Origin of the sequence: Streptomyces sp. NPDC029044, from assembly GCF_040637495.1 — a bacterium.
Taxonomy (GTDB): domain Bacteria; phylum Actinomycetota; class Actinomycetes; order Streptomycetales; family Streptomycetaceae; genus Streptomyces.
Genome location: NZ_JBEZWN010000020.1, coordinates 57,672 through 113,039, shown reverse-complemented (window position 1 = coordinate 113,039; position 55,368 = coordinate 57,672). Strand labels below are relative to the sequence as shown.

The 55,368-nt window shown below is 71.8% G+C and carries 52 protein-coding genes and 5 pseudogenes (2 of these 57 running past the window's edge); 30 read left to right on the top strand and 27 right to left on the bottom strand.

Annotated elements, in window-relative coordinates:
* The 5 genes from AB0E85_RS18805 to AB0E85_RS18785 form a co-directional block, all read left to right on the top strand.
* On the top strand, positions 1–68 hold the final stretch of the coding sequence (locus AB0E85_RS18805) for a cupin (RefSeq protein WP_361928180.1). The gene continues 697 nt to the left of window position 1, outside the view; the window shows 68 of its 765 coding nt (coding positions 698–765); its start codon lies off the left edge, out of view; its stop codon occupies positions 66–68.
* Between the two features lie 91 nt (positions 69–159).
* Positions 160–1,443, top strand: a complete 1,284-nt coding sequence (locus AB0E85_RS18800; protein ID WP_361928178.1) for an ABC transporter substrate-binding protein — start codon at positions 160–162, stop codon at positions 1,441–1,443.
* Complete coding sequence (locus AB0E85_RS18795; RefSeq protein WP_361928175.1) at positions 1,440–2,378, top strand: sugar ABC transporter permease; 939 nt, start codon at positions 1,440–1,442, stop codon at positions 2,376–2,378. The genes AB0E85_RS18800 and AB0E85_RS18795 overlap by 4 nt, the downstream gene beginning before the upstream one ends.
* Complete coding sequence (locus AB0E85_RS18790) at positions 2,375–3,235, top strand: carbohydrate ABC transporter permease (RefSeq protein ID WP_361928173.1); 861 nt, start codon at positions 2,375–2,377, stop codon at positions 3,233–3,235. The genes AB0E85_RS18795 and AB0E85_RS18790 overlap by 4 nt, the downstream gene beginning before the upstream one ends.
* Entirely contained in the window at positions 3,232–3,873 is a 642-nt protein-coding gene (locus AB0E85_RS18785; RefSeq protein WP_361928171.1) for a hypothetical protein, read from the top strand. Before AB0E85_RS18790 ends, AB0E85_RS18785 begins: the two co-directional genes overlap by 4 nt.
* Here the strand turns inward: AB0E85_RS18785 and AB0E85_RS18780 are convergent.
* Positions 3,845–4,546, bottom strand: coding sequence for a phosphatase PAP2 family protein (locus AB0E85_RS18780; protein WP_361928169.1), 702 nt, complete (start codon positions 4,544–4,546; stop codon positions 3,845–3,847). The two genes, AB0E85_RS18785 and AB0E85_RS18780, sit on opposite strands and share 29 nt — an antisense overlap.
* A 136-nt stretch (positions 4,547–4,682) precedes the next feature.
* Between AB0E85_RS18780 and AB0E85_RS18775 the strand changes: the two genes are divergently transcribed.
* Positions 4,683–5,339, top strand: a complete 657-nt coding sequence (locus AB0E85_RS18775) for a class I SAM-dependent methyltransferase (protein WP_361928166.1) — start codon at positions 4,683–4,685, stop codon at positions 5,337–5,339.
* 12 nt (positions 5,340–5,351) lie between these two features.
* Here AB0E85_RS18775 and AB0E85_RS18770 read toward each other — a convergent pair whose 3' ends face one another.
* Positions 5,352–7,601, bottom strand: a complete 2,250-nt coding sequence (locus AB0E85_RS18770) for a heavy metal translocating P-type ATPase (RefSeq protein WP_361928163.1) — start codon at positions 7,599–7,601, stop codon at positions 5,352–5,354.
* Positions 7,602–7,604: 3 nt separating this feature from the next.
* A complete protein-coding gene (locus AB0E85_RS18765) occupies positions 7,605–7,823 on the bottom strand; it encodes a cation transporter (RefSeq protein WP_361928160.1) in 219 nt (72 codons plus the stop codon).
* 200 nt (positions 7,824–8,023) lie between these two features.
* Here AB0E85_RS18765 and AB0E85_RS18760 point away from each other — a divergent pair, with 200 nt between their 5' ends.
* The gene (locus tag AB0E85_RS18760; protein ID WP_361928158.1) at positions 8,024–8,983 is read left to right on the top strand and encodes a hypothetical protein; all 960 of its coding nucleotides are present in this window, start codon (positions 8,024–8,026) and stop codon (positions 8,981–8,983) included.
* 3 nt (positions 8,984–8,986) lie between these two features.
* On the opposite strand, the gene AB0E85_RS18755 is transcribed toward AB0E85_RS18760, so the two are convergent.
* Complete coding sequence (locus tag AB0E85_RS18755) at positions 8,987–10,822, bottom strand: glycoside hydrolase family 15 protein (RefSeq protein ID WP_361928155.1); 1,836 nt, start codon at positions 10,820–10,822, stop codon at positions 8,987–8,989.
* Positions 10,823–10,898: 76 nt separating this feature from the next.
* The gene (locus AB0E85_RS18750; protein WP_361928153.1) at positions 10,899–11,678 is read right to left on the bottom strand and encodes a DeoR/GlpR family DNA-binding transcription regulator; all 780 of its coding nucleotides are present in this window, start codon (positions 11,676–11,678) and stop codon (positions 10,899–10,901) included.
* 118 nt (positions 11,679–11,796) lie between these two features.
* On the opposite strand from AB0E85_RS18750, the gene AB0E85_RS18745 reads away from it, so the two are divergent.
* Together AB0E85_RS18745 and AB0E85_RS18740 are read left to right on the top strand one after the other, a co-directional pair.
* On the top strand, positions 11,797–12,678 hold the full coding sequence (locus AB0E85_RS18745) for a sugar isomerase (protein WP_361928150.1): 882 nt from the start codon (positions 11,797–11,799) through the stop codon (positions 12,676–12,678).
* A gap of 208 nt (positions 12,679–12,886) precedes the next feature.
* Positions 12,887–13,747, top strand: coding sequence for a class II fructose-bisphosphate aldolase (locus AB0E85_RS18740; protein ID WP_361928148.1), 861 nt, complete (start codon positions 12,887–12,889; stop codon positions 13,745–13,747).
* On the opposite strand, the gene AB0E85_RS18735 is transcribed toward AB0E85_RS18740, so the two are convergent.
* Complete coding sequence (locus AB0E85_RS18735; RefSeq protein WP_361928145.1) at positions 13,737–14,867, bottom strand: methyltransferase; 1,131 nt, start codon at positions 14,865–14,867, stop codon at positions 13,737–13,739. The genes AB0E85_RS18740 and AB0E85_RS18735 overlap by 11 nt on opposite strands.
* 68 nt (positions 14,868–14,935) lie before the next feature.
* Here AB0E85_RS18735 and AB0E85_RS18730 point away from each other — a divergent pair, with 68 nt between their 5' ends.
* From AB0E85_RS18730 to AB0E85_RS18715, 4 genes are all read left to right on the top strand, one after another.
* Entirely contained in the window at positions 14,936–15,610 is a 675-nt protein-coding gene (locus tag AB0E85_RS18730; RefSeq protein ID WP_361928142.1) for an alpha-ketoglutarate-dependent dioxygenase AlkB, read from the top strand.
* 56 nt (positions 15,611–15,666) lie between these two features.
* The gene (locus AB0E85_RS18725) at positions 15,667–16,914 is read left to right on the top strand and encodes an ROK family protein (RefSeq protein WP_361928139.1); all 1,248 of its coding nucleotides are present in this window, start codon (positions 15,667–15,669) and stop codon (positions 16,912–16,914) included.
* Positions 16,915–17,047: 133 nt separating this feature from the next.
* On the top strand, positions 17,048–17,938 hold the full coding sequence (locus AB0E85_RS18720) for an NAD(P)-dependent oxidoreductase (protein WP_361928136.1): 891 nt from the start codon (positions 17,048–17,050) through the stop codon (positions 17,936–17,938).
* Between the two features lie 11 nt (positions 17,939–17,949).
* Positions 17,950–18,372 (top strand): PPOX class F420-dependent oxidoreductase, encoded by a 423-nt coding sequence (locus AB0E85_RS18715; protein ID WP_361928133.1) that lies wholly within the window; start codon positions 17,950–17,952, stop codon positions 18,370–18,372.
* A gap of 18 nt (positions 18,373–18,390) precedes the next feature.
* Here AB0E85_RS18715 and AB0E85_RS18710 read toward each other — a convergent pair whose 3' ends face one another.
* Genes AB0E85_RS18710 through AB0E85_RS18700 form a run of 3 tightly spaced genes read right to left on the bottom strand, consistent with a single transcriptional unit; the run spans position 18,391 to position 20,472 of the window.
* Entirely contained in the window at positions 18,391–19,299 is a 909-nt protein-coding gene (locus tag AB0E85_RS18710) for a phosphotriesterase (protein WP_361928130.1), read from the bottom strand.
* Complete coding sequence (locus AB0E85_RS18705; RefSeq protein ID WP_361928127.1) at positions 19,296–19,883, bottom strand: DUF4865 family protein; 588 nt, start codon at positions 19,881–19,883, stop codon at positions 19,296–19,298. Before AB0E85_RS18705 ends, AB0E85_RS18710 begins: the two co-directional genes overlap by 4 nt.
* Positions 19,884–19,893: 10 nt before the next feature.
* Positions 19,894–20,472, bottom strand: a complete 579-nt coding sequence (locus tag AB0E85_RS18700) for a TetR/AcrR family transcriptional regulator (protein ID WP_361928124.1) — start codon at positions 20,470–20,472, stop codon at positions 19,894–19,896.
* 162 nt (positions 20,473–20,634) lie between these two features.
* On the opposite strand from AB0E85_RS18700, the gene AB0E85_RS18695 reads away from it, so the two are divergent.
* Positions 20,635–20,925: an SHOCT domain-containing protein gene (locus tag AB0E85_RS18695; protein WP_361928121.1), complete on the top strand. Its 291-nt coding sequence runs from the start codon at positions 20,635–20,637 to the stop codon at positions 20,923–20,925.
* 194 nt (positions 20,926–21,119) lie between these two features.
* Here AB0E85_RS18695 and AB0E85_RS18690 read toward each other — a convergent pair whose 3' ends face one another.
* Together AB0E85_RS18690 and AB0E85_RS18685 are read right to left on the bottom strand one after the other, a co-directional pair.
* Positions 21,120–21,653, bottom strand: coding sequence for an ATP-binding protein (locus tag AB0E85_RS18690; protein ID WP_361928118.1), 534 nt, complete (start codon positions 21,651–21,653; stop codon positions 21,120–21,122).
* 183 nt (positions 21,654–21,836) lie between these two features.
* Positions 21,837–22,160, bottom strand: a complete 324-nt coding sequence (locus tag AB0E85_RS18685; protein ID WP_184842270.1) for a hypothetical protein — start codon at positions 22,158–22,160, stop codon at positions 21,837–21,839.
* A gap of 502 nt (positions 22,161–22,662) precedes the next feature.
* Between AB0E85_RS18685 and AB0E85_RS18680 the strand changes: the two genes are divergently transcribed.
* On the top strand, positions 22,663–23,787 hold the full coding sequence (locus tag AB0E85_RS18680) for a PLP-dependent cysteine synthase family protein (RefSeq protein ID WP_361928114.1): 1,125 nt from the start codon (positions 22,663–22,665) through the stop codon (positions 23,785–23,787).
* Positions 23,788–23,797: 10 nt separating this feature from the next.
* Here the strand turns inward: AB0E85_RS18680 and AB0E85_RS18675 are convergent, their stop codons facing one another.
* A complete protein-coding gene (locus AB0E85_RS18675; RefSeq protein ID WP_361928112.1) occupies positions 23,798–24,265 on the bottom strand; it encodes an SRPBCC family protein in 468 nt (155 codons plus the stop codon).
* A 63-nt stretch (positions 24,266–24,328) separates the two neighbouring features.
* The gene (locus AB0E85_RS18670; RefSeq protein ID WP_033307013.1) at positions 24,329–25,159 is read right to left on the bottom strand and encodes a DeoR/GlpR family DNA-binding transcription regulator; all 831 of its coding nucleotides are present in this window, start codon (positions 25,157–25,159) and stop codon (positions 24,329–24,331) included.
* A 290-nt stretch (positions 25,160–25,449) separates the two neighbouring features.
* On the opposite strand from AB0E85_RS18670, the gene AB0E85_RS18665 reads away from it, so the two are divergent.
* Positions 25,450–27,852, top strand: coding sequence for a hypothetical protein (locus AB0E85_RS18665; RefSeq protein ID WP_361928109.1), 2,403 nt, complete (start codon positions 25,450–25,452; stop codon positions 27,850–27,852).
* Here the strand turns inward: AB0E85_RS18665 and AB0E85_RS18660 are convergent.
* From AB0E85_RS18660 to AB0E85_RS18645, 4 genes are all read right to left on the bottom strand, one after another.
* A complete protein-coding gene (locus tag AB0E85_RS18660; RefSeq protein WP_361928106.1) occupies positions 27,822–30,257 on the bottom strand; it encodes a right-handed parallel beta-helix repeat-containing protein in 2,436 nt (811 codons plus the stop codon). The genes AB0E85_RS18665 and AB0E85_RS18660 overlap by 31 nt on opposite strands.
* Before the next feature lie 154 nt (positions 30,258–30,411).
* A complete protein-coding gene (locus AB0E85_RS18655) occupies positions 30,412–31,017 on the bottom strand; it encodes a hypothetical protein (protein ID WP_361928103.1) in 606 nt (201 codons plus the stop codon).
* 163 nt (positions 31,018–31,180) lie between these two features.
* Positions 31,181–32,008, bottom strand: a complete 828-nt coding sequence (locus AB0E85_RS18650) for an MOSC N-terminal beta barrel domain-containing protein (RefSeq protein WP_361928101.1) — start codon at positions 32,006–32,008, stop codon at positions 31,181–31,183.
* 44 nt (positions 32,009–32,052) lie between these two features.
* Positions 32,053–32,481 (bottom strand): DUF6643 family protein, encoded by a 429-nt coding sequence (locus AB0E85_RS18645; RefSeq protein ID WP_361928098.1) that lies wholly within the window; start codon positions 32,479–32,481, stop codon positions 32,053–32,055.
* Between the two features lie 298 nt (positions 32,482–32,779).
* Between AB0E85_RS18645 and AB0E85_RS18640 the strand changes: the two genes are divergently transcribed.
* Complete coding sequence (locus AB0E85_RS18640; protein WP_361928095.1) at positions 32,780–34,063, top strand: TerD family protein; 1,284 nt, start codon at positions 32,780–32,782, stop codon at positions 34,061–34,063.
* 16 nt (positions 34,064–34,079) lie between these two features.
* On the opposite strand, the gene AB0E85_RS18635 is transcribed toward AB0E85_RS18640, so the two are convergent.
* A complete protein-coding gene (locus tag AB0E85_RS18635) occupies positions 34,080–35,270 on the bottom strand; it encodes a glycosyltransferase (protein ID WP_361928092.1) in 1,191 nt (396 codons plus the stop codon).
* A 39-nt stretch (positions 35,271–35,309) separates the two neighbouring features.
* Here AB0E85_RS18635 and AB0E85_RS18630 point away from each other — a divergent pair, with 39 nt between their 5' ends.
* Both AB0E85_RS18630 and AB0E85_RS18625 read left to right on the top strand, forming a co-directional pair.
* Positions 35,310–36,095 (top strand): aspartate/glutamate racemase family protein, encoded by a 786-nt coding sequence (locus AB0E85_RS18630; RefSeq protein WP_361928089.1) that lies wholly within the window; start codon positions 35,310–35,312, stop codon positions 36,093–36,095.
* 110 nt (positions 36,096–36,205) lie between these two features.
* A complete protein-coding gene (locus tag AB0E85_RS18625; RefSeq protein WP_184567392.1) occupies positions 36,206–36,760 on the top strand; it encodes a hypothetical protein in 555 nt (184 codons plus the stop codon).
* 40 nt (positions 36,761–36,800) lie between these two features.
* Here the strand turns inward: AB0E85_RS18625 and AB0E85_RS18620 are convergent, their stop codons facing one another.
* On the bottom strand, positions 36,801–37,859 hold the full coding sequence (locus AB0E85_RS18620) for an O-antigen ligase family protein (RefSeq protein ID WP_361928086.1): 1,059 nt from the start codon (positions 37,857–37,859) through the stop codon (positions 36,801–36,803).
* A 224-nt stretch (positions 37,860–38,083) separates the two neighbouring features.
* Between AB0E85_RS18620 and lnt the strand changes: the two genes are divergently transcribed.
* The 4 genes from lnt (at position 38,084) to AB0E85_RS18600 (ending at position 43,084) form a co-directional block, all read left to right on the top strand.
* Positions 38,084–39,700 (top strand): apolipoprotein N-acyltransferase, encoded by a 1,617-nt coding sequence (gene lnt / locus AB0E85_RS18615; RefSeq protein WP_361928083.1) that lies wholly within the window; start codon positions 38,084–38,086, stop codon positions 39,698–39,700.
* A 68-nt stretch (positions 39,701–39,768) separates the two neighbouring features.
* Positions 39,769–40,248 (top strand): NUDIX domain-containing protein, encoded by a 480-nt coding sequence (locus tag AB0E85_RS18610; RefSeq protein WP_361928080.1) that lies wholly within the window; start codon positions 39,769–39,771, stop codon positions 40,246–40,248.
* 54 nt (positions 40,249–40,302) lie between these two features.
* Positions 40,303–41,103, top strand: a complete 801-nt coding sequence (locus tag AB0E85_RS18605; protein ID WP_361928078.1) for a 3-hydroxybutyrate dehydrogenase — start codon at positions 40,303–40,305, stop codon at positions 41,101–41,103.
* 76 nt (positions 41,104–41,179) lie between these two features.
* On the top strand, positions 41,180–43,084 hold the full coding sequence (locus AB0E85_RS18600) for a GAF domain-containing protein (RefSeq protein WP_361928076.1): 1,905 nt from the start codon (positions 41,180–41,182) through the stop codon (positions 43,082–43,084).
* Between the two features lie 59 nt (positions 43,085–43,143).
* Here the strand turns inward: AB0E85_RS18600 and AB0E85_RS18595 are convergent, their stop codons facing one another.
* The gene (locus AB0E85_RS18595) at positions 43,144–44,532 is read right to left on the bottom strand and encodes an MFS transporter (protein WP_361928073.1); all 1,389 of its coding nucleotides are present in this window, start codon (positions 44,530–44,532) and stop codon (positions 43,144–43,146) included.
* Positions 44,533–45,212: 680 nt separating this feature from the next.
* Here AB0E85_RS18595 and AB0E85_RS18590 point away from each other — a divergent pair.
* A pseudogene (locus AB0E85_RS18590) lies at positions 45,213–45,442 on the top strand (pirin family protein); the annotation flags it as partial.
* 695 nt (positions 45,443–46,137) lie between these two features.
* Here the strand turns inward: AB0E85_RS18590 and AB0E85_RS18585 are convergent.
* Positions 46,138–46,284, bottom strand: a pseudogene (locus tag AB0E85_RS18585) (ATP-binding protein); the annotation flags it as partial.
* Here AB0E85_RS18585 and AB0E85_RS18580 point away from each other — a divergent pair.
* Entirely contained in the window at positions 46,222–46,458 is a 237-nt protein-coding gene (locus AB0E85_RS18580; RefSeq protein ID WP_361928193.1) for a hypothetical protein, read from the top strand. The pseudogene AB0E85_RS18585 and the gene AB0E85_RS18580 overlap by 63 nt on opposite strands.
* A 23-nt stretch (positions 46,459–46,481) precedes the next feature.
* On the opposite strand, the gene AB0E85_RS18575 is transcribed toward AB0E85_RS18580, so the two are convergent.
* Positions 46,482–46,772: a hypothetical protein gene (locus AB0E85_RS18575; RefSeq protein ID WP_361928070.1), complete on the bottom strand. Its 291-nt coding sequence runs from the start codon at positions 46,770–46,772 to the stop codon at positions 46,482–46,484.
* Between the two features lie 296 nt (positions 46,773–47,068).
* Between AB0E85_RS18575 and AB0E85_RS18570 the strand changes: the two genes are divergently transcribed.
* The 3 genes and pseudogenes from AB0E85_RS18570 to AB0E85_RS18560 form a co-directional block, all read left to right on the top strand.
* A complete protein-coding gene (locus AB0E85_RS18570; RefSeq protein WP_361928067.1) occupies positions 47,069–47,824 on the top strand; it encodes a hypothetical protein in 756 nt (251 codons plus the stop codon).
* Between the two features lie 13 nt (positions 47,825–47,837).
* A pseudogene (locus AB0E85_RS18565) lies at positions 47,838–48,337 on the top strand (IS5/IS1182 family transposase); the annotation flags it as partial.
* Between the two features lie 621 nt (positions 48,338–48,958).
* Positions 48,959–50,140 (top strand): annotated as a pseudogene (locus AB0E85_RS18560) (IS30 family transposase); the annotation flags it as partial.
* Between the two features lie 127 nt (positions 50,141–50,267).
* Here AB0E85_RS18560 and AB0E85_RS18555 read toward each other — a convergent pair.
* Both AB0E85_RS18555 and AB0E85_RS18550 read right to left on the bottom strand, forming a co-directional pair.
* On the bottom strand, positions 50,268–51,242 hold the full coding sequence (locus AB0E85_RS18555; RefSeq protein ID WP_361928064.1) for a hypothetical protein: 975 nt from the start codon (positions 51,240–51,242) through the stop codon (positions 50,268–50,270).
* Between the two features lie 13 nt (positions 51,243–51,255).
* The gene (locus AB0E85_RS18550; protein WP_361928062.1) at positions 51,256–52,719 is read right to left on the bottom strand and encodes an APC family permease; all 1,464 of its coding nucleotides are present in this window, start codon (positions 52,717–52,719) and stop codon (positions 51,256–51,258) included.
* 423 nt (positions 52,720–53,142) lie between these two features.
* On the opposite strand from AB0E85_RS18550, the gene AB0E85_RS18545 reads away from it, so the two are divergent.
* Positions 53,143–53,712 (top strand): hypothetical protein, encoded by a 570-nt coding sequence (locus AB0E85_RS18545; RefSeq protein WP_361928059.1) that lies wholly within the window; start codon positions 53,143–53,145, stop codon positions 53,710–53,712.
* A 113-nt stretch (positions 53,713–53,825) separates the two neighbouring features.
* A pseudogene (locus AB0E85_RS18540) lies at positions 53,826–53,957 on the top strand (hypothetical protein); the annotation flags it as partial.
* Between the two features lie 253 nt (positions 53,958–54,210).
* Here the strand turns inward: AB0E85_RS18540 and AB0E85_RS18535 are convergent.
* The 3 genes from AB0E85_RS18535 to AB0E85_RS18525 all read right to left on the bottom strand — a co-directional run.
* A complete protein-coding gene (locus tag AB0E85_RS18535; RefSeq protein ID WP_361928056.1) occupies positions 54,211–54,621 on the bottom strand; it encodes a hypothetical protein in 411 nt (136 codons plus the stop codon).
* A gap of 142 nt (positions 54,622–54,763) precedes the next feature.
* Positions 54,764–55,246, bottom strand: a complete 483-nt coding sequence (locus tag AB0E85_RS18530) for an NADAR family protein (RefSeq protein ID WP_234761239.1) — start codon at positions 55,244–55,246, stop codon at positions 54,764–54,766.
* 49 nt (positions 55,247–55,295) lie between these two features.
* On the bottom strand, positions 55,296–55,368 hold the end of the coding sequence (locus AB0E85_RS18525) for a hypothetical protein (RefSeq protein WP_361928054.1). It continues 167 nt past the right edge of the window; 73 of the gene's 240 nt are visible here — the last part of the coding sequence; its start codon lies off the right edge, out of view; it ends in the stop codon at positions 55,296–55,298.

Sequence of the window (55,368 nt, the reverse complement as noted above, 5' to 3'; positions counted from 1 at the left end):
TCGGCATGTGCGGCCGGCGTGACGAGTACGCGCTGCCGGGCACGACGCTGCCGTACCAGGGGGAGTAGCAGCAGGGGGCGCGAGGGGACCGGAAAGGGATCCGAGGGGGAACTGAGGGGGGCTCAACCGAAACTCCGTATCGGGAGGAGTGATCTCGGCATGCCCGGAAACAGGACAAAGGGGTTCTGCGCGTCGGCCGTCGCACTGGCACTGTGTGCGGTGCTGGCGGGCTGCGGAGGATCCGGGGAGTCCGCAGGCGGCGGCAAGGTGGTGCTGCGCTACACGTGGTGGGGCAACCCCGACCGCGCGGAACGCACCGAGCGGGCCGTCGCGCTGTTCGAGCAACAGCATCCGAACGTCGACGTGACGACGTCGTTCTCCGGCTACGACGCCTACAAGCAGAAACTCGCCACCCAGGCCGCCGGCGGTGACGCCCCGGACGTGATGCAGCTGGACTACCGCCAGATCGACCAGTACGCCTCCGGCGGAGTCCTGCTCGACCTCGCGCGACAGAAGTCCGTCCTGCGCACCTCCGAGATCGACCCGGGTCTGCTCGCCACCGGCCGTGTCGACGACGTCCAGTACGCGATCCCGCAGGGCCGCGGCACCGAGACCGTCGCCTACGACGTCCGGACCTGGAAGAAGTCGGGCGTCCCGCTGCCCGGCGAGAGCTGGACCTGGAGCGAGTGGGCGGACACGATGCGTGCCCTCGCGCGGAAGACCGGCAAGCCGGGGGCGACCGACCCCGGTCAGAGCGAGGACGCCTTCGAGGTCTGGCTGCGCGGCCAGGGCAAGGCCCTCTACACCAAGGGCGGCGGACTCGGCTTCACCGCCGCCGACCTCACCCGCTGGTGGACCTTCACCGACGCACTGCGCCGTGAGGGCGCCGTCTCGCCCGCCGAGCAGACCACCCAGCTCGACGGCTCCGTCGAGAACACCCCGCTGGGACGCGGCACATCCGTCACCGACGCCAACTGGGACGCCCCGGCCAGCGGCTTCGTCGCCCTGATACCGACCGGCGTCGCCCTCGCGCCCATGCCGTCCGGCGAGGACGGCACGCCCGGCCAGTACTTCAAGCCGTCCATGTTCCTGGGCGTCTCGGCCGACACGGGCCACCCGAAGGAGGCGGCGCAGCTCGTCGACTTCCTGATCAACGACCGGGAGGCCGCGAAGATCCTCGGCGCGAGCCGCGGCATCCCCGTCAACGAGACGATCCGCGACGAGACCGGCCCGCAGCTCAAGGACTTCGACAAGACCATCGCCGACTTCCAGGCCTCGCTGGAGGGCAAGCTCAAGGACCCGCCCCAGGCCCCGCCCTCGGGCGACAACGCCCTCCAGAGCACCTTCCAGCGCGACTACGACCAGGTCTCCTACGCGCGCATGTCGCCCCGCGAGGCGGCCGAGAACTACGTCACCGAGGCGAAGGCGGAGCTGAGGTCATGACCACCACCGCGATCCCCCCGGAGGCGAGGCACGCCCCGGCCGCCGCCCCGAAGCGCCGCCCCCGGCGTGAACGCGAGGGCGCCGCCTGGGTGTTCCTCTCGCCCTGGGTGCTCGGCGCGATCGTCCTGACACTGCTGCCGATGGCCGTGTCGCTGTACCTGTCGTTCACCGACTACGACCTGTTCACCCCGCCGAAGTGGGTGGGCCTGCGCAACTACGCGCAGATGTTCACCGAGGACCCGCGGTACTGGCGCTCGGTCGTGACGACCCTGACGTACGTCCTCGTCGCCGTGCCCCTGCAACTCGCCCTCGCCCTGGCCGTAGCCCTCGCCCTGAAGGGCATGAAGCGCGGCAAGGGCTTCTACCGCTCCGCGTTCTACGCCCCCTCCCTGCTCGGCGCGTCCATGTCCATCGCGCTCGTCTGGCGGGCGGTCTTCAACGACGGCGGCACGGTCGACAACCTGCTCGGCACCGGCGGCTGGGTCAACAAGCCCGGCTGGGCACTGCTGGCCGTGGCCCTGCTGACGGTGTGGCAGTTCGGCGCCCCGATGGTCATCTTCCTCGCCGGACTCCAGCAGATCCCCGCCGAGCTGTACGAGGCGGCCGCGGTCGACGGGGCCGGGAAGTGGCGGCAGTTCCTGTCCGTCACCGTGCCGATGCTGTCCCCGGTGCTCTTCTTCAACCTGGTCCTCCAGACCATCCAGGCCTTCCAGGTGTTCACCCCCGCCTTCGCCGTCAGCGCGGGCAAGGGCGGACCGGCCGACTCGACCCTCGTCTACACGATGTACCTCTACGACCGCGGCTTCGTCGCCTCCCACATGGGCTACGCCTCCGCCATGGCCTGGGTGCTGCTCGCCGTGATCGGCGTCGTCACGGCGGTGCTGTTCCGCACCTCGCGCTCCTGGGTCTTCTACGCTTCCGAGGGGGACCGGTGACCTCTACGACCGTTGCCCGCAGGCCCGTCCGGTGGGGCCGCGTCGCCCTGCACACGGGCTGCCTGGCCGCCCTGCTGGTCATGCTGTACCCGCTGGCCTGGCTGCTGGCCACCTCGCTCAAGCCCGCCGACGAGGTCATCGCCAGCCTCGACCTGCTGCCCAGTCACCTGGAGTGGTCCAACTACAAGACCGCGCTCGACGGCGTGAACGACGTCTCCATCTGGCGGCTGCTCGGCAACTCCTTGCTCATCGCGGGCGGCGCGGTCCTCGGTAACGTCATCAGCTGCTCGCTCGCGGCCTACGCCTTCGCGCGCCTCAGGTTCCGCTTCCGCGGGCCGCTGTTCGCCTTCATGATCGCCACGATCATGCTGCCGCACCACGCGGTGCTGATCCCGCAGTACATCATCTTCAACCAGCTCGGCCTGGTGAACACCTACTGGCCGCTGATCCTGCCGAAGTTCCTCGCAACCGAGGCGTTCTTCGTCTTCCTCATCGTGCAGTTCATGCGCGGCCTGCCGCGCGAGCTGGAGGAGGCGGCCCGCATCGACGGCTGCGGACCCTTCCGCAGCTTCTTCCAGGTCGTCCTGCCACTCACCCGGCCCGCCCTCATCACCACCGCCATCTTCACCTTCATCTGGACCTGGAACGACTTCTTCACCCAGCTCATCTACCTCTTCGACCCGGACAAGTTCACCCTCACCCTGGCGCTGCGCTCCTTCGTGGACGCCTCCAGCACCTCCGCGTTCGGCCCGATGTTCGCCCTGTCGGTGATCGCGCTGCTGCCGATCGTGCTGTTCTTCCTCGCTTTCCAGCGGTTCCTGGTGGAGGGCATGGCCAGCTCCGGAGTCAAGGGATGAGCGGGATGCCGACACGTGAGGCGGGCGAGGTGTTCGGCCCGCGCATGACCCTTTTCGCCGACGTGCTGAGCGTCGGACTCGCCACGGCGGCGGCCTGCCTGCCCCTGCTCACGGTCCCGGCCGCGCTGTCGACGGCGTGCGCCGTGCTGCGCGGCGCCGGACAGGGCCGGCCCGTCACGGCGGGACGGTACTTCGCCCTGCTGCGGCGGCGGTTGCGGGCGGGTGATCTGGTGGCAGGATCCGTTGCCCTCGCGGGCCTGCTGCTGCTCGCCGCCGACCTGGCGCTGGCCGGGGCCGGGCTGCCGGGAGCGCCGCTGTTCGCGGCGGCAGCCGCGGCGATCGGTGCCTGCGCGGCGGTGATCGGCCTGCGGGCCTGCGGGCGCCCCGAGTCGCTCACCGACTGGCGTGCGGCGGTGCGCGGGGCGGGCCGGGACGCCGTCACGGACGTGGGCGGCAGCGGTCTGGTCCTGCTCGCCGTGGCGACGGCCGCACTGTGCGCGTGGATGCTGCTGCCGCTGGCCTTCCTCGCCCCCGGGCCGCTGGCCCTGGCGCTCACGGCCGTCGACGTCCGCCGGTCCGCCGGTGGGGTCCCCGTGCCCGACCAGCGCCTCACCGGCGCAGGGCGCCGCCGATGCTGATCCGCGGCCAGGAACGGGCCGCCGCGAGAAGGGCCTGTGTCCGCGCCGAGGGGGTGGCCGCTGCCGCCGCCAGGGCCGCCGCCGCGCTCGCGATGCCGAGGACCGCACCCGCTGCCACGTCGCCCGGGTAGTGCACGCCCGTGTGGACGCGGGAGTAGCCGACGGCGCTCGCCAGCGCGCCGAGCGGGACCGCCGCGGGCGGCAGGACCACGCCGACGGCGGTGGCGAACGCGACCGCCGACGCCGTGTGCCCCGACGGGAACGAGGCCGAGGTCGGCATCTTGACGTGCCGGTCCACCGTCACCCGCGCCGCCTCGCGGTCGGGACGCGCCCGGCGCACCAGGCGCTTGCCGAGCAGATTGGCGGAGGCCGAGGCCACGGCGATCGCGCCGACGCCGGCCAGGGCGGCCTTGCGCGGCCGCTTCCCGCCCAGGGCCAGGACCGCGGCGATGCCGAACGAGATCTTGGAGTGATCGGCCGCGTGGGACAGGTGGCGCAGCGTCCGGTCCAGGGTCGGAGTGGGAGTGGCGGCCACCGCCGCGTACAGGGCGCCGTCCACGGCCCTGAGGTCGCCGAACACCGCGCTCAGGAGCCGGCCTGCTCCGCCCGCGGAGTCCCGGGCGGTTCGGAGCGGACGGGGGGCGTCCGCGTCGGTGATCGTCGGATCGGTCATGTGCTTCTCCCCGCAGTGGCCTTCCCCAGCACGGTACCGGCTCACGCCCGGCGCACGCTCGGTGCCCCTGCGAGCCGGTACCTCCCGAGTGCCCGATCGGCGGACGGCCACCCCCGTGAGCCACGACACTGAGCCCATGTCACCTCTGCCCCGCCGGGTCCGGCGCGCGCTGGAGCGTTTCCACGCCGCCCGTCCCTGGGACCACAACGCCCACTTCCACCCCTGGATCCTGCGGCAGCTCCCCGGGCGGGTGGGCAGCGCCCTGGACGTGGGATGCGGTACCGGCGACCTGGCCCGGCTGCTGGCCCCCCGGGCGCAGCGCGTGCACGGCATCGACGCCGACCCGGAGATCACGGCCCGGGCGCGGGAACTGACCCCGGCGGCCGCCCCGGTGACGTACACGGCGGCCGACGCGCTGACCGGGCTGGGTGAGCGGTCGTACGACGTCATCACCTGCGTCGCGGCCGTCCACCATCTGCCCTTCTCCCCGGCGCTCACGACCTTCCGTGATTATCTGGCCCCCGGCGGCACCCTGGTGATCGTGGGCGTGGCCCGGGAGCGGACTTTCGTCGACCACCTGCTCGGCATCGTGTCGATCCCGCTCAACGTCGTCATGGCGCTGCTCAAGAGCCGGGGCCGCCCGGTGCCCCGCCCGGTCTCGATGACCGCCCGCACCCGTCCGGCGGACCTGTCCTTCACCGAGATCAAGCGCGAGGCCCGGGCCGTCCTCCCCGGCGTCCGGCTGCGCCGCCGTCTGCTCTGGCGCTACACGCTGGTGTGGCGCCGCCGGTGACCCGCCGGCGCCTCAGCCGGCGGCCCGGAACGTGCGCAGCCGGAGCGAGTTGCCGACGACGAAGACCGACGAGAAGGCCATGGCCGCCCCGGCGATCATCGGAGTGAGCAGGCCGGCCGCGGCCAGGGGCAGGGCCGCGACGTTGTAGGCGAAGGCCCAGAACAGGTTCGAGCGGATGGTGCCGAGCGTGCGGCGGGCGAGCCGGATGGCGTCTGCCGCGGCCCGCAGGTCGCCGCGCACGAGGGTCAGGTCGCCGGCCTCGATCGCGGCGTCCGTGCCGGTGCCCATGGCGAGGCCCAGATCGGCCTGGGCGAGGGCCGCCGCGTCGTTGACGCCGTCACCGACCATCGCCACCGACCGGCCCTCGGCCTGGAGCCGCTTCACCACGTCGACCTTGTCCTGCGGGAGCACCTCGGCGATGACCTCCTCGATGCCGACCTCCCGGGCGACCGACCGGGCCACCGCCTCGTTGTCCCCGGTCAGCAGGATCGGCGTGAGTCCGAGCGCCCGCAGCCGGCCGACCGCCTCCGCGCTCGTGTCCTTCACCGCGTCGGCCACCTCCAGCACCGCACGCGCCGCACCGTCCCAGGCGACCGCGATGGCCGTGCGCCCTGCCTCCTCGGCCGTGGCCCGGGCCCCGGCCAGCCCCTCGGGAAGCTCCATCGCCCACTCGGCCAGCAGCCGCTCCCGGCCGACGAGCACCGCGTGGCCCTCGACGACGCCCTGCACACCGAGCCCGGGCACATTGGCGAAGTCCTCGGGCGTCGGCAGCGCACCCAGCTTCTCCAGCGCCCCGTCGGCGACGGCCCGGGCGATCGGGTGCTCGGAGGAGTGCTCCAACGCCCCGGCCAGCCGCAGCACTTCGGCCTCGTCGGTGCCCTCGGCGGTGTGCACGGCCAGCAGGGTCATGCGGCCGGTGGTGACCGTGCCGGTCTTGTCGAGGACGACGGTGTCGACCCGGCGCGTGGACTCCAGGACCTCCGGGCCCTTGATGAGGATGCCGAGCTGGGCGCCCCGCCCGGTGCCCACCATCAGCGCGGTCGGCGTGGCAAGACCCAGGGCGCACGGGCAGGCGATGACGAGGACGGCGACCGCAGCGGTGAAGGCGGCCGTCAGCCCGACGCCGTTGCCCAGCCAGAAGCCCAGCGTGCCCAGCGCGAGGGCGATCACCACCGGCACGAACACGGCGGAGATCCGGTCCGCGAGCCGCTGCGCGGCGGCCTTGCCGTTCTGCGCGTCTTCCACCAGCCGGGCCATCCGGGCCAGTTGGGTGTCGGCACCCACCCGCGTGGCACGCACGACGAGCCGTCCGCCGACGTTGATCGTGGCACCGGTCACCGGATCGCCCGAGCCCACCTCCACGGGCACGGACTCGCCGGTGAGCATCGAGGCGTCCACGGCGGAGGATCCCTCGACGACCGTCCCGTCCGTGGCGATCTTCTCGCCGGGCCGGACCAGGAAGAGGTCCCCGGCCTTCAAGTCCGCGACGGGAACGGTCTCTTCACGGCCGCTGTCCCGCAGCACGGTGACGTCCTTCGCACCCAGCTCCAGCAGCGCCCGCAGCGCCGCGCCCGCCTTGCGCTTGGCGCGGGCCTCGAAGTACCGCCCCGCCAGGATGAAGGCGGTCACGCCGGCGGCGGCTTCCAGGTAGATGTTCCCGGCACCGTCCGTGCGCTCGATGGTCAGCTCGAAGGGGTGCGTCATGCCCGGCGTGCCGGCGGTTCCGAAGAACAGCGCCCACACCGACCACAGGAACGCGGCCGAGGTGCCCACCGAGATCAGGGTGTCCATGGTGGCCGCGCCGTGCCGCGCGTTGGTGAACGCGGCCTTGTGGAAGGGCCACGCCGCGTACGTCACGACCGGCGCGGCCAGGGTGAGCGACAGCCACTGCCAGTACTCGAACTGCAACGCGGGGATCATGGCCATGGCCACGACGGGAACCGACAGCACCACGGCCGTGACCAGGCGTTCGCGCAGCGGGCGCAGCTCGTCCGGCTCGGGGGCCTCGTCGGTCTGCTCCGCGGGAGGCGCGGGCTCCTGCGCGGTGTACCCGGTCGCCTCGACGGTGGCGATGAGGTCGCCGACGGAGACGCCGCCGGAGTAGCTGACCTTCGCCTTCTCGGTCGCGTAGTTGACGGTGGCGGTGACCCCGTCCATGCGGTTGAGCTTCTTCTCGACGCGCGCCGCGCAGGAGGCGCAGGTCATGCCGCCGATGACGAGCTCCACCTCGGCGTCCGTGCCGGTCGTCGTACCGGTGCTCATGGCTCAGACCCTCCCGGTCAGCTCGTAGCCGGCCTCGTCGACGACCTCGGCGATCACGCCGTCGTCGGGCTCGGCGGCACCGGTGACGGTGACGGTGACGTGTCCGCTGCCGAGGTCGACCTCGACGCCGCTGACACCGTCCAGCTCGCCGATGGCCTTGGTCAGCGTGGCCTTGCAGTGGCCGCAGGACATTCCGGAAACGGCGTAGGTGGCGGCGGGCATCGGATGCCTCCTCTGGGTGAATCCAACAGATGCGGAGATACGGGGCGGGGGTATCCCCTCGCGGAGTTCATGTATACCCCTGTGGGGTATAGGATGCAAGCGCCGGAACGGCTTGACTCGATACCCCCTAGGGGTATCGTGAGCTGTATGAAGGCCCCGCATCCGAGCGGGAGGCCGCAGTACCTGAAGGAGCCGACGCCATGAACACCGGACTGAGGATCACCACCTTCGCCGCCGCGCTGGCAGCGACCTTCGGCGCGGCCTACGGCGTCGGACAGGGCGTCGGCCCCGTCGTCGCCGACAGCCCTCCGAAGCACGGGGGTGAACACACCCGGCCCGCGCCCGAAGGGGAGACGGGCGGCGGCCACACCGGCCATGACACGCCACCGGCCGGCGGGCTGCAGATCTCCGAGGGCGGCTACACCCTCGACCTCCGGACCCCGCGCGTCACCGCCGGTGAACAGGCCGACCTGCGCTTCACCGTCCGGGACGCCGACGGTCGCGCGGTCACCGCCTACCAGCGCGAACACGACAAGGAACTGCACCTCATCGTGGCCTCACGCGACCTGGTCACCTACCGCCACCTGCACCCCACCCGCGCCGCCGACGGCACCTGGAGCACCCCCGTGAACCTGCCCCGCGCGGGCGGCTACCGCGTCTTCGCCGACTTCACCCCGGCCGGGAAGGACGCCGAGAACCTCACCCTCGGCGCGGACCTCGCCGCCTCCGGCCCCTACCGGGCCCGGCAGCTGCCCCCGGAGAGCGGCACGGCCCGGGTCGACGGCTACGAGGTGCGGCTGACCGGCGCCCCGCGCCCGGGCAAGGCGAGCGAACTGAGGCTGACGGTCTCCCGCGACGGCAAGCCCGTCACCGACCTCCAGCCCTACCTCGGCGCGTACGGCCACCTGGTCGCCCTGCGCTCCGGCGACCTCGCCTACCTGCACGTCCACCCGAACGGCGAACCCGGCGACGGCACGACCAGGCCCGGCCCGGACATCTCCTTCACGGCCACCGCGCCCAGCTCCGGCGCCTACCGCCTGTTCCTCGACTTCAAGCACGACGGCAAGGTCCACACAGCGGCGTTCACGGTCCGGTCCGGGGGCGCGGCACCCGACCCCGGTACCCCCGAGGGGCATGCGGACGACGGCCACGGGCACTGAGCGTCAGCCCAGCGCCCGGTCCAGGTTGAAGGCCGCGCTGATCAGCGCGAGGTGCGTGAACGCCTGCGGGAAGTTGCCCTGCTGCTCCCCGGTGTGGCTGATCTCCTCGGCGTACAGGCCGAGATGGTTGGCGTACGTCAGCATCTTCTCGAAGGCCAGGCGCGCCTCGTCGATCCGGCCCGCGTGCACCATCGCCTCGACGTACCAGAACGAGCAGATGGAGAACGTGCCCTCGTCGCCGCGCAGCCCGTCGGGACTGGAGCGGGGGTCGTAGCGGTAGACCAGCGAGTCGGACACCAGCTCCTCGGTGAGCACGTCCAGCGTCGACAGCCACTTCGGATCGGTGGGGGCGATGAACTTCGTCAGCGGCATCATCAGCACGGCCGCGTCCAGCACGTCACCGTCCTCGTGCTGGACGAACGCCCCGCGCTCCTCGCACCAGCCCCGGCTCATGATCCGCCGGTAGATCGTGTCGCGGCACTCCCGCCAGCGCGGCAGGTCGGCGGGCAGGCCGCGCCGGTTGGCCATCCGGATGGCCCGCTCGATCGCCACCCAGCACATCAGCCGCGAGTACAGGAAGTTCCGGCGTCCGCCCCGCGTCTCCCAGATCCCCTCGTCGGGCTGGTCCCAGTGCGCGCACACCCAGTCCACCAGCGCACACACGTCGTCCCAGTGGCCGCTGGAGACGGGCTTGGCCCACTTGTCGTAGAGGTAGATCGAGTCGATCAGCGCGCCGTAGATGTCCAGCTGGAGCTGGTCGGCCGCCGCGTTGCCCACCCGTACCGGCGCCGAGCCGTGGTGTCCCTCCAGATGGCCGAGGGTGCGCTCGGGCAGCTCCGTGCGTCCGTCGATCCCGTACATGATCTGCAGCGGTCCGGACGTCTTGCCGTCACCCGGGCTGATGTGCCGGGTCACGAAGTCCATGAACGCCTCGGCCTCCCCGGTGAAGCCCAGCCGCAGCAGGGCGTAGACGCAGAAGGCCGCGTCGCGCACCCACACGTACCGGTAGTCCCAGTTGCGTTCGCCGCCGAGCTCCTCGGGCAGGCTCGTCGTCGGCGCCGCCACGATCGCCCCGGTGGGCGCGTACGTGAGCAGCTTCAGCGTCAGCGCAGAGCGGTGCACCATCTCCCGCCAGCGGCCCTTGTACCGGGACGCCGACAGCCAGTGCCGCCAGTACGCGACCGTCGCCGCGAACTGCTCCTCGGCCTCCGTGCGCGCACACCGCCGGGGCGCCACACCGGCGCCGACCTTGTCCAGCGCGAACACCGCCGAGTCGCCCTCGGAGAGCTTGAACTCGCCGCACACGTCCGGCCCGTCGGCCTCCAGCGGCACGGTCGCCGTCAGCGCGAGCGTCAGCCCCTCGGTCGCGAACTCCGCGGTGTCACCGGTCAGCCGGACGGTGTGCGGCAGGGAGCCGTAGTCGAACCGGGGTGCCACCCGCGTACGGAACGGGATCGAGCCGCGCACACACACCACCCGCCGGATCAGCCGGTGCCGCTCCGCCTCGGTGGCCGCGCCGCCCACCGGCATGAAGTCCTGCACCTCGCCGACCCCGTCCTCGGTGAAGAACCGGGTGATCAGGACGTTGGTGTCGGGGAAGTAGAACTGTTTGGTCCGGGCCGGCACGGTCGCCGCCAGCTCGAAGCAGCCGCCGCGCTCCGCGTCCAGGATCGAGGCGAACACGCTCGGTGCGTCGAAGGCCGGAGAGCAGTACCAGTCGATCGTGCCGTCGGTCCCCACCAGGGCGAGGCTGCGCAGATCGCCGATCAGCCCGTGCTCGGCGATCGGTACGTACCGCCGGCCGCCCGGCACGCCCCGGTCCTGTGCCGTTCCGCCCATGACAGCCTCCCTGCCGGTAGGCGCCTCAGCCCAAGCCTAGAACCGCCGGGGGGCGGCCGCCGCCAGACGGCCGTCGTCAGACCGTGACGACCCGCAGCCCGGCCTCCTCGAAGCGCCGCACCGCCACGGGGTCGGCCGCGGTGTCCGTGACCAGGGTGTCCACCGCCTCGGCCGCGCAGATCCGGGCGAAGGCCCGCTGCCCCAGCTTGCTGGAGTCGGCGGCCACCACCACCCGTTCCGCCCGCTCGCACAGCAGCCGGTTGATCGCAGCCTCCGCCTCGTCGTGCGCCGCGGCGCCGTGCGTCACGTCGAACGCGACGACACCGAGCACCGCCACGTCGACGGTGATCTGCCCGAGCACCCCGTCCGCGAGCGGCCCGACCAGCTCGTACGACTGCGCCCGCGCCACCCCTCCGGTCAGCACGATCTTGAACTGGGGCCGCACGGCCAGCTCGTTCGCGATGTTCAGCGCGTTCGTCACCACGGTCAGCGCGGGCGCCCCGGACCCCAGATCCCCGCGCACGGCCAGCGCTCGCGCCACCTCGGTCGTGGTGGTCCCCCCGGTCAGCCCGACCGCCTCGCCCGGCGCGACCAGATCCGCCACCGCCTTGGCGATGCGCTGCTTCTCGGAGGCGTGGCGGGCCGTCTTGTAGCGCAGCGGCAACTCGTACGACACGCCGTGCACGACCGCACCGCCCCGGGTACGCACCAGCATCTGCTGCTCGGCGAGTCCGTCGAAGTCACGGCGGATCGTCGCCGCCGACACCCCGAGTTCGGCCGCCGCGTCCTCCACGTCCAGCCGGCCGCGCTCCACGAGCAGTTCCAGCAGCGCCTTCCAGCGGGCGTCCCGCGACATCCGCACCTCCACGTCCTCGATCTCCGGGCGACCCTAGCGCACGTGAAGGCGCCGAATGCTTGATGATGCTCGAAACCTGGCGCTATCTTGCAGGAACAATCAGAGCGGAGGGTGCGGAATGACGCATGTCGAGGACGAGCTGACCAGCCAGCCCGAGTGCTGGGCACGCGCCGCGTCACAGGCGGCCCACCACGCGAAGGTGCTGCCCGCCCCGGGGGAGCGGGTCGCGATCGTCGGCTGCGGTACCTCGTACTTCATGGCGCGGGCCGCCGCGGCCCTGCGCGAGGGCGCGGGCCAGGGCGAGACCGACGCCTTCGCCGCCTCGGAGTTCCCCCACGGCCGTCACTACGACCGGGTCGTCGCCCTCACCCGCTCCGGCACCACGACCGAAGTCCTGGACCTGCTGGGCCGGTTGAAAGGCGTCGTCCGCACCACCGCGATCACCGCCGACCCGGACACGCCCGTGCGCACGGCCGCCGGCGAGCTCGTCGTCCTGGACTTCGCGGACGAACGCTCCGTCGTCCAGACCCGGTTCGCGACCACGGCCCTCACCCTGCTCCGCGCCCACCTCGGCCTCCACCCCGACGCGGCGGTCACCGACGCGCGCACCGCCCTGACGGAACCGTTGCCCGAAGGACTGGTGGAGTGCGGGCAGTTCACCTTCCTCGGACGCGGCTGGACCGTCGGTCTGGCCGACGAGGCCGGACTGAAGATGCGCGAGGCCGCACTCGCCTGGGCGGAGGCCTACCCGGCGATGGAGTACCGGCACGGCCCCATCAGCGTCAGCACCCGGGGCACGGCGACCTGGATGCTGGGCGACCCGCCCGACGGACTCGACCGACAGGTGCGCGACACGGGCGCGTTGTGGATCGCCGGGCGCCTCGACCCGCTCGCCGAACTCGTCCGCGTCCAGCGGCTCGCGGTCGCCGTCGCCGCGTCCCGCGGACTGGACCCCGACAGCCCTCGCCACCTCACGCGCTCGGTGATCCTCGAACCCTGACCCAGGGCCGGGTGCGGGTCAGCCGCCGTCGCCGCGAGGCGCGCCCCGCGTCGTCGTCCGCCGCCGGCTTCCGCACGCCCGGCCGCGCTCGCACAGGAAAGGGACCGCCACCGCCTGCTACTGCCCGCACCACACACCGCCCGGGTCGGCCGAAAGACACCGTCCCTCTCGGCCGGCCCGATCCCGACGACAGGCCCCAGGAGATCCCGTGCCCCTGACCACCACCGGCGACCTCGTGACCCGCGCCGCCGCGGCCGGCTCGGCCGTCGCCTCCTTCAACGTCATCACCCTGGAACACGTCGAGGCCGTCGTCGCCGGCGCCGAGTCGGTGGCTGCCCCCGTCGTCCTCCAGGTCAGCGAGAACGCGGTGAAGTTCCGCGCCGGACAACTGCTCCCGCTGGCCCGCGCGGCCGTCGCCGTGGCCGAACGCGCCGCCGTGCCGGTCGCGTTGCACCTCGACCACGTGCAGAGCGACGCCCTGCTGCGCCAGGCCGCGGACGCCGGCTTCAGCTCCGTGATGTACGACGCCGCCCGCCTGCCCTACGCCGAGAACCTCACCGCGACCCGGGCGGCGGTCGACCGGGCACACGCCCAAGGGCTTTGGATCGAGGCCGAGCTGGGCCAGATCGGCGGCAAGAACGGCAGACCCCCGCTGGACGCGCACGCCCCCGGCGCCCGCACCGACCCCGACGAGGCGCGGTCCTTCGTCGCCGACTCGGGCGTGGACGCCCTGGCCGTGGCCATCGGCAGCTCCCACGCCATGACCACCCGCACGGCGGCCCTCGACCACGCCCTGCTCAAACGCCTGTCGGCCGCACTGGACGTCCCGCTCGTCCTGCACGGCTCCTCCGGCGTCCCGGACGACGAACTCAGGGCGGCCGTCGCCGGAGGCATCACCAAGGTCAACATCGGCACGGCCCTGAACATCGCGCTGACCGGAGCGATCCGCGACTTCCTCACCGAGCGCCCGGAGGCGGTCGACCCGCGCAGTTACCTGACCCTCGCCCGGGAGGCGATGACACGGACGGTCGCCAGGACCCTCCAGACCCTGGGCTCCGCTACCGCTTGACGGCCTTCAGTACCACGAACTTCGGATCGCTCGCGACGAGCCGGCTGCTGCCGAACAGCTTCCGCAGCTTGACGTGGTAGCCCAGGTGCCGGTTGCCCACCACCCACAGCTCCCCGCCCGGCCGCAGCGCGCGCCGCGCCCCGGTGAACATCCGCCGGGCCGTGGCGTCGGTCGTCGCCTGGTGGGAGTGGAACGGCGGGTTGCTCAGGACCAGATCGACACTGCCGGACGGCACGCCCGCCAGACCGTCCCCGACCCGGAACTCGGCACGCCCCGGCGCGCCGTTGGCCTTGTACGTCGCCTCCGCCGAGGCCACGGCCTGGAACGACTCGTCCACGAACAGCACCTCGGCGTCCGGGTCGGCCAGCGCCACCGACGTCCCCACCACGCCGCTCCCGCACCCCAGATCCACCACCCGGCGGCCCCGGCCCTGCGGCAGGTGCCCGAGGAAGAACCGCGTGCCGATGTCGAGCCGGTCGGCGCAGAAGACCCCCGCGTGATTGACGACGGTGCCTCCCGCGGCGGGGCCGATGCCGTCCGGCAGCGTGTAGACGTACGGCCACGGGTTGGCGGGCCGCTCCAGCACCGGATCCGGCGTGCAGAAGACCAGCCGGGCCTTCTTCTCGGCGAGCGAGGTGCGGGTGGGGCCGAGGATCCGCTCGAAGAGCCGCAGCGTCGAGGTGTGGATCTCCTTCACCATGCCCGCCCCCACGACGACCGTCCCCGCGTGCACGGCGGGTGCCAGCCGCAGCAACTGATCCTCCAGCAGCGCCAGGCTCTTCGGCACCCGCACCAGCAGCACGTCGATCCGCTCCGGCGGCGGATCCTGCGTGGTGAGCAGCCGCACCGCACCCGCCTCGGCACCCGCCCGCGCCAGGTTGGCGCGGGTCGCCTCCTGTGCCAGGAACGAGTCGCTGATCTGCACCGGCCGGTGCTCCGCGAGCGCCGTGACCAGCGCGCCCCACCGGTCCCCGACGACCACGACCGTGCCGTCCAGCGGCACTCGCTCCGCGGCCAGATGCCTCAGCAGGTACTCGTCGGAGGCGTCCCAGGCGCGCAACCTGTCGCGCGGGTCCTCGGGGAAACGGGTCAGCGCCGGCTCGCCCCACGGCGTCGTCATACGGTCGTCCATCGTGCGACCAGGCTAGCCGAGCCGCAGCTCAGGGCGTGTCGGGCACCATGGAGGGCATGGACGCCGAGCTGTTCCCCAGGCCGCGAGCGCAGATCGCGCCCGGCGCCGTGCACCTGCCCGGCTGGCTGGACGCGGAACACCAGCGAGAACTGCTCGACGCCTGCCGGGAGTGGGCCCGTCCCCCCGCCGGCCTGCGCACGGTCCGCACCCCCGGCGGCGGCACCATGACCGCCCGCCAGGTGTGCCTGGGCTGGCACTGGTACCCGTACGCCTACGCCCGCACGGTCGCCGACGGGGACGGCGCGCCGGTGAAGCCTTTCCCGGAATGGCTCGGCGAACTGGGCCGCCGGGCGGTCCGCGACACCCTCGCAGGACCCGCGCCGGACTACGACATCGCCCTGATCAACTTCTACGACGCCGACGCCCGCATGGGCATGCACCGCGACGGCGACGAGAAGTCCGACGCACCGGTGGTGTCGCTGAGCCTCGGCGACACCTGCGTCTTCCGCTTCGGTAACACCGAGACCCGCACCCGGCCCTACACCGACGTCGAACTGCGCAGCGGCGACCTGTTCGTCTTCGGCGGCCCGTCCCGTCTGGCCTACCATGGTGTCCCCCGTGTCCACGCGGGCACGGCACCGCCCGGCCTCGGGCTCACGGGCCGTCTCAACATCACGCTCCGGGTCAGCGGCCTCCGGCAGCCCGACGAGCTGAGCCCCGCCGCTCCCTGAGGCCAGGCGGGGCAGGCTCGGCCACCATCCCGGCGGATCATGGGAGACTCGCCCTCATGAGCGGGAAGGCGGACCCCCGGCAGGCGGGGGACGGGAGCACCTCGAGGACGCGGTTGGACCGGGGGCGAGCAGCGCTCGGACCCGCGCTGGAACTCGTCCACACCGGACGCGCGCCGACCCGGGCCGTGCTCACCGCCGAGCTCGGGGTGACGCGAGCGACGGCCGGCGCGGTCGCCGCCGAGCTGGAAGCACTCGGCCTGATCCGGGTCGACGCCCGGCCCGGCGCCGCTGCCGGATCGCAGGGCAGGCCCTCCCACAAACTGGCCGTCGCCGACGACGGACCCGTCGCGCTCGCCGCGCAGGTGCACGCCGACGGCTTCCGGGCGGCGCTGGTCGGACTGGGCGGCCGGATCGTCGCCACCGCGCCCGGCTGCGAGGTCGTCGACGCCGACCCGGCCAAGGTGCTCGCCTCCGTCGTCACGGCCGGCGCCGAGCTGCTGCGCCAGACCGGGCTCCGGTGCGTGGGCGCGGGCCTCGCCGTGCCCTCCGCCGTCGCCGAACCCGAGGGTCTGGCACTGAACCCGCTCCACCTGGCCTGGCCCGCCGGAGCGCCCGTGCGGGACATCTTCGCCGAGCAGGTGCGCGCGGCCGGCATCGACGGGCCCGCGTTCGCCGCGAACGACGTCAACCTCGCCGCGCTCGCCGAGCACCGGCACGGCGCCGGCCGCGGCGCCCGGGACCTGCTCTGCGTGGCCACCGGCCACCGCGGTGTCGGCGGCGCGCTCGTCCTCGACGGCCGCCTGCACCGGGGCAGTTCGGGCCTCGCGCTGGAGGTCGGGCACCTCACCGTGCACCCCGAGGGCCGCCCCTGCCACTGCGGCAGCCGCGGCTGTCTCGACGTGGAGACCGACCCGCTGGCCTTCCTCACCGAGGCCGGACGCGAACCGGGCCCCGAGGTCTCCCTGCTCCAGCAGTCCATCGACCTGATCCGCCACCACTACGACGACCCGGGCGTCCGCGCCGCCGCCGAGGTCCTGATCGACCGCCTCGGCCTCGGCCTCGCCGGCCTGGTCAACATCCTCAACCCGGACCGCATCATCCTCGGCGGCCTGCACCGCACCCTCCTCGACGCCGACCCCGGCCGTCTGCGCGCGGTCGTCGCCGACCGCAGTCTGTGGGGCCAGAGCGGCGGCGTCCCCATCCTGCCCTGCACCCTCGACCACAACAGCCTGGTCGGCGCGGCGGAACTGGCCTGGCAGCCCGTCCTGGACGATCCGCTGGGAGCACTGTCCCCGCGGGGCTGACCCGTCGTCCGGCGAGCCCGACCTCACCGGTATCAGGCTTGAGCGCGCCGCTTCCGGGCAGGCGCGCCGCTGAGCGGGCAGGCTGGGGCGCGGGCAGCCCGCCCGCGACCGCACCACCGAGGAAGTTGACGCAATGACCCACCAGCTCACCGTGAGCGTCCTGGGCACCGGCATCATGGGTGCCGCGATGGCCCGCAACCTCGCCCGGGCCGGTCACACGGTCCAGGCCTGGAACCGCACCCGGGCCAAGGCCGAGCCGCTGGCCGCCGAGGGCGTGCGCATCGCCGACAGTCCCGAGGAGGCGGCGCGGGACGCCGGCGTCGTCCTGACCATGCTCCACGACGGCCCCGCCGCCCTGGACACGATGCGTGAGGCCGCCCCCGCCCTGCGCCCCGGTACCGTCTGGGTGCAGTCCAGCACGGCAGGCCTCGACGACGTCGCCGAGCTGGCCGCCTTCGCCCGTGAGCACGGACTCCTCTTCTACGACGCCCCCGTCCTGGGCACCCGCCGGCCCGCCGAGGACGGGAAACTGACCGTGCTCGCCGCCGGCCCCGTCGAGGGGCGCGAGAAGGTGACGCCGGTCTTCGACGCGGTCGGCGCCCGTACCGTCTGGTCCGGCGAGGACGGAGCGGAGGGCGGGGCCACCCGCCTCAAGCTCGTCGCCAACAGCTGGGTTCTCGCCGTCACGGCAGCCGCCGGCGAGGCCCTCGCCCTGTCGAAGGCCCTCGGCGTCGACCCGCACGGCTTCTTCGACCTCGTCGCCGGCGGCCCGCTCGACATGGGCTATCTGCGTGCCAAGTCGGATCTCGTGCTCGAAGGCAGGCTGACACCGCCCCAGTTCGCGGTGAGCACCGCCGCCAAGGACGCCCGGCTGATCGTCCGGGCCGGCGCCGACAACGGCGTGCGGCTGGACGTCGCCGAAGCGGCCGTGGCCCGGATGGAACGTGCGGCCGCACAGGGCCACGCCGACGAGGACATGGCCGCCGCCTACTTCGCCAGCTTCGACGAGAAGACCGATTCCTAGGAGGTCCCCCCATGTCCAAGCCGCCGCTGCCGCCCGAGGCCGACGCCCTGCTGAGCCGGCCCAATCCGTGCGTCATGGCCACGCTGCGCTCCGACGGCACACCGGTGTCCACCGCGACCTGGTACGCCTGGAAGGACGGCCGGGTGCTGATCAACCTCGACGAGGGCCGGGTCCGCCTGAAGCACCTGCGCCGCGACCCCCGGGTGACGCTCACCGTCCTCGCCGGCGACGACTGGTACACCCACGTCACCCTCATCGGCCGCGTCACCGAGATGTACGCCGACGAGGACCTGGCCGACATCGACCTCCTCGCCCGGCACTACACCGGCAAGCCGTACCCCGACCGCGTCCGCCCCCGGGTGAGCGCCTGGGTCGAGGTCGACCGCTGGCACGGCTGGGGCTCGATGAAGGACAGCGACCAGGCCGGCGGCTGAGGCGGGGGAGGAGGCGGATCAGGGCCACTCGGCCCCGAACGCCCGTCCCGGATTCTCCGTGAGGATGCGCCTCACCAGCTCCTCGCCCACGGCGTGCACGAGCCGGGGCCGCACCCGGCGCAGCAGGTACGGCATCCCGGGGCCGCCGCTGACCGAGCGGGCGGCGGCCGTCGTGGTGTCCGCGCCCAGCAGTACCCGGTCGCCGAACCCGGCGTCGGCGAGGGCCCGTACGGCGTCCGGCATCCGCCAGTCCGTGGCGTGGTGGGCGAGTGACGGCCCGTCGAAGGCCAGATAGCAGCCGGACTGCGCCGCCTGCCGGTGCACCACGAGGTCGGGGGAGCGGTTGAGGTGTCCGAGCACCACCCGGTGCGGCGGCACCCCCAACTCCCCGCACAACAGGTCCAGTACGTCCAGCGCGCCGGTTCCCATCTCCAGGTGCACGGCGATCGCCGCGCCCGTGGCGTGCTGCGCCTCGGCCGCCGCCGTCATGGTCCAGCGGGCGTGCGCGTCCAGAGTGTGGAAGCCGCCCGCCACCTTGACGAGCCCTGCCCGCACCCCGGATGTCCCGATGCCCTTGGTGAGTTCGCAGACGAAGACCTCGGCGAGCCGGCTCCGCAGCCCGGCGAGCGTCTCCTCGTCGTAGTGCACGGCCTGGTGCAGGCCGGTCGCGGCGACCACGTGCACACCCGTCTCCCGGGACAGCGGCGGCAGATCGGCGGCCCGCCGGCCGAGCCCGTACGGCGTCCACTGCACGACGGTCCCACCGCCCTGTTCCCGGAACGCCACCAGCTCCGCCCGCGCCGCGGCCACGCTGCGCAGCTCCTGGCCGGGCAGCCGGGGACTGCCGAAGAACAGGTGGTCGTGGGCGTCGCACACCCCCAGGTCTCCGGGGGAGACGTCACCCAGTACCGTGCGGACCGCGCTCACCACCGGCGTCCCCGGGGCAGCCGGTCCCGCCCCGGCGCGGACAGGTGCAGCACCTCGAACACCTCGCCGTCGGCCTGGGGCGCGTCGTGTTCCCAGCGCTCCCAGAGGGAGAAGTGCACCAGCTCCCAGCGGCTCGTGTCGACGGCCGCCGAGGCGAGCACGGCCCCGTCATCCACGGCCAGCCTCCGGGCCTCGCCCACCGCCTCGGCCACGGCATCGGCCAACGTCCCGCCGTCCGGGACCGGTTGGCGCCGCCGTACCGCGAACCGCGCGTGTGAGGCGCCCCCTTCCTCGTAGGCGAGCCCCGTCCACTGCCGTACCGACGGCCGCCCGAAGTCGTCACTGACCCCCTGGAACCCACCGCCCCACAGGAAGGCGTTCATACCGTCCACGGTGTTCCAGAGGTAGAAGGGCGCGTACTGGTGGACCGGTGAGCCGCGCAGGCCGCGCTCGCGTATCAGGTAGGCCTTGAGGCCGAGCCCGTCCCAGTCGTCGAGCAGGTGCCCCCGGCGGGCGACGCGGTCGCGGATGAGGCCCATGTCGTAGCCGGCGGGCAGGGTGAGCTCGTACTGCATGGCGTGCAAGGAGGTCTCCTCATGAAGTCCGGGGTGCCAGCAGGGAGATGAGTCCCCGGACCCCCGCGTCGAACGCGGCGGGGGAGCCGGAGGCGCGGGCGAGGACGTAGCCGCCCTGGACGGTCGCGACGACCGCCGCCGCGATCTCGCCGCTGTCCAGTCCGGGCGCGAACTGGCCCTGCGCCTTGCCCTCCTCGACGATCCCGGCGATCCGCCCGCGCAGCCAGTCGAGCGTCTCGTCGACCGGCGCGCGCAGCTCGGCGCTCGCGATGACGTCCGGATCCATCGTCAGCCGGCCGACCGGGCAGCCCCGCAGCACGTCCCGCTCGCGCCGCAGATACGCCTCGATGCGCTCGTACGGCGTGCCCGGGCCGTCCAGTACACCCGCGGCGGTGGCCCGCAGCTCCTCGGCGGTCCGGCGGATCGCGGCCAGCGCGAGATCGGGCTTGCCCTTGAAGTGGTGGTACATGCTGCCCTGCCCGGCGTCCGCGCGTTCCAGGATCGCCTTGGGGCTGGTGCCCACGTAGCCGCGCTCCCACAGCAGTTCGCGGGTGGACTCGATCAGACGTTCCGGGGTGCTCATGCCCGTACTGTACATACCAGTAGTTACAGAAGTCGAGGGGGTGCGGACTGATGAGACCCGCCCGTCTGCTCCCCACGGGGTACGGACGGTGCCGCCGGCCGTACGACGACCCGGGGCCCCTGCCGGAGGACCCTCGAAAGCGACACGAACCATCGAGCGATCGAGGAGTCGGACGACATGCAGACCCTGGCGAACTTCGGCGACGGCGGCGGGCCCGGACCGTGGATCCTGTTCTTCCCGGTGATCTGGGCGCTGGTGATCGGCGGCGGCTTCGTGCTGCTGCGCCGCTCCGTGTGGCGTGGCCGCCGCGGCGGCCCCTGGCGGCAGTCCGCCGTCAGCGACGACTCGCCCATCGCCGTACTAGGCCATCGCTTCGCCTCCGGCGAGATAGACGAGGACGAGTACTGGCGCCGACTGTCCGTACTGAACGAGGAGTTCGGCCGCAAGGGAGGTATGGCGCAAGGATGACCGCCGCGGCTCACGGTCCTCGTCGCAGCAGTCGGGGCGGTCGCGGCCGGCGCCCACCCGGTGCCGCTTCCGGTCCGGCGCGCGCCGGACCCGAGCGTGCTGCGGGCGGTCGCCGCGGGGCGACATGCACCCCCGGAGCGCCCCTGGCGGCGTACGCGCCCGAGGCCCCCGAGGGGACGGTGGTCACCGCCCGGTCAACCGGCAACGGCGGACCGGGCGGGAGCATGGTCGGGCCGGAGCCCGTCGACGGAAGCCCCGACCTCGGCGAACCGGCGCGCGGGCTTGTCCAGGACCGTGCGCCGGGCGTGGAGCGACGGCGCCGCCACCGCGGGGGCCGACGTCGGCAGGGTGAACCACACGACCTTGCCGGACTCGCCGTCCGGCCGGACGCCCCAGCTCTCGCTCATGGCGGCCACCATCGCGAGCCCGCGCCCGCAGGTCGCCAGTGGTTCGGCGTCGTCGACCACGGGCATCCGCGGGTCGCCGTCACGCACCGAGACGGTGAGCCGGTCGAGCAGCAGCTCTATCTCCACGGTGCACGTCTTGTCGGGCTGGGCGTGGCGGTGGACGTTGGACAACAGCTCCGTCACGCCGAGCGAGGCCCGGTCGATCAGGGGATCCAGATGCCAGTAGCGCAATTGCGCAGATACGATTCTGCGGACCTGGCCGATCCGCGACGGCAGGGCTTGGAGCTCCACCGTGCAGTGCCTGCTTGGGTAGCTGATCACGGCTGCGACTCCCCGACGTGAGGTCCGGAAGAACACGGAGTTCGGATCCAGCAGGGCGCCTGCGTGACACTGCCGCCTGCTGTCGTGGCCGGCGGGCTGGTTCGCAGCGTTATCGCCGGTAAACCCAGAGTGACGTGAGACCAGAGTGGCGCAGGGGATGAAGGAGCGCAACTCGCGGACATCTCAGTCGCCACGCCCCGCTGCCCTGCGCACGGCTTCGATGAAGCGCCGCGCGGCCGGCGGGCCCGGCTCCCCCGGGGCGGGGTCGTGGTCGCCCAGGGTGAGCAGGTACCGCTGGCCGTTGAGGTCCGCCGTGGCCCGGTCATCGGGGCCGAACCAGGGCTTGGAGGCGCGCACGGCCTGCACCGGCGCGCTGTCGATCTCACTGCCGTAGCTGGTCAGCAGTTGGAGCCGGCCGTCGCTGATCCGGACCTGCCCGGCCCGGGTGAGTGAACGCAGTCGCTTTCCGATGCGCACGCCCGTGGCCCTGAACTCCGGCTCTCCCATGCCACCCGCCCCTTGTCGCGCGTCGGTGTACCGGTCCGCTCCGCGCGGTGCCCGGTACGGGCTCGTGTCCTGATCCAGTGTGCCCCGTCCGGACGAAGACTCCCTCCGGGGTGGTGCGCCCGCGCGGTCCGGGCCCCGGCCAACCGTGCGGTGCGCCCCGCCGGCCGTCGCCCCCGAGAGGGCGGTGCCCCTGCCCGAAGCCTGCCCCGGGAGGCGGTCGTACCCTGCGCTCACTCCGTCCGGGGCCTTGGTCCCGCCGAGCAGTCTGCCCCCGCCCGGCGTCGAGCACCAGTGCCCGCGCTCCCCTCTCCGGGGGCGCCCGCAGCACACTCGTCCATGCGTTCCCCTGACCGCGCGCCCCCTTGCCCCGGGCCCTGCCCCTGGGGGCGCTTTGGGGGGCTCAAAGATGCGTTTATGCAGGTGAGGAGCGTGCGCAAGGTGCTTATGATCGGTGTGCCGGCCGTGCGCCCCCCTTGCCGGCGCGCAGCGTTAGGAGCCCACCGTGAGTACCCCCCAGCAGACCCGGACCGGCGTGACCCTCGACGTCGACCACAGCGACGCCGCCTACCGGGCGTGGCTCAAAGAAGCCGTCCGCAGAGTCCAGGCGGACGCCAACCGCTCGGCCGACACACACCTGCTCCAGTTTTCCCTGCCGCAGCGGTGGGGCATCGACCTGTACCTGAAGGACGAGTCGACCCATCCCACCGGCAGCCTCAAGCACCGGCTCGCCCGCTCCCTCTTCCTCTACGGCCTGTGCAACGGCTGGATCCGGCCGGACCGACCCGTCATCGAGGCCTCCAGCGGCTCGACGGCCGTCTCCGAGGCGTACTTCGCGAAGCTGATCGGCGTGCCCTTCATCGCCGTCATGCCGCGCACGACGAGCGCCGAGAAGATCCGCCTCATCGAATTCCACTCCGGCCGATGTCACTTCGTCGACGACCCCCGCACGATGTACGAGGAGTCCGCCCGCCTCGCGGCCGAGACCGGCGGCCACTACATGGACCAGTTCACCTACGCCGAACGGGCCACGGACTGGCGCGGGAACAACAACATCGCCGAGTCCATCTTCCGCCAGCTGCGCCTGGAGCGGTTCCCCGAGCCGGCGTGGATCGTCGCCACCGCGGGTACCGGCGGCACCTCCGCGACCCTCGCGCGCTACGTCCACTACATGCAGTACGACACCCGCGTCTGCGTGGCCGACCCCGAGAACTCGTGCTTCTTCGAGGGCTGGACCACCGGCGATCCGGAGGTCACCTGCGACTGCGGCTCCCGTATCGAGGGCATCGGCCGGCCCCGGATGGAACCGAGCTTCGTGCCCGGCGCGATCGACCGGATGATGAAGGTGCCCGACGCGGCCAGTGTCGCCGCCGTACGCGCCCTGGAACGCGCCATCGGCCGCAAGGCCGGCGGCTCCACCGGCACGGGGCTGTGGAGCGCGCTGAAGATCGTCGCGGAGATGGTGTCCGAGGGCCGGCAGGGCAGCGTCGTGACCCTGCTGTGCGACCCGGGGGACCGGTATCTCGACAAGTACTACTCGGACGCCTGGCTGGCCGCCCAGGGGCTCGACATCCAGCCGTACACGGCCGCGATCGACTCGCTGCTGGAGACGGGCGTCTGGCCGGACTGAGTCCGGGCCGTCAGGCCTTCAGCCGCCGGTCCAGCGCCCTCAACGCGTCCCGGAACGCGCGCGCCTGACCCCCGCGCGCCGCCTTCACGGCCAGCCGGTACACCGGGGCCCCGTCGGTGGCGAAGGTCCACCGCACCCGGGTGCCGCCGCCGGCCGGCGCGAGCCGCCATTCCTCGGCTATCGCCCGCACGCCCGGCAGATTGGTGACGTCCACGCGGTAGGCGTACACCTCCGGTGCCTGCGCCGCGATGACCGTTTCGCGAAACCGGATGCCGCCGGTGAGCGTGATGTCCCGCCCATCGCCGGCGCCGAGCGGGCGGGCGGCCGACACCTGCGCGAACCACTCGGCCCAGCCGGGCACGTCCTCCAGCGCTCCGTAGACCGCCTCCGGCGGAGCGGCCATGTCCCGCTCGAAGACATGCCGTACGGGAGCCGTCGCCACGAAGTCGAGTTCCACCGGGCGCAGTCGACGGGGCATGGGCGGAGCCCTCCTGGACGGGAGCGGGCGATGACCGGACGCGCCACCCTAGCCGAGCCGCCGTCAGATGTCTGCGCCGTCCTCGGGCTCCCCGGCCACCACCAGCCGCCGCAGATGCTCCGCGACGACCCCGCGCGCGTCGTCCGGCAGGCCGGCGTCCGTCACGAGCGTGTCGATCCGCTCCAGCGAGGCGAACGAACTCAGCCCCACCTTGCCCCACTTGGTGTGGTCCGCGACCACGACCACCCGGCGGGCCGACTGCACGAGCCGCCGGTTCGTCTCGGCCTCCGCGAGGTTCGGCGTCGACAGGCCGGCCTCGACCGATATGCCGTGCACCCCGAGGAACAGCAGGTCGAAGTGGAGCGCCGCGATCGCCTGGTCGGCCACCGGCCCCACCAGCGAGTCGGAGGGCGTGCGCACCCCGCCCGTCAGCACGACCGTCGCCGCGCCCTGCCGCGGGCCCGAGGTGCGCTGCGCCGCGTGGAACACATCGGCGACCCGCACCGAGTTGGTGACCACCGTGAGGTCCGGGACGTCCAGCAGCTGGTGCGCCAGCGCGAAGGTCGTCGTACCGCCCGACAGGGCGATCGCCGCACCCGGCGCGACCAGCTTGGCCGCGGCGCGTGCGATGTCCTCCTTGGCGGTCAGCTCCAGACCCGACTTGGCCTCGAAACCCGGTTCGTGCGTACTCGCCTCGACCACCGGGACCGCGCCGCCGTGCACCTTCTCCAGCACGCCCTGGCGGGCGAGCGCGTCGAGGTCGCGGCGGACCGTCATGTCCGACACGCCGAGCTTGCGGGTCAGCTCGTTGACCCGGACACCGCCCCGGCGGCGAACCTCGTCGAGGATCAGGGATCGCCGCTGCTCCGCGAGGAGGTTCTGATTCTCGCTCACGTACGCTCCGGTCCTTTCGCCTCAATGCCGTCCGACACCCCCCGCACCGGACCCGACCAGGACATTCTTCCGGCCCTCGGTGCGAGGACGCCCCATCCTCGCACGTCGTGCAGCGGAGAGCGCCACCACGCCCACTCGTCGCGCATACGCCACCGGTGGCTCAGCCGTCACAACGGTTCATCACGGATCGGGGAGATTCCGTGACAGGGGGTGTGCGGCGGCGCGGAAGTGGAGATCCTTGTGCCCGCACGGACAGAGCCGACGGCGTGTCACGGGGGAAGTGCGAATCAGTGGAACGTGCGCAGGAACGTGCGTCGACCGGCGGGCCCGACGCTCCCGCCACGCGGCCCGGCGAGCCCGGGACCGCCCTGGAACTCCTGGTCCACGGCGTGGGCGGAACCACGCCGCAGGAGATGCTCAACGATCCGCGGACGGTACGCATCACCGGCGACGACACGGCGGCCGTCTTCCGGCGCGCCGACGACGTCGACGCCGAGCACACCTGCGACGACCGGCGCCGTGAAGGGCCGGTGCCCGAGGCCTACGTCTGGTGCAACCTCACCTCCGGCGACGGCACCCGGGCCCTGTGGCTCCTGCTGCTGCCGTTCATGGTCGTCAACCTCGCCCACTGGATGCGCCCCTCCGCCCACGGCCGCCGCCGCACCGTACGCCTCTACGGCCTCCTGGTACGGCTCGCGGCGCTCACCCTGACGGTGCTGCTCGTCGCGGCCGCCTGCGAGGTCGCCCTCGACCTGGCGGCCTGGCAGTGCGCGGGCACCGTCGCCTGCGCCGACCGCCACACCTGGCTGGGCTTCCTCTCGCCCACCGTCTCCGACGGCGGCTGGTGGAGCGCCCCCGGCCGCAGGCTCGCCCTCGCCGCCGTCGTGCCCACCGCCCTGACCGTCCTGCTCTGGTACCTGTCCCGGCGCACGTGGAGCGACTACGAGTCCCAGCGGCCCATCGAACGCGCCCCCGAGCCCGAGGGCGACGGCGGTCCGACCGCACTCGGCCGGCCCGGCTTCTGGTACGGGCGCCGGCTGGTGGCCCGGCTGCGCGCCGCGCACACCGCCGCCGGCCTGATCACCGTCGCCGCCGCGGTCGGCAGCGCCCCCGCCCGCTTCGACCGGCGCCCCGGCGGTCCTGCCGTACTCGACGTCCTGGGCCTGGTCCTGGAGGCGGCCCTCGCGGCCTGCGCCGTCGCCGTGGTGTGGGTGGTGTGCCGCCGCGGCCGCAGTGAGAGACGGCTGGACCGCAGACTCGACGAGCGTTTCGTACGGCGCCTGCCGCTCGTCGCCCTCGCCCTGCTCGCCTGTGCCCTGCTGTACGCCGGATGGGAGCGCCCGGGGTGGACGTCCGAAGGCCGGCTGCCGGGTGATACGACGTTCGGCGGGATCGCCCTGGTCCAGGGGCTGCTCGTGATCGTCCTCGGCGTCGTCGCCCACCTCCTGCACCGCACCGACCCCGACCGGCGGGCGGTGCTGCGGGGCCTGGGCGGACCGGCCGTGGCGATGCTGGCCTGCGCGCTCGGCGGCGTCATGTCCGGCGGCGTGTCGCAGCGCGTGTCCGACTGGCTGGACGGCACCCGAGCGTCCATCGAGGGCCCGCCGGTGCTGCTGACCTGGCAGGCGTCCGTGATCCCCCCGCTGCTCGTCGTGCTGCTCGGGCTCATCGGCTGGCTGGCCCGCCGCGCCTGGCAGCTCGCCCGCGCCGAACGGACCGCCGTGGCACTCGACTACCCGGACCAGGACCTCGACCCCGCCCGCACCCGCCGCATCGCCTACACCCGGGCGATGGCCGCGCTCACCGACCGGGGACCCCGCATCGTCGCCGTCACCTCCGGCGTCACCCTGCTGCTCGGCGCCGGAGCCCTCGTGGGTGCCCTCGCCACCGACGAGACCCCCGGCGAGGCCGCGCAGGGCGCCTACCCCGTCGTCCACGGCGCCGCCGAGACCTCCCAGGCCCTCGGCTCCTGGCTGATCGGCCTCGGCTTCCTCCTCTTCGTCACCTGGGGCCGGCGCGCCTACAAGGACGCCTCGGCCCGCCGCACCATCGGCATCCTGTGGGACGTCGGAACCTTCTGGCCGCGCGCCTCCCACCCCTTCGCCCCGCCCTGCTACGCCGAGCGCGCGGTGCCCGACCTGACCTGGCGGATGGCCACCTGGACCCGCGCCACCGGCGGACGGCTGGTCATCTCCGGGCACTCGCAGGGCAGCGTCCTCGCCGCCGCCGCGGCCTGGCAACTCGCCCCGTCAGCCCGCAAACGCGTCGCGCTGCTGACCTACGGCTCCCCGCTGGAGCGCCTCTACGGCCGCTGGTTCCCGGCACACTTCGGACCTGACGCGCTCAGCTCCCTGCACCGGGACGTCGACTGCTGGCGCAACCTGCACCGGCTCACCGACCCCATCGGTGGCCCGGTGCGCCTGCCCGGCGACCGCGGCCCGCAGGTCGACCACGCCCCCCTGATGGACCCCCTCGCCTACGGCCGCACCGAACTCCTGCCGCTGCCCGCGCCGATCCTCGGCCACTCCGACTACCAGGCCGATCCGGTCTTCGCCGAAGAACGCCGCAAGCTGCTGGCGCGGCTGAGGCCGCAGGACCCGGCGGCCGGGGACGTGCCTTCGCCGCGCCACCGGCCCGGGCCGCCCGCCGCTCAGGCGGACCCTCAGAGCAGTTCGGGCAGGTCCTCGGCGTAGAGCAGCGTCAGGTCGTCCGTACTCGGCTCAGGAAGCTGGGCGACCCGGCTCGCGTGCCGCTCGACCATGGCCTCGAACGTCTGCCGTGCGGTACGGCCGTTGCCGAACGCCGGGCCCTTGGGCAGCACCGTGAAGTACTTCCGCAGGGCCTCCGACGCGCCCGGCGCCAGCCGGTACTCGTGCTCCTCGGCCTGCTGCTCCACGATCCGCAGCAGGTCCTCGGGCCCGTAGTCGCTGAAGGTGATGGTCCGGGAGAAGCGGGATGCCACGCCCGGGTTGACCGACAGGAAGCGCTCCATCTCGGCCGTGTAGCCCGCGACGATCACCACGACCGCGTCCCGGTGGTCCTCCATCAGCTTCACCAGCGTGTCGATGGCCTCCTTGCCGAAGTCGCGGCCCGCGTCCTCCGGGGACAGCGCGTAGGCCTCGTCGATGAACAGCACGCCACCGCGCGCCTTCTCGAAGGCCTCCTGTGTGCGGATCGCCGTCGAGCCGATGTGCTCGCCGACCAGGTCCACACGGGACACCTCGACCAGGTGGCCCTTCTCCAGCACACCGAGGGAGGCGAGGATCTCGCCGTAGAGCCGAGCGACCGTCGTCTTGCCGGTGCCGGGGGAGCCGGTGAAGACCAGGTGCCGCTTGACCGAGGCCGCCTTCAGACCGGCCTGCTGCCGGCGCCGGCCGACCTCGATCATGTCGGTGAGGGCGCGCACCTCCCGCTTGACGCTCTCCAGGCCCACCAGTGCGTCCAGTTCACCCAGGACGTCCTTGGAGGTGCGGGCCGCCTGTTCGGGCTCGGCGACCGGCGCCGGGGGCTCCGGCTCGGTGCGCTGTCCCGGGACCGCGCCCAGCAGGCCGGGGGAGTGGCTCACCGTCTGCACGGCCGTCGCCCGCGCCGCGGGCGCGCGCAGCCCGGCGCTCTCGTCGCTCGTGCAGTCCTCGACGACCGGGCCCGCCCCGGACGCGGCGTCCGCGCCGCTGTCCGCGAACTCGTAACCCCCGCGCGCGCAGCGCTCCGTGCGGCACTTGCGCAGCGTCGTACGGCTGCCGTCGATCACATGGAAGCCGTAGCCGCCGCTGCCCGTGACCCGGCAGTTCTGGAAGCTGCCGCGGCCGCCGGCCGAGACGTAGACGCCCGCCTCCGCAGGCGAGTCGATCGTGCAGCGCTCCACGGTCGGGTCGGCGCCCTTGGTGACGATCACGCCCGTCTGGGTGCCGTCCACCGTGCAGTTGCTGAGCGTGCCGCCGCTGCCGTGGTCGCGGAACCAGGCGCCGGTCGCCGCGTCCCGGATCCGGCAGTCGTCGAGCTGAGCGGTCGCGCCGTCGCTCACCGACACCGCCGTGTTGCGCACCTGCGACAGGTCGCTGTCGACGACGTCCGCGCGCGAGCCCCGGTCGAGGACGAACAGCGCGTCCGGCACGTCGTGCACCCGGCAGGAGTCCAGGACGGCGGTGGCGCCGTCGCTGACCCACACCGCCGGGTAGTCGCCCGTGCTGTCGAAGATCTCGCACTGGTTGGCGTCCACCCGTGTGCCCGGGTCCCATACCGACAGGCCGTTGCGCCCGAACTGCCGCACCGTGGTGCGCGTCAGCGTGAGAACGGAACGGGAGCGCAGGTCGACCGCGTTCTCCGGGATGTCGTGGATGCGGCAGTCGGCGAGCGTCAGCACCGCGTCCGTGTCGAGCGTGACTCCGTCGGTCGTCGTGCGGTGTACGTCGCAGTCGGTGAGGTGCGCCGTGGCGCGGCCGGTGATCTGCACACCGCTGCCCCGTACTTCGTAGATCTCGCAGCCCACCGCCTCCAGCGCGGAGTTCTCCCCGGTCGCCGACAGGCCCGAGCCCGAGGTGTGGTGGATCCGGCAGCGCTCCAGGCGGGGGTGGGCGCCGCCGCGCACCGCCACGCCCGCCTGGCCGGCCGCGACGACCTCGCACTCCTCGAACACCCCGCCCGCGCCGTCGAGTACGGCGATGCCGATGCCCGCGGGGTTGTCGACCGCGCAGCGCCGGACCGTGGGCCGGGCGCTGCCGCGCACCTCGATCCCGGCCGCCGACCGCGTCACGACCCGCACGTCCCGCAGCTCCGGGGTGCCCTCCTCCACCAGCACGGCGGGGGCGGCGGCGTCCTGGCCCTCCACATGGAGGTCCTGCACCACCGCAGAGGCGCGCACGGTCAGCGGCACGCCGTCCACGGGCGCGATCCGCACGGAGCCGGGGGAGCCCTCGGGGCCGCGCAGGGTCACCGCGCGCTGGAGGACGAGATTCTCCCGGTAGGTGCCGGGCGCGACGGTGAGGACGTCCCCGTCGGCCGCGGCCTCCAGGGCGGCGGCGAGCGAAGCGTACTCACCCGTGCGGCGCCGCCACCGCGACGTGCCGGTGTGCGTCACCTGGACCGTGCCCTGTGCCATGGTGTAGCCGTGCCCCCACCTCGGTCGTACTGATGGCTCGTCCGCCCTCGGGGCGCGTCCCTGGGGCTCGCTCGCGCGCGGGTTGTGCCGAACGGTTCGGCCGGACCACCGTAGCGTGCGCGCGGGTGGTGGGTTGACCAGAGCCGGAAGGCCGTCAGCTGCCGGTGCCCGTCCTGCCCCAGTCCGGGCCCGCCCTGTCCCATGCCTGGTCCCAACGGGCGTACCGGCGGCGGACCATGCGCCAGACGATCAGCCGCCTGCCGGCCTCGATGAGTCCGCCCGTCGCCAGGGCGGCGCCGAAGCCGGCGAGGACCGCGTGCGTCGAGGCCGTCGCGGAGTCGAGCGGGCGGGCCACCATCCGGCCGTGCCGGTCGGTCCATATCCGGAACTCGTCGCCCTGCTGGGGGTCCTTGAGGCTCGCCAGGACGGGGCCCTGGTGCGGGGTGCCGTCCGGTGCCGTCCAGTCGGCGAGGACGCGGGTGCGCATGTCCCTGCCCGAGGAGGTCTCGGGGTCGGCGTCCAGCGGGGAGCGGTCCAGCTTGCGGACCACGGTGGCCGTCACCAGATGCCGCGCCTCGTGCTGCGCCCGGACGGAGCGCTGCAAGGCGTCCTGCGCCGCGCCTCCGACGAGCGAGCCGGCCACCGGGGCGGCCAGCAGGATCAGCATCAGGGCGGCCAGCGCGACCCAGGCCTCGGCAAGGTCGGTCGCACGGCAGAGCGGATTGTGCCGCCAGCGCCAGAGTCCGCTGATCGCTCGCACCGCCCGCACCCCCTTCCCGCTCCGTGATACTCCCCCGGCGGAGCCGCCCGCGCATGGACCCGGCGAAGAGAGAGCGACATCACTTCTCCCCGGGGTCTCTCATGAATTTCTCACACAGGCCAACGCCCGGGCCCGCGGCGCGGTTCCCGCTCCGCCCGAAGACCTATTCGAGGATCCTGACCGGGTCCCCGACCCGGATCGTGCCGCGGGACAGCGGTACCAGGTTCTGGCCGAAGACCAGCTTGCCGCCGAGGCGGCGGTGGCGGCCCAGGCTGAACAGGGGCTCGTGGCCGCGCTCGCCGGTGCCCTGGTCGGTGGTGGTCACCACGCACCGGCCGCAGGGCTTGGCCACGCGGAAGGGCACTTCCCCGACGGCGATGCGCGACCAGTCGTCCTCGGCCCACGCGGAGGTGCCCGCCACGACCACGTTCGGCCGGAAGCGGTTCATGGGCAGCGGGCCCTCGCCGGCGTGCTCGCCCTGCGCGATCAGGGAGTTGAGGGCGTCGAGCGAAGCCGTCGTGGCGAGCAGCAGCGGAAAGCCGTCGGCGAAGGAGACGGTCTCACCGGGCCGCGCGTACTCCGGGGCGAGAGGGCGGCGGGTGGCCGGGTCGTCCATGTACACCAGGCGCGCGTCGGAGCCGAGGCAGGAGCTGACCCAGGCGTGCGCGGCCTCGTCCTCGGCCGGGACCGCCTCGACCTTGTCGCGGAAGATCTCCACCGGCACGGTCACGACGGGCCGTGGAACGGGCACCGCCAACGGCGGCATGCCGGGCGCGGACAGACGGACGCCGCCACCGGGCCGAAGCTCGGCGGCGAGGAGCGCGAGGCGCGGCTGCCGGCGTTGCGTGACGACCTTTCCCCCGTCGTCGATCAGCACCCAGCGCCGGTCTCCGGCCAGGCCCCAGGGCTCCACGACGGCCTCCCGGGGCGCCAGGCCCCGGACCGCCTTGACCGGATGGACGTGAATCGAGTGCAGGTGAGCGTTCCCCATGGGGCCATCGTGCCAGCCGGCACCGACGGCCCCCGGAGGTCGGCTCAGTACCCGCGGTACTGCTGGTTGTTGTACGGGTCCTGGTAGGGAGCCGGGGCCGGCCGGGGAGCCGCGGGGCGCATCGCCTCGTAGCCCGCGGGAGCGGCCGGACGCGGCTGCTGCGGCTGGGGGCCGGGGTAACCGCGCGGAGCGGTGGCCTGCTGCGGGATGTACGCCGCGGGCGCCTGCTGCAGCGGTGAGGGCTGCTGCGCCTGCGGATAGCCGTAGGCGGGCTGGGAGGGGGCTGCCGGCAGAGCGGGCAGCGCCGACGGGAGGGCGGGCAGGCTGCTGCCCGGCATGTCGTACTGAGCGGGGACCCGGATCGGTGCGATCTGCGGGGTGCCCCGCTCGGCGACGAGCTTGTCGTAGATCGGGGTGTCCGGGAAGGAGGCGGAGTAGTAGCCGCCGCCATAGGTGGAGCGGGGGGAGGTCATGGCACATAAGTTAAGCCCACGATGTGCTGGTTGGGGAGACCGATAAGAGGGTTGTTTTCCGTGTCCGCAGTGACCCGGGATCCCCAATGCGAGCGAACTCGGCAAAATGGGGCGCCGAACGAGGGGCTGATCGTGTAAAGGCCGAGTTCCGGGCCGGTTACCAGGGGTTGGCCTCCGGTCTTCCGTCCGGCCGCGCGGGGGACTTCGCCGCGGCGAGGAATTAGGTTGTGCGCACGAAAGCCGACGGACCGCCGGGACGGGCCCGGTGCGGTGACACGCAATGGGGGCGGACATGCAAATGCTGAAAGGTTCAAACACTCCGGTGCCCACCGCGGCCTTGCGGGTGGAATTGGGGTGGCGGGCCGGAGCGGGCGTGCCCGACGCCGACGCCTCCGCTTTGCTGCTGGTGAGCGGAAAGGTCCGCTCGGACGCGGACTTCGTCTTCTACAACCAGCCCGCGCACTCCTCCGGCGCGATCCGCCACGAGGGGAAGCGCACCACCGACGGCCGGGTGACCGACGCGCTCCTCGTCGACCTCGCGCGCGTGGAGCCCGCGATCGAGACGGTCGTCCTCGCCGCTTCCGCCGACGGCGGCACGTTCGGGCATGTTCCCGACCTCTACATCGAGGTCCAGGACGCGGACCGGGGGACGCCGTTGGCCCGCTTCGACAACCCGGGCGCCACCACCGAAACCGCTTTCGTGCTGGGCGAGTTCTACCGCCGCCAGGGCGCCTGGAAGTTCCGCGCCGTCGGTCAGGGCTACAGCAGCGGCCTGCAAGGACTGGCCACGGACTACGGCATCACCGTGGACGAACCGCAGCAGGCGGCACCGGCACCGGCCGCCGCTCCGGCGCCCCCCGCGGCCACACCGCCCGCCGCGTACACGCCCACGCCGACGCCGCAGCCGGCCGCCCCGCCCCCGCCCGTCGCGCCGCCCGCGCCCGTCCGCCTCACCAAGGTGACGCTCACGAAGGCGTCCCCCTCCGTCTCGCTCACCAAGCAGGGCGGCACCTCCGGCGCGCTGCACGTGAACCTCAACTGGGAGGTGCGCAAGCAGTTCTCCGGGTGGAGCGGCAAGTTCGGGCGCCCGACCGCGATGCACTCCGACCTCGACCTCGACCTGTGCGCCCTGTACGAACTCAACGACGGCAGCAAGGGGGTCGTGCAGGCGCTCGGCAACAGCTTCGGTGCGCTGCACCAGCCTCCGTACATCCACCTCGACGGCGACGACCGCACCGGCGCCGTGTCGACCGGTGAGAACCTCACCGTCAATCTCGACCACAAGAACGCCTTCCGGCGCATCCTCGTCTTCGTCACCATCTACGAAGGCGCCCGTTCCTTCGCCGATCTCCACGCATCGGTCACGCTCCAGCCGCAGTACGGGGCGCCGATCGAGTTCTCCCTCGACGAGTGCACCGTCCCCTCACTCGTGTGCGCGCTCGCCCTGATCACCAACACCGGCGGCGACCTGATCGTCCAGCGGGAGGCGCGCTACCTGGTGCCCGAGCGCGGAGTCAGCCCGCAGCGGACCGTCGACCACGCCTACGGGTGGGGAATGAACTGGACTCCCGGCCGCAAGTGACTCCTCCCGGTGGCCGTCAGCCCTCGTCGGGCAGGGCGTCCGGGCGCGCGTAGGTGCGGCCCTTCCAGGCCGCACCCCGTCCCCGGTAGTGCTGCACCGCGGAGTCGACGGTCATGAGGAGATAGAGGAACGCGGTGAACGGCAGCAGCGGAGCGAGCCACAGCGGCTGCCGGTAGTAGCGGAGCATCGGGACGTACGTCCCCGCCATGACGAGCCACGCGAGGCCGCCGAGGACCGCCTGAGGCGTACGGCCGGCGGCGAGGCCCGCAAGGGTGGCCACGGGCGGGACCAGATACACCAGAGCCAGCCCCGCGACCGTCCCGGCCAGCAGCAGCGGATGATGCCGCAGCTGGGCGTACGCGCTGCGCGACACCATCCGCCACAGGTCGCGCAGCCGCGGATACGGCCGCACGCTGTCCACCCGCTCGGCGAGACCCAGCCAGATGCGGCCGCCGCTCCCCTTCACGGCCCGGGCGAGCGCCACGTCGTCGATCACGGCGTGCCGGATCGACTCCGGGATCCGCGCCCGCTCGGCGGCCTCCGTCCGCAGCAGGACGCAGCCCCCGGCCGCGGCCGCCGTCCGGCCCTCCCCGGCGATCCGCCGGAAGGGGTAGAGCTGCGCGAAGAAGTAGACGAACGCCGGCACCACCAGCCGTTCCCACACGCTCTCCACGCGCAGCCGGGCCATCTGCGAGACGACGTCGAACCCACCGGAACGGGCCGCCGCCACCAGCTCGCGCAGACTGTCCGGCGCATGTGCGATGTCGGCGTCCGTCAGGAGGACGTACTCGGGCGCACGCGCGCGTGCCAGGCCCAGGCCGTGACGCACCGCCCACAGCTTGCCGGTCCATCCCGCCGGCGGCTCACCCGGCGAACCCACGGTCAGGGGCAGCCCGCCGTGTCTGCGCGCCAGCTCGCGCGCCAGGTCACCGGTGCCGTCCGAGCTGCCGTCGTCGACGAGGAAGATCTCCGCACGCCCCGGATAGTCCTGGGCGAGCAGCGAGGGCAGCGCGGCCGGCAGCACGGCCGCCTCGTCGCGCGCCGGGACGACGACGCACACCGACGGCCACTCCCCGGGCTCCGCGCGCGAAGGCAGCCGCACGTCGGTGCGCCAGAAGAAGCCCTGGCAGAGCAGCAGCCACAGCCAGGCGAGCAGTGATCCAGCGGCAGTCCACACAACGGTGCTCACGCGCGCAGTCTGCCCCACCCGGCCTGCCCGGGACGGCTCATCGTCTATCGTGATCGGGTGAAGATCGCGCTCATGGACTCCGGAATCGGTCTGCTGGCGGCCACCGCCGCGGTACGGCGGCTGCGCCCCGACGCCGATCTCGTGCTCTCCCTGGACCCCGACGGCATGCCGTGGGGCCCGCGCACCCCGCAGGACCTCACCCAGCGTGCCCTGGCCGTCGCCGAGGCCGCCGCCGCACGCCGCCCCGACGCCCTGATCGTCGGCTGCAACACCGCGACCGTGCACGCGCTCACCGCCCTGCGCGCCCACCTCGAACCTGCACTCCCCGTCATCGGCACCGTCCCCGCGATCAAGCCGGCCGCGGCCGGCGGCGGGCATCTCGCCATCTGGGCCACCCCGGCCACCACCGGCAGCCCCTACCAGCAGGGCCTGATCCGGGACTTCGCCGGGGGTGTGCCGGTCACCGAGGTGCCGTGCTGGGGCCTTGCCGAGGCCGTGGAGCACGCGGACGAGGCGGCGATCGACGCGGCCGTGACCGCGGCCGCCGCCCTCACCCCGGACGACGTGACCACCGTCGTCCTCGGCTGCACCCATTACGAGCTGGTCGCCGAGCGCATCCGGACCGCAGTCCAGCAGCCCGGCCGCCCGCCCCTCGTGCTGCACGGCTCCGCGGGAGCCGTGGCCGCCCAGGCCCTGCGCCGGCTCGGCGAGCAGCCCGCGCCGGGAGCCACACCGCACGGCACGCTCACCGTGCTGCTCAGCGGACGTGAGGGCACGCTGCCCGCCCCCGCCCTGGCGTACGCCGAAGGTCGTCTCATGCAGGCGGTCACGCCCGCCCGCTGACCGGGACGCGTCCTGGAAGGTCATCGACCAGCCGGATCAGACCCGACCTACGTGCTGTCACTCTCCGCCACGAGGTGGCTGCGCAGCGAATTCTGAGTACCCTCAATGACATGAGGGACCACCTCCACGGCGAGAACACCCCCCACCCGCACTCGGACGTCTGGACCGGCCGCGCCACCAACCGGGTGCAGTGGCTGCTGGCGCTCGTGGGTGCCGCCTGCATGGCGCTCGGCATCGAGCTGGCCGTCGACTCGGCATGGACGTCCGGCGTCGCCCCGCTGGTCATGGCCGTCGTCGGGTGCATCGCCGCCGGGCTGCTGGTCCTCTTCGGAACGCTCGCCTTCGTGCACGTCGCCCTGCGGGTCGACGAGGAGCACCTGGAGGTGCGCTGCGGCCACATCGGCGTACCCCGCCGCCGCATCCCGCTCTCCCAGGTGGCCGGTGCCACGTACATCTCCCACGTCACCCCGCGCCACTGGGGCGGCTGGGGCTACCGGTGGCGGCCGGAGAAGGGCACCGCGGTGGTGGTACGACGTGGCGAGGGTGTCGAGCTGGAGCTGTGGGACGGGCACACCTTCACGATCACCGTGGACGACGCCGAGGCGGCCGTACGGGTCATCGAGGCTCGGCTGCGGCCCACCAAGCCGGGCGCACCCGCGCACTGACCCCGGCCGGTCACCCGCCGAGGGCCGCGATCACCGGCTGTCACCACGCGGGAGCGCGTCCCGCTCCGCGTGCCTGTGCCTCCGGAGTACGGCTCGACGGTTCGAGCGGGCGTGCCGTGGCCATGCCCGCCAGCAGGCCCGCTCCCACCGACACCGCCGTGAAGCTCAGCGCGTTGCCGATCGCGGCGATGGCGGCGAGCGCCGTCAGGGCCGCGCCGGCGGTGAGTGCCACCGGGGTCGGACGCGGGCCGCGCCACAGCGCGTACAGGACCCAGCAGAACGCCGCCGCGAGCAGGACCACGCCGACGACGCCCTGCTCGGCCGCCTGCTGGAGCGGTGCCGAGTGGGGCTTGCCGTCGGACAGCAGCGACTGGGCGGACGTCGTGCTCAGCTCCCCGAACCGGCCCGGGCCGGCCCCCAGGGCGGCGTCGTCGCCCAGCAGATGCCAGGCGTCCTGCCACAGCCGCACGCGGTGCGGCGTCAGCCGCCCCTCCAGAGCGGCCAGGAACCCGCCCGGTACGGCCCGCGCGGCAACCGCCCAGACCAGCCCGGTCACCACGGCGGCGACCGCGGCCAGTACGGCCATCCCGGCGCCGCGGTGACGGGTGCGGCCGGCGGCCAGAGAGCACATCAGCACCGCGAGACACATCACGAAGCCGGTGGTCGAGCCGAGCACGGCCGCCAGCACCGCGGTGCCCGCGGCCAGCAGGCGCAGGGCGAACCGAACGGCCGGAACCGGCGCGGACCAGGCCGCACAGCACGCGGCACCGGCCGACAGTGCCAGGACCGCGGCCGTGCCCCCGGCATGCCCGAGGGGCGCGGCGATCTGCGGGCCCGGGGCGAGGTGCGGAACGGCCACCGTCAGCGCGATGCCGGCCAGCGCCCCGGCGAAGGGCGCGCCGACCGGCAGCAGCGCCCCGCTGATCCGCCCGGCGGCGTACCCCGCGGCCACGGCCAGCACCGCCAGGAGAACCCCCTCGGGCCTGCCGTCGTGCACGGCCGCCGTGATCAGTGACCAGGCGGCACAGGTGCCCAGCACCACGACGCCCGCCGCGTCCGAAACGATTCGTCTCTCACCGTCCGCGTCCGGTCCGGACACGGACGTCACCCCGCTGGAACCCACCCCGCCCGCCCCCCGGCGCACCTTCGCCCCCGACCTGTGAAGACCCCGGCCGCACGGGCCGCGAAGGGCCGTACGACTGAGGCTTGGCACACGGTAACGGCTGGTGGGCGGTTTGGGGATGTGTCGTGACGAAATGAACAGGGAGTCCACCACGCCGACCGCGCTGTCGGCCCCAAGGTCACGCGCCTTAGACTCCGGGAGTGACCGTCACCGCAACCTCCGTCGGCGAGCCGGACCAGCTGGAGCCGCGGACCGCGCCCGGGGCGCGGACGTGGGCCCGGCGGCTCGGGCGTCTCGTTCCGGCCGCCGCAGCCGCGCTCTCCGGCCTGCTCCTCTACGTCTCCTTCCCGCCCCGCACGCTGTGGTGGCTGGCGCTGCCGGCCTTCGCCGTCTTCGGCTGGGTGCTGCGCGGCCGCGGCTGGAAGGCGGGACTGGGCCTCGGCTACCTCTTCGGCCTCGGCTTCCTGCTGCCGCTGCTGGTGTGGACCGGAGTGGAGGTGGGGCCGGGCCCCTGGCTCGCCCTGGTGGCGATCGAGGCCCTCTTCGTGGCCGCCGTCGGCGCCGGCGTCGCGACCGTGTCGAAGCTGCCGGGCTGGCCGGTGTGGGCGGCCGCCGTGTGGATCGCCGGCGAGGCCGCACGCGCGCGTGCGCCCTTCAACGGCTTCCCCTGGGGGAAGGTCGCGTTCGGCCAGGCGGACGGTGCGTTCCTGCCGCTCGCCGCGGTGGGCGGCACCCCGGTGCTCGGCTTCGCGGTCGTGCTGTGCGGTTTCGGTCTGTACGAGGTCGTCCGGCTGGCTCTGCGGTGGCGGCGGACCGGTGAGGTACGGCGTTCCGCCGCCGCCCTGGGCCTGCTGAGCCTGGCCGTCCCGCTCGTGGGCGCTGTCGCCGCCCGGCCCCTGGTCAGCGACACGGCCGAGGACGGCAGCGCCACGGTCGCGGTGATCCAGGGCAACGTGCCCCGCGCCGGCCTCGACTTCAACTCCCAGCGGCGGGCCGTGCTCGACTACCACGCGCGCGAAACGGAACGCCTGGCCGCCGAGGTCAAGGCGGGCAAGGTCGCGCAACCCGACTTCGTGCTGTGGCCGGAGAACTCCTCCGACATCGATCCCTTCGCCAACCCCGACGCCCGCGCCGTCATCGACACGGCGGCCAGGTCCATCGGGGTGCCCATCTCGGTCGGCGGTGTCGTCGAGCGCGACGGCAAGCTGTACAACGAGCAGATCCTGTGGGACCCGGCGAAGGGCCCCGTCGACACCTACGACAAGCGCCAGATCCAGCCGTTCGGCGAGTACCTGCCGTTCCGTTCGCTGATCGGCGCCATCAACAGCAACTGGACCTCGATGCAGCGTCAGGACTTCAGCCGGGGCACCAAGCCGGGCGTGTTCACCATGGACGGCGCCAAGGTCGGCCTCGTCACCTGCTATGAGGCCGCCTTCGACTGGACCGTGCGCTCCGAGGTCACCGACGGCGCCCAGCTGATCTCCGTGCCCAGCAACAACGCCACCTTCGACCGCAGCGAGATGACCTACCAGCAGCTCGCCATGTCCCGCGTGCGCGCGGTCGAGCACAGCCGGACCGTGACCGTGCCGGTGACCAGCGGAGTCAGCGCGATCATCATGCCGGACGGCCGCATCACCCAGAAGACCGGCATGTTCGTGGCCGACTCACTCGTGCAGAAGGTGCCGCTGCGGTCCTCGCAGACTCCCGCCACCCGGCTCGGCACCCTGCCGGAAATCGCCCTCGTGCTGGTCGCGGCCGGGGGACTGGGCTGGGCCGTCGGCGCCGGGCTGCGCGGGCGACGCGCCGGTGACGTGTAGCCGGACGCCGTCCGCACGCAGCCTGAATCCCGCCAGGGTGCGAGAAGCGGCCCATTAGGGTCGAGGACATGGCTACTCCCGACTTCATCCGCACGCTCCGCGCCTCGGCCGGTCATCAGCTGCTCTGGCTCCCCGGGGTCACCGCCCTCGTCTTCGACGACGAGGGCAGAGTGCTGCTCAACCGCCGCGCCGACACCCGCAGGTGGTCCGTGCTCGGCGGCATCCCGGACCCGGGCGAGCAGCCCGCGGCCTGCGCGGTGCGGGAGGTCTACGAGGAGACGGCCGTGCGCTGCGTCGCCGAACGGGTGGTCGTCGTCCAGGCACTGCAACCCGTGACGTACGAGAACGGTGACACCTGCCAGTACATGGACATCACCTTCCGCTGCCGGGCCGTCGGCGGGGAGGCGAAGGTCAACGACGACGAGTCGCTGGACGTGGCCTGGTTCGACGTCGACGCGCTGCCCGAGCTGAACGAGTTCGGCCTGCTCCGGATCAAGCAGGCCCTGTCGGACGACCCCACATGGTTCGAACCCACTGCCTCCAGCTGAACTATGGGGCGTGACCACATGGGGTGGGGCAGGGGCGCTGCCTAGGGTCGAACCATGACCGCGCCCCATGCCCTTCCGGCCCCCCACGCCTCCCCGCTCGACCTGGGCGGCCGCACCGCGCTCGTCACCGGCGCCGCCGGCGGCATCGGCCGTGCCTGCGCGCTGCGGCTCGCGGCAGCCGGGGCCAAGGTGAGAGCCGTCGACCGGGACGCCGCGGGCCTGGAGGCACTGGCCGGACAGGGGCGCGGCCTCGCCGGCACGGTGGAGCCGCACGTCCTCGACCTCACCGACCTGGACGCGGCCGAAGTCGCCGCAGCGGGCACCGACGTCCTCGTCAACAACGCCGGGCTCCAACTGGTCCGCCCCATCGAGGAGTTCCCGCCGGAGGTGTTCCACACGGTGCTCACCGTGATGCTGGAGGCGCCGTTCCGGCTCATCCGCGGGGCCCTTCCCCACATGTACGGGCAGGGGTGGGGTCGCATCGTGAACGTGTCGTCCGTCCACGGGCTGCGCGCCTCGGCCTACAAGTCGGCCTATGTGGCCGCCAAACACGGGCTGGAGGGGCTGTCCAAGACCACCGCCCTCGAAGGCGCGCCCCACGGTGTCACCTCGAACTGTGTGAACCCCGCCTATGTGCGCACCCCACTGGTGGAGAAGCAGCTGGCCGACCAGGCGCAGGCGCACGGCATCCCCGAGGAGCGCGTCCTGTCCGAAGTGCTGCTTCAGGACAGCGCCGTCAAACGGCTGATCGAACCGGAGGAGGTCGCCGAGGCGGTGGCGTATCTGTGCGGTCCGCAGGCCTCCTTCGTGACCGGCACCTCGCTCGTGCTCGACGGTGGCTGGACCGCCCACTGAGCAGCCGCTTCCGTCCGCCCGCGGGAGTTGTCCACAGGGCTGACGGGACCGGCCGGTCATGGTGAATCCTGTGAGCATGTCCAGCGATCACGTGCACTCCGCCGCATTGCCGTTCCTCGAGCTTCTGGCCCGGGGCGCGTCGGCCGACGCCTACGAGCAGCCGGAACTGCTCGCGCGGGCCGAAGGGCGCCCGGCGGAGTGGATCGCCGCGCTCCGGCAGGCCAAGCTGCTCGCCCTGCGCGTACGCGCCGAGCTGGAGGGGCGACGGCGGCGCGAGGCCGAGCTGTCCGCACTGTTCGAGACCGCTCACGACCTCGCCGGGCTGCGCGACCTCGATGCCGTGCTCCAGGCGATCGTGCAGCGCGCCCGTTCGCTGCTGGGCACGGACGTCGCCTACCTCAGCCTGAACGACACCGAGCGCGGCGACACCTACATGCGGGTCACCGAGGGCTCGGTCGCGGCCAGGTTCCAGCAGCTGCGGCTCGGCATGGGGGAGGGGCTCGGCGGCCTGGTCGCCCAGACCGCGCGTCCCTATGTCACCGACGACTACTTCAAGGACGACCGTTTCCAGCACACCCTCACCATCGACGCGGGCGTGCAGGACGAGGGGCTGGTGGCCATCCTCGGCGTGCCGCTGACGCTGGGGCACCACGTCATCGGCGTGCTGTTCGCCGCGGACCGGCGCGCCCGGGTCTTCGAGCGGGAGCAGATCGCCCTGCTCGGCTCCTTCGCCGCCCTTGCCGCGGCCGCCATCGACACCGCCAACCTGCTCGCCGAGACCAGGTCGGCCCTGGCCGGCCTGGAGCGTGCCAACGAGATCATCCGGGACCGCAGCGGCGTCATCGAACGTGCCTCCGACGTGCACGACCGGCTCGCCGAACTCGTCCTGCGCGGCGGCGGGGTGCACGACGTGGCCGCCGCCGTCTCCGAGATCCTCGACGGCACGGTGGAGTTCGCCGAGGCCGCCGCCGCACCCGCCGGAGCCCTGGAGAAGTCCGGCGCGCAGGGGCACGCGGTGCTGCACGAGGACGACTGGATCGCCGCCGTCGCCGCCGGGGGCGAACTGCTCGGCGCACTGGTGCTGCGGGGCCATCCTGGGCTCGACCCGGTCGACCAGCGCACCCTGGAGCGCGCCGCGATGGTCACGTCCCTGCTGCTCCTGGCCCGCAGATCCGCCGCCGAGGCCGAGCAACGCGTGCGCGGTGAGCTGCTCGACGACCTGCTGGACGCCCGTGACCGGGACCCGCGTCTGCTGCGGGAGCGCGCTGCCCGGCTGCACGCCGACCTCGACGCTTCACACGTGGTGCTGGCCGCGCGGCCGGAGGGCGGCGCGGCCGACGCCGAGCAGGAAGCGGACACCCGCAGACGCCTGGCAGCGGCGGCTGCCCACCTGGCCGCCACCGGGCACGGCCTGGCCGCCGCCCGCGACGGCGGCACCGTCCTGCTCCTGCCCCTGGGCTCCGGCGACACCGCCACGGACGTGGCCCGCCGAGCCGCCCGTCACCTGGGCACGGCGGTCCACGCACCGGTCACGGTCGGCGCGTCCGCACCGGCCGAGGACCTCGCCACCAGCCCGGAGGCCGTGTCCACGGCCTACGCGGAGGCCCGCCGCTGCCTCGAAGCCCTGCGGGTCCTCGGCCGCTTCGGGGACGGGGCCGCCGCCGAGGACTTCGGCTTCCTCGGGCTGCTCCTGGCCGGCGACCGGGACATCCCGGGCTTCGTGGACCGCACCATCGGCGAGGTCGTCGCCTACGACCGCCGACGGGGCACGGAACTGCTGCGCACCCTCGACGCCTACTTCGCCTGCGGCATGAGCCCCGCCCGCACCAAGGACGAACTGCACGTCCATGTGAACACCGTCGCCCAGCGCCTGGAGCGTGTCGGCCGCCTCCTGGGCGACGACTGGCAGAGCCCGGCACGGGCCCTGGAGATCCAACTCGCCCTGCGCCTGCACCGGTTGTCGGCACCGGAACTGCGCTGACAGCGCTGACCCCCGTACGCACACCGTACGGGGGCGGGACGGCGCGGGTCTGCCGCGGGTCAGGTGCGGGCATCCTGCGGGGCGGCGGCCGTCCGGTCCGCTCCCTGAGCGGAGGGAGGTGCGACCTCGGCCAGGTCCCGGTGGCGCGTTTCCTTGGCCGCCGCCACCGCGACGACCGTGAGCACGGCGGCGGCGATGACGTACAGCGAGATCGGCGTCGAGCTGCCGTAGTCGGACAGCAGCGCGGTGGCGATCAGCGGCGCGGGTGCACCCGCCGCCACCGAGGCGAACTGCGCGCCGATCGACGCACCGGAGTAGCGCATGCGCGTCGCGAACATCTCGGAGAAGAACGCGGCCTGAGGCGCGTACATCGCCCCGTGCAGGACCAGCCCGACGGTCACCGCAAGGATCAGGTTGCCGAAGCCGCCGGTGTCGATCAGCGCGAAGAAGGGGAACATCCACAGCCCGACACCGACCGCACCCATCAGATACACGGGCCGGCGGCCGATCCGGTCGGACAGCGCTCCCCACCCGGGGATGACGGCGAAGTGCACGGCCGAGGCGATCAGCACCGCGTTGAGCGCGGTCTGCTTGGAGACACCGGCCGAGGTGGTGGCGTAGACGAGGATGAACGCGGTGATGACGTAGTAGCTGATGTTCTCCGCCATGCGCGCGCCCATGGCGACCAGGACGTCACGCCAGTGGTGCCGCAGCACGGAGACGAGCGGCATCTTCTCGGCCTCCGCGGCCACGTCCGTCTTGCGGGCCTCGGCCTGCGCCAACACCTGCTTGAAGACCGGCGATTCATCGACAGACAGACGAATCCACAAACCGACGATCACCAGCACCCCGGAGAGCAGGAACGGGATCCGCCAGCCCCAGCTGACGAACGCGGCGTCCGACAGCAGGGCCGTGAGCAGCGACAGCACACCGGTGGCCAGGAGCTGCCCCGCCGGCGCGCCGGTCTGCGGCCACGACGCCCAGAACCCACGCCGCCGCGCGTCCCCGTGCTCCGACACCAGCAGCACGGCACCGCCCCACTCACCGCCGAGCGCGAAGCCCTGGACCAGCCGGAGCACGGTGAGCAGCACCGGCGCGGCCGACCCGATGGTCGCGTGTGTCGGCAGCAGCCCGATGGCGAAGGTGGCCCCGCCCATCAGCAACAGACTCAGCACCAGGAGCTTCTTGCGGCCGAGCCGGTCGCCGTAGTGCCCGAACACCAGCGCGCCCAGCGGCCGCGCCGCGAACCCGACGGCGTACGTCAGGAACGACAGCAGGGTGCCGACGAGCGGGTCGGAGTCCGGGAAGAACAGCTTGTTGAACACGAGCGCGGCGGCGGAGCCGTAGAGGAAGAAGTCGTACCACTCGATGGTGGTGCCGATGAGGGACGCGGCGACGATGCGCTTGAGGCTGGCGGGGGGTGGGGGAGCGGTCGCGGGGGAGGACATCGGCACCACTTCCTGGCGGTCGGCGGGGGACGTTTTCGTGTCGCCACACCGTAGGAACTTGCAGGTCAGAGGCGTATGTGGTGGGGCACCATAGTTCTGCGTTCGGAGGTGCGTGTGACCACCATGACCGCGTCGCTGACGCCGCTACGAGAGCCCCAATCGAGCCCGCGAGAGCGCTGTCCGAGTTGCTCTGTTCGGGCATGATTTGGAGGTGGCGTGCTGACTCCCGTGCTGGTTTGGTGCTGACTAAAAGCCCATGTCATCACCCGTTCTCACCTCTCCCGTGCTGACTTGGTGCTGACTACGCTGCGTTGAACTCGGTCATCTGGGGCTGATCGGGCAGCAGCCGGTCCTGCATGAAGCTGAGGCGTGGGAGCGTGGGGATCAGGTCTGAGGTGAACGGAATGGTGGGCCTGTGCATGGTGCGGCGCCCGCGAGCGAACACCGTCTGCGCGATTGCGTGGTGCGACACCCTGGCCGCGCATGCCGGAGCCGGCGATACCTCTGGTGCCGTGACCGTCAGATGCTTGCCGTGAGCGTGCTTGTGGATGGGAGACGGATCCGGTGAACCGGCCGAGAGCCTGGGAAGCCGATTGCTCGCCAAGCAGCGCCGCACCCTGTGCACCGAGGACTACCGGCTCGACAGCGCTGTCTTCGACCCGCCAGCCCTCACCCGCCCACGCGCCGAACTGGACTCAGAGATGGTCCTGCTCGGTGACCCGCTAGGCGATGAGGCCTGTTCCACTTGTTCTGGAACTGGATCGGGCGATCTCAGGAAGAGATCGTACAGGCCCGTCAGGACTGGATGGAAGGCTCCCGGTTCGGGGAGGTGAAGGGGTATGACGGGGCTCCACTGCCCGCACCGGAACTACCGCCGGTGCCGTTGAAACCGCGGGGAAGGGCGCGCTGACCTGTGGAAACGCGTCAGTGTAGGTGGTCGCAGGGCGGAAGGCGGTCGGGTAATTCTCACTGACTTCCACCTGCTTGCCGGAAGGCGTCCAAACAGCCGACTGGCTCAGGTCGGTGTGGTTGGGGATTCCACGGTGTGGCTGTCTGTGGGCGGCTGTGGCAGGACTCTTGCTGACCTAATGCTGACTTTGCTGACACCTCGTCAGGTTCGGGCGAGGGGCTCTTTTCCAAGCTCCGGGGCTTGCGGAGGCGTTTGCAGGTTCGGTGGCGTCCGGACCGATGCTGACCTGGCTGGCGGCCGAGTCGGACGTTGCGGTGGGACGGCGGCGCTCTCACTGCTGCCTTGTTGAGATTCCATAGGATTCCATTGGCGCCGCTGTCTCTCGGCAGCGCCGCTTGCGTCCGATCCGAAGGTGTTGCGCCGGAGCTTCGTCTGCTGGTGGTACAGGGTTGTTGGGCTGCTGACCAGCGGAAATAGCCTCGAAGGAGGAGGGGAGCGGCTTTCTGGCCCGCGAATGGTCCGGATCTTGATCTGCGACCGCGCCGGAGGCGTGGACCTCTCCATCCGGCGAACGTTGGGCCAGCCCAGTTCAAATGTCAACGGCCATCGGGATGCCCAGGTGGGTGGCCGGGTGTCCAGGCTGGTGGCCATCAGAAACCCAGGCGTGTGGCCAGTGGTGTTCCCGGGGGTGGGGGTCAGTTCAAGGGGACCACTCCCTTCCCGGCGAGGGCCTCGGCGAGACGATGCGAGTCCCCAGTGGTGGTCACGAGGTGAGCGTGATGCATGAGGCGATCGGTGCTCGCGCCCGCGAGGGTCTTCGGCATGATCGTGTCAAAGGCCGCCCGGTCGCCGTCACCGGCGGCCACGACAACACAGTGAGGATGTGGGACCCGACTACCGGCCAACAGACCGGACCAAGGCTCGTGTTCCCCGAGCCCGTTGTGGCGCTGGCGACGGGCGGGCGGCTGGTGGTCGGTTTCGGCCTGGAGGTCGCCGCCCTGTCCCCACTGACCTGAGCCCACAGTCGTCCCGCCCGTACTCAGCCCGGGAGTCGTCCCTCGTGTCGGAGGGCGTTCGTATGTTCGGTCATGCCGTGCATGCCGTGAATCAGTGCGTTGAACGTCCCTTCGGGCCCGTAGGTTCGCCGCGCTTGGAGCTTCTTGACGGGGTTGCAGAAGCCGTCGCCGATGTTCTCGTAGCCGAGGTCGGTCAGGGTGGGGACGCCCACGTGGCGGCGAGCCGGTTGACGGCGTCGACAAGCCGTGGGCGCGGGCACCGTGGTGTCGTACTCGCGGCCCGGGCGGACCGGCGAGACTTCGTGCAGCAGCATCGCGAGATGCTCCGCGGTCCCCCTGCGGACATCTAGGATAGCGGTGTCGGTGATACCGGATTGCACGTGAAGCCCCTCCACCGGGATAGGAACTTCGCAGACCTCGTTCCCACCAAGGGGCTTCACGCATGTCTGTCGTCGAGGGCAACAGCCCACCACCTGCACATGCTCACGCACCGCAACCATCACGCCGCCGAGAAAGACCTCAGTGGAAGTACGTAACGGGTCACGTATTTCGGGGGTGCGGGCTTCCTGGGGTGGGTGGGTTGTCAGTGCAGGCGCCTACGGTGTCGGTCATGGAGACGATCTACAAGACTTGGGCAGAGACGGTCGCTCTGTTCGAGCGACGCGGCTTCCCGCAGGAGACCTACGACAACCTGGACGAGGAGGAGTACATCCTGCACCCAGGCCCCGCAGCCCTGCCCGGCTCGCTCTGGTTGGACGACCACCAGTACCGGCATCAGAATCCCTGGATCAAGGCGGGCGGCCGACCCGAGTACGAGGGAATCGACGGCGCGGTCACCGGATACGTCATCGACGGCGACCTCCACGTCGACGGCAACATTCTCAACCTGGACTACGGCAGCCCGTCACTGATCGTGCTCGGCGATCTGAAAGTCGCCAATCTCGTACTCACCGGCACCTCACACCTCCTGGTCCAGGGCGACATCGAGGTCGAGACCTTTCTCGGCAACTCCATCGACCAACACGTCGAGGTACTCGGTGACATGCGTGTCACGCTGGCAATCCTGTGGGACGAGTTCCTTCCCGAGGTCGGAGGCCGTCTGCGCGGGCGGGCCCTTGTACCCGACTACGTCGACCTCGACGACTGCGGCCTGGACGTCGAGGACCCAGCACCGCACGCCGGCCTGTCCGACCTGCTGGTGCCGGAAGTCCTCCTCGCCCACGGCGACACCCCCGGTGAGGACCTCTACCTCGCCGACGCGGGCCTGCTCTGCGAGCACATGAGTGACCGGCTGGTGCGAGGGCTACCCGTGGTACGCGGCGGGCGCACAGTTGCCCCGCTGGAAGAGCTGCCGCAGAAGCAGTAAGAGGTCGTTGAGACCCTGCGGCGGCGAGGCCGCTGGACGCTCCCCGGTGGATCGGGGCAAGCCGGGCCTGAAACGCCCGGTGGCCACTGAGGGCACCGCCCATCCCGCTCGGCATCGTCTCGGCTGGGGCCAACCACCACGACTCCCTTCTGCTCGTGCCCACCCTCATGGCCGCCGACGAGCAGGTCGGCGGGTTTCCCGCCCAAGCCAGCGTGAACCTGGACCGCGGCTACGACAGGGACAAGACGCGTTGGGCGCTCGGGGAGTTGGACTTCACCGACGAGATCGCCCGTAAGGCGTCCCCGCCCCGAATCCAGGCCGGCCATGAGGTGGGTGGAGTGGAGCCCATGCATGGATGAACAGCTTCGGCAAGGTACAGCGCTGCACCGAGAAGCGCAGCCGGGTCGTGGACCTGTCCACTGCGATCGTCACACTGCGTATGCACAGCCGCCGTGCGTCTCAGCGCTACCCGTGGGACGGCCGCCCCTCCCCACCACCAAGCGCCTGAAGTGACGCCTTCACGGGGCGCTCTAAAAACGAACATCCGTGGGGCGGCTGTGCGGCTACCCTGCGGGCATGCCGTACGAGCTCAACGCCGTCATGGGAAGTTTCGACCTGCTCAGGAGCCAGACTGCCGGGATTCGAGAAGCGACTGTCGCCCCGCTCCGACAGCGCATGGGCTGGTGCCTGTCACCAAGCAGCTCCTTGAGGAGCTGACTGGTTTGCTCACCGGTCCGGGTGGCGCCGGGCCTGAGATCAACCATTCACGGGATCAACCATTCACGGTAATTGCCCCAGCCTTCGAGCAGACCTTGAGCTACTGGTCCCGGAGCGGGCCCATGGGGGCCTGGGGCCTCGGGGCCTCCAGACAAGGCTCTTGATCAGGGGGCCATCCGCGCGGCAACCGAGGCGGCATCCTCGTAACGCCCACGGGCCATCAGCCGTATGGCCTCATCAACGTGCCCGCGTTCAATGTCCGGAGCCCCGCCACGTCGCCTCGGGTTCTAATGAACGTCGCAACACCCGACGTCCGGGTGGGCGATGAAAGACAGAAGCACAGTCGGGGGGCGCCCGAACGGTAAGAGGGTGCCCCCCGAGGTCAAGCAGCGGTTCCTCGAACTGATACACGAAGGCGTGAGTATCAGAGAGGCCAGCCGCATCGTCAGCATCAACCGTCGAACTGGCCAGGAGTGGGTCAGCGGGCGCGGTGCACGCGTGAAGACCACGAAGGCAGGACGGAAGACGGTTCGGGCCGCGATCCAGCCGATCGTCGGGGACCCCCGTGAGTTCGAACGCCATCCGCGGGCTGAGGAACGGAACGGCTCACGCTCGATCTCTGCCCGCTTCCTGTCCGAGGAGGAGCGGGTGCGCATCGCTGATCTGCGGCGAGAGAGGAAGTCGATACGGGCAATTGCCGGCGAGCTGAACCGCAGCCCGTCAACGATCAGCCGGGAGATCCGACGCAACGGCACCCCTGACACGAGACCGAACCATCCGGCCCACTACCGCCCGTTCACCGCTCACAGACGGGCGCAGGCACGACTGCCGCGGCCCAAGCCCCGGAAGATCGACCGTTGCCCCGAGCTGCGGGATTTCGTCCAGGCCCGGTTGGACGAGAAATGGAGCCCCGAGCAGATCGCGCACATCCTTCGGCGCGATTTCCCGGACCGCCCGGGGATGCATGTGACGCACGAGTCGATCTACCGAGCTCTGTATGCCCAGGCCAAGACCGGCCTGATGCGGGAGGTCTCGCGGCGCCTGCGGACGGGCCGAAGCATGCGCAAGCGGCGCCGCCGGCCGTATCAGAGGACCCCTCGGTTCACTCACCCGATGGTCCTGATCAGTCAGCGGCCCGCCGAAGCTAACGACCGCAACGTCCCGGGGCACTGGGAAGGTGACCTGATCGTCGGCACGAAGAACGGCTCAGCGATCGGCACTCTGGTCGAACGCAGCACCCGCTACACGCTGCTGGTGCACCTTCCGAACGGGTCCTCTCCCGGGTTCTTCCGGAGAGCGCTGCTCGATGCCGTCAGCGGCCTCCCGGCCAACCTCAAGCGATCCCTGACCTGGGACCCAGGGTCCGAGATGGCGCATCACTATGCGTTCTCGACGGCTTCCGGAATCCCGGTCTACTTCTGCGAGCCTCACAGCCCCCGGCAGCGAGGCATGAACGAGAACACGAACGGCCTGCTGCGGCAGTACTTCCCGAAGGGGACGGATCTTTCCAAGTACGCCAAGGAGGACCTGGAGGCCGCTGCCGCCGAGCTGAACCGCAGGCCTCGGAAGACGCTCGGCTGGGACACCCCAGCCGAGCGCTTCTGCCGGGCTCCTGATGAACGACCCCAACACTCGTGTTGCGACGATTTGTTGAATCCGCCGCCCCGGCGGGGCTCCCGGGGATCGCTCACAGCTGCCACTCCAGGCAGCTTCTCTCGCGTGATCATCAGGACTGAGCCTGTCTCCCCGCGCGGGTTTGACGTAGGACGGTGCGGTGCCACTTGGTGATGACGGCCGCGGGGTCGCCGAAGTAGGACCAAGGCACCGGCGTGGCCCGGCCGTCGACCAGCTCGAAGAGGTGCGCCGCTTCGGAGTGGAGACCGCCTTCGCATGCCGCGTGCAGCAGGTGGTTGAGGTCGGCGACGTCCTGCGCCCGGTCGACGCCGTCCCAGTTGACGATCCATGAATTCCAGGTGCGACGGGTCTCGGCGACCGCCAAGTCGCTTTTCCAGTGCTGGCGCAGGAAGAGCGCCATGTCTCCCTCGTGATCGAGGCGGTAGCGGTATTCCTCGGCCCGTGCGACCTGCAGGAGTACGGCGAGTGGCGAGCCGGCCGGAGTGTTGCTCGCCACATCCCGGGCGAAGTCGTACATGGTTCCGTGTGAGCCGTGCCAGCGCGCGGAGAGGTGGCGCAGCATCTGGTTGTGGGCTTCCCGGTTGTCCTGGTGGCGGAATTGCAGCTCCTGCCACCAGCGGTTGACCAGGGGGTGGCCGCCCGGGTAGAGCCGGGCGATGGTGAGGAGCGACACCCAGGGCACAGGGTCGTGCGGGTACGCGTCGGCCGCCCGGAGGCAGGACCGTACGGCCGTGTCCCGTCGGTCCTGTCCGACGTCGCCGGCGTTCCCGGCGGCCACCGCGAGGTTGAAGCAGCGCATGACCTCTGTGGCCGCGCGCAGCACCAGCGCGTCCGGGGTGTGCGGTTGGGCGGTGTGCCATTCCTCGGCGACGGTGGTGCCGGCCGCGGCGTGGGCGAGCAGGCGGATCCGGTGGGTGCGGCGGTCCCAGTCGTACCCGGTGGCCTGCAGTAGCCCGGGAAGCCCCTGCCAGCGACCGATGGTGATGTCCTCGCGCGCTCTTGCGAGGCCCTGGTCGCCGAGCGTCACATCGAATTGGGGAGTGAACGTCTTGCTTCCCGGAGTCATGGCCTGCGCCCCCTCAGAAGTCCGTGGCTACGGTGTCGTCGGCGGACGAGGCAGGCACAGGCTCCAACCTTTCATACTCTCGCGCGACTTGTTCGGTCTTCGCGGCGTCGAGCCGGTGCGGTCGGTAGTAGGTGCTGCGCCGGTACCAGACCATCGGAATCAGGCCCAGGGCGAGAGCGCCGAGGCCGATCCCGATGGCGGTGGAGTCGAGTGCGCCCAACGACTCGAAGAGGATCCAGAACATGAAGAGCGCCCCGGTCAGCGGCCACAACCCGCCGAACAAGAAGTTCGCCCAGCTCTTCATCAGCACCTTGCGGTAGGCGACCACGACCGCGAGCCCGGCCAGTCCGTAGTAGACGGCGATCTGGAGTCCGATGGCGGCGACTGCGCTGTCCAGGATGTCACCGACCGAACCGAGCGAGTTGGAGGCCACGAAGAGACTGAGGGCGACCGCACCGACGGCCACGAGCGCGACCCAGGGCGTGTGGTAGCGGCGGTGGGAGGTGCCGAGCGCGGCCGGCATGGTGCGGTCGCGGCCCATCGCGAAAAGGGAACGGGTCACCTGGATCAGGGTGGTCTCCAGGGTGGCGATGGTGGACAGCATGACGGCGACGATCAACAGCTTGCCGCCAAAGCCGGGCCAGACGCGCTCGCCGAGGACGGCCAGGACGTTGGCGCTGTTGACCTCGATCTCGTCGGCGGTGAGCAGCATGTTCACCGAGATCGTGAAAACCTCGAACAGGACGAAGACGACGGCGAGGCCGATGAGGCCGGCCAGCCCCGACGTCTTGCGGCTGTTGCGCGTCTCCTCGCTGAGGTTGCTGGTGACGTCCCAGCCCCAGTAGTAGAACGCCGCGATCAACGCGCCTGCCGCGAAGCCCTGTACGCCGTCGAAGTGGCTGAAGCCCAGCCAGGACCAGGAGAAGTGCTCAACCGCGTAGTCGTGAGACAAGGCCGCCATGGCGAAGCCGAGCAGGATGAGCAGTTCGATGCCGGACATGATCATCTGGGCGTGGACCGTCAGTCGCGCCCCCATGAGCACGACGACGAGCATCACCAGGAACCAGGCCGCGCCGACCGCGGTCGCCAGTGCGGTGTTCTCGGCCAGGTCCGGGGCGAACAGGGACAGCGTCATGCTGCCCGCCGGCAGTGAGCCCGCGACCATGAAGATCGTGGCCGAGACCACCAGCGCCCAGCCGCTGAGGAACCCGAGGGAGGGGTGGAGGGCGCGGGCCACCCAGGAGTAGCTGGCGCCGGCGTTGATGTCCAGTCGCCCCAGGTAGTTGAACGCCCAGGCGATGCCGAACATGGGTATCGCGCAGTAGAGCAGCGCGGCAGGGGCGGCGAAGCCGACCGTGCCGACGAGCACGGCAGTGGTCGCCGCGAGCGAGTACGCGGGTGCACTGCCCGCCACGGCCATGACGATGCTGTCGAAAGTGCCCAGGACGTTCGCCTGGAGCCCTTTGGGTCTACTCATGAGGTTCAGCGGTGCCTTCCGATACAGCTGCTGTTTGTTGGTGCCCCGACAGGAGCGGGGGCCGACCCCCGCACAGTCACTGGGACGGCTGGCCAGAGGGCCCCCCGTCCTACTGGAAGATGGCGGCCGAGTCGAGGAGTTGAGGGTGTTGCTCAGCCGACGACTCATCCACCACGGCGGGTTCGGCTTCGGTCCGTCGATCACCGATCGTCAGACATGACCGGCACAGTAGAGCGCCCCACCGGCAAAAATGCCCGCGGCACCCTCCCGCTGCGAATTTGCGTAGTGGATTACGTAGTTGATCGAAGACGCCCGTGAAATCACGCGGACACATCCCGGGAAGACGTCAGTGAAACCACGCAATCGCATACCTGACTGGTGAGCTGGACGCCGTGCTCATTCTCTCTGAGCTAGCCTCACCGCATGCCTCTCACCGTTGATCAATTGGCCGGGTACGTGAATCGGGATCTGGACGCCGATCTGGCGCGCTGGTTCCCCGACGAGCCGCGGGTCGACATCCCGGCGTCGACCCGTCCGGTCGAGCCGTTCCTCACCAGGCTTCCGCGCGACGCCGCGGCGGCGTTGGCGGGCTTCGACCGCAGGGTCCGATCGGGAACCATGCCAGCAGGGTTTCTTGACATATACGACTGGTCGTACGGCTTCGACTTCGCGGCCAACGACTGCCAGATCCTCGACTCCGACTATGAGACGGAGCTTTCCGATGACGATGTGTGGTCCCTCGGCGCCGACGGAGGAGGCAACTACTACGTCGTGCTGGCCAACGGCCGGGTCGCGGTGTGGTTCCACGAGGAAGAGGTCATAGAGGCCGAGACGCAGTTCGACAACCTCGACGTCTTCCTGTGGTCGGTCGTCCGGTACCGCGCCGTGCGTGCCGGCGCCCTCGACCTGGCAGCGGTCGAGGCCGACTTCCGCGCCCTCGGGCAGCCTGGAGTGCTGGCGGAAGGGACCGGGCTCCTCGCCTCACTCTCGTGACGCCAGGCCCGGCACAACGGCAGCGTCGGTTGGGCACCTCGGACACGGGCGGGTACCCAAGGGCACGTGCTGATATGACGTCCCGACTCCGATCCACCTAGACCGGCCACGAACACGGCATCTGGTCGCTGGCGACGGCCGTGGTGGACGGCCGGCCCGTCGTCGTCACCGGCAGCAATGACAAGACAGTGCGGGTATGGGACCAGACCGGGCTTTGGGCGCCCGTCCGCGGAGAGACAGGTTGAACCCCCCGCTGTCGCCGGACCGGCCACAGCGGGGCGAACTACGCCCACGAAGCCTTGCGTTCATCCACTCGGCGATGCGGGCGACGTAGTAGGCCAGCGCGGTGACCACGGGCTGGACGTGGGCTTTCGCCAAGCCGCGGTAGCTGGAGAGGCCCAGGCCGTGGGAGCGGACGTTCCGCGAGAGGGTGGCTTCGATATCGGCCACACACAAACCACCCGAGGTGGGGAAGTTTGGATCGCGGCCACCTGTGTCTCACTCGTAGTAGTCGGTGTACTGGGCCGAGTACTCCTCTACGCGGAAGCCCTCGAAATCGCCCGCCTCTTCGGACTGCAGCAGCCGCTGACGGGCCGCCTCTGCTTCCGGTGTACGAAGGCGTGAGAGGTATGCCTTTGTCTCGGTGAGCCCCTGTCCGCACAGCAGCTGGACATCGATCGAGCACGCGGCGTCCATACTCGCGGTCTTCGCGCTCCAGATGAGGAGTACGTCATCGATGACGCCGGCATTGAACAACTGGACGCAGCAGAGCTTCATCAGTTCGGTGTCGCCCGCGCCGTGAGAGCGTCGCTCACGCTCCGTCTGACCTCTCAGCAGTTCGCGCACTTCGTCCAGGTCGGTGCCGACGGGGTGGAGACCGTAAAGGCGTAGGCTCTCGTCCTCGTCCACAAGTATTACTTCCTCTCTCGGTCTTCGCCTCACACGCTGGCGGTGGGGGACTTATGGCAACGCCAACTGTTCGCGCTCAGCGGCCCCGCACGACTGCTGTCCCACCTGGAGCGCATTTGGCCCGCCGCACGGGTTTCCCGGTTCACGGTCTTGGGCCGCGGCCATCGGCGTCGAGGGCTTCGGCGAGTTCGGCGCGCAATTGGTGGCGGGTGCGCACCAGGATTCGTCCGAGCATGTTCTTTCCGTTCCCGGTCCTGCCCCGACCCCAGTAGTGATCGGTGGTGGTGTCTTCGACGATCTCTTCGTCACCGGTGGACAGCAGAATGTCACGGATATCGGCATGTACACGGAACTTGGTTGCCACCGCACGGCGCATCACGTCGTCCTTGACCCGCTCCCAGTCCCTCCGCAGAGGTTTGGACGAGTCACGGCCCAGCTCCGCCGCTCGCAGCGGCGTGCGCGCACGCCGGATGAGATCCGCGTGGCGGGTGCCCTTGAATTTCTGCGCCTGGAAGTAGTGCTCCGAGGTCGGCCACCAGACCCCGTCAAATTCGAAGCCGTGAGTGGAGAAGTTCGAGAAGCATCCATAAGGGACTTCGTCGGCACCATAGAAATAGATCGTCATGAGAACCTCACGGTTGTAACGGAAACCTGCACGGACCCCCCGCCCTTCGTCAGCAGGACAGGGCAGGACGGAGCGATTCGATCCAGGACGCGAAATCCGCGGACACGACGTCGAAGTCCGCA

What these genes read in the sequence shown, in the direction of transcription:
- AB0E85_RS18800 (WP_361928178.1), top strand. Translation starts at nt 160, where the DNA reads ATGCCCGGAAACAGGACAAAGGGGTTCTGCGCGTCGGCCGTCGCACTG.
- AB0E85_RS18795 (WP_361928175.1), top strand. Translation starts at nt 1,440, where the DNA reads ATGACCACCACCGCGATCCCCCCGGAGGCGAGGCACGCCCCGGCCGCC.
- AB0E85_RS18785 (WP_361928171.1), top strand. Translation starts at nt 3,232, where the DNA reads ATGAGCGGGATGCCGACACGTGAGGCGGGCGAGGTGTTCGGCCCGCGC.
- AB0E85_RS18780 (WP_361928169.1), bottom strand. Translation starts at nt 4,546, where the DNA reads ATGACCGATCCGACGATCACCGACGCGGACGCCCCCCGTCCGCTCCGA.
- AB0E85_RS18775 (WP_361928166.1), top strand. Translation starts at nt 4,683, where the DNA reads ATGTCACCTCTGCCCCGCCGGGTCCGGCGCGCGCTGGAGCGTTTCCAC.
- AB0E85_RS18770 (WP_361928163.1), bottom strand. Translation starts at nt 7,601, where the DNA reads ATGAGCACCGGTACGACGACCGGCACGGACGCCGAGGTGGAGCTCGTC.
- AB0E85_RS18765 (WP_361928160.1), bottom strand. Translation starts at nt 7,823, where the DNA reads ATGCCCGCCGCCACCTACGCCGTTTCCGGAATGTCCTGCGGCCACTGC.
- AB0E85_RS18760 (WP_361928158.1), top strand. Translation starts at nt 8,024, where the DNA reads ATGAACACCGGACTGAGGATCACCACCTTCGCCGCCGCGCTGGCAGCG.
- AB0E85_RS18755 (WP_361928155.1), bottom strand. Translation starts at nt 10,822, where the DNA reads ATGGGCGGAACGGCACAGGACCGGGGCGTGCCGGGCGGCCGGCGGTAC.
- AB0E85_RS18750 (WP_361928153.1), bottom strand. Translation starts at nt 11,678, where the DNA reads ATGTCGCGGGACGCCCGCTGGAAGGCGCTGCTGGAACTGCTCGTGGAG.
- AB0E85_RS18745 (WP_361928150.1), top strand. Translation starts at nt 11,797, where the DNA reads ATGACGCATGTCGAGGACGAGCTGACCAGCCAGCCCGAGTGCTGGGCA.
- AB0E85_RS18735 (WP_361928145.1), bottom strand. Translation starts at nt 14,867, where the DNA reads ATGACGACGCCGTGGGGCGAGCCGGCGCTGACCCGTTTCCCCGAGGAC.
- AB0E85_RS18730 (WP_361928142.1), top strand. Translation starts at nt 14,936, where the DNA reads ATGGACGCCGAGCTGTTCCCCAGGCCGCGAGCGCAGATCGCGCCCGGC.
- AB0E85_RS18725 (WP_361928139.1), top strand. Translation starts at nt 15,667, where the DNA reads ATGAGCGGGAAGGCGGACCCCCGGCAGGCGGGGGACGGGAGCACCTCG.
- AB0E85_RS18720 (WP_361928136.1), top strand. Translation starts at nt 17,048, where the DNA reads ATGACCCACCAGCTCACCGTGAGCGTCCTGGGCACCGGCATCATGGGT.
- AB0E85_RS18715 (WP_361928133.1), top strand. Translation starts at nt 17,950, where the DNA reads ATGTCCAAGCCGCCGCTGCCGCCCGAGGCCGACGCCCTGCTGAGCCGG.
- AB0E85_RS18700 (WP_361928124.1), bottom strand. Translation starts at nt 20,472, where the DNA reads ATGTACAGTACGGGCATGAGCACCCCGGAACGTCTGATCGAGTCCACC.
- AB0E85_RS18695 (WP_361928121.1), top strand. Translation starts at nt 20,635, where the DNA reads ATGCAGACCCTGGCGAACTTCGGCGACGGCGGCGGGCCCGGACCGTGG.
- AB0E85_RS18685 (WP_184842270.1), bottom strand. Translation starts at nt 22,160, where the DNA reads ATGGGAGAGCCGGAGTTCAGGGCCACGGGCGTGCGCATCGGAAAGCGA.
- AB0E85_RS18675 (WP_361928112.1), bottom strand. Translation starts at nt 24,265, where the DNA reads ATGCCCCGTCGACTGCGCCCGGTGGAACTCGACTTCGTGGCGACGGCT.
- AB0E85_RS18660 (WP_361928106.1), bottom strand. Translation starts at nt 30,257, where the DNA reads ATGGCACAGGGCACGGTCCAGGTGACGCACACCGGCACGTCGCGGTGG.
- AB0E85_RS18650 (WP_361928101.1), bottom strand. Translation starts at nt 32,008, where the DNA reads ATGGGGAACGCTCACCTGCACTCGATTCACGTCCATCCGGTCAAGGCG.
- AB0E85_RS18645 (WP_361928098.1), bottom strand. Translation starts at nt 32,481, where the DNA reads ATGACCTCCCCCCGCTCCACCTATGGCGGCGGCTACTACTCCGCCTCC.
- AB0E85_RS18640 (WP_361928095.1), top strand. Translation starts at nt 32,780, where the DNA reads ATGCTGAAAGGTTCAAACACTCCGGTGCCCACCGCGGCCTTGCGGGTG.
- AB0E85_RS18625 (WP_184567392.1), top strand. Translation starts at nt 36,206, where the DNA reads ATGAGGGACCACCTCCACGGCGAGAACACCCCCCACCCGCACTCGGAC.
- AB0E85_RS18610 (WP_361928080.1), top strand. Translation starts at nt 39,769, where the DNA reads ATGGCTACTCCCGACTTCATCCGCACGCTCCGCGCCTCGGCCGGTCAT.
- AB0E85_RS18605 (WP_361928078.1), top strand. Translation starts at nt 40,303, where the DNA reads ATGACCGCGCCCCATGCCCTTCCGGCCCCCCACGCCTCCCCGCTCGAC.
- AB0E85_RS18600 (WP_361928076.1), top strand. Translation starts at nt 41,180, where the DNA reads ATGTCCAGCGATCACGTGCACTCCGCCGCATTGCCGTTCCTCGAGCTT.
- AB0E85_RS18595 (WP_361928073.1), bottom strand. Translation starts at nt 44,532, where the DNA reads ATGTCCTCCCCCGCGACCGCTCCCCCACCCCCCGCCAGCCTCAAGCGC.
- AB0E85_RS18580 (WP_361928193.1), top strand. Translation starts at nt 46,222, where the DNA reads ATGCATGAGGCGATCGGTGCTCGCGCCCGCGAGGGTCTTCGGCATGAT.
- AB0E85_RS18575 (WP_361928070.1), bottom strand. Translation starts at nt 46,772, where the DNA reads ATGCTGCTGCACGAAGTCTCGCCGGTCCGCCCGGGCCGCGAGTACGAC.
- AB0E85_RS18570 (WP_361928067.1), top strand. Translation starts at nt 47,069, where the DNA reads ATGGAGACGATCTACAAGACTTGGGCAGAGACGGTCGCTCTGTTCGAG.
- AB0E85_RS18555 (WP_361928064.1), bottom strand. Translation starts at nt 51,242, where the DNA reads ATGACTCCGGGAAGCAAGACGTTCACTCCCCAATTCGATGTGACGCTC.
- AB0E85_RS18550 (WP_361928062.1), bottom strand. Translation starts at nt 52,719, where the DNA reads ATGAGTAGACCCAAAGGGCTCCAGGCGAACGTCCTGGGCACTTTCGAC.
- AB0E85_RS18545 (WP_361928059.1), top strand. Translation starts at nt 53,143, where the DNA reads ATGCCTCTCACCGTTGATCAATTGGCCGGGTACGTGAATCGGGATCTG.
- AB0E85_RS18530 (WP_234761239.1), bottom strand. Translation starts at nt 55,246, where the DNA reads ATGACGATCTATTTCTATGGTGCCGACGAAGTCCCTTATGGATGCTTC.